Genomic DNA, 57511 nt, shown 5'->3' with positions numbered 1-57511 from the left:
CGGTGCGAGAACTGCGATGGCGTTCGGATCATCCAGCAACGCCAGCAAGCGATTCACCGCGTCATAGAGCGATTCGTTCATATCGCCGACGACGAGGCCGCGGCCTGCCGGGGCTTCCTCGTGATCCGCTGCGACCTGCGCCATCAATTCAGCCATGACGCGAAAATCAAGCTTGAGCCCGATTCCGAGAAACGGCCTTTCGCGGCTGGCCTCGATGACCTGCGTCGAACCGGGCAAGTCGAGGGACGTGATCAGAAAGCGGTTGGCGTCGCAGAGATACACATCGCCGCTCTGAATGAGCCGCTTCGTGCCCTGGACGACGAGACCGAAGCTCGGCTCGACCATGCAGTCCATCGGCTGCGTTGTCGCCTCCCTTCGATGGAGGCTCAGGTTCGGAATGGCCGTGGTGAGGTGATCGACGTCTTTCGTCCATCTCGCGACGCGCTCTGCGAGCGTCTGCCGCAAGTCGTTCTCCCGGCTGCAGCTCGTTGATCGGGGGGCAACGGGGTTGAATGCGGCGATGGTGGCGTCGTCGACGGGGTGGCCGGGGGCGTATCGGACGGGTGCCGGATGCATGACTTCTCGACTCAGGTAATCGGATCTACAGACAGCCCGTCGACGTGCGGGTACGCCGGCAACGCGCCTGCCGGAGCTGCGGCATTGCCGCGCTCCGGGGAAAAAATGTACAACGGTCGGCGGGCTTTACTTCGCGGCCTGCGACGCGCAAAGCGTCCAGCGGCGCGATTTCGTGGCAACGGACGTCACGCGCTCGTCCACCGTGCGCCACCACCGCTCGCCGCGATGCGGTTCGTCGAGTGCGAGGCGCTCGCCCATCCTGGGCGTCGACAGATCGACGCCTCGCACGATCGCCAGTGCCGTGACACGCTCGAACGGTTCCTGCCAGCGATGCATCGCGAGATCGAACGTGCCGTTGTGAATCGGAACCAGCCAGCGTCCGCGCAAATCGATGTGCGCCTGTACGGTCTCTTCCGGCTGCATGTGCACATACGGCCATTGCGCGTCGTATGCGCCTGTTTCGATCAGCGTGACATCGAACGGCCCGAGGCGCTCGCCGATCGTCCGGAAGCCGTCGAAGTAGCCGGTGTCACCGCTGAAGAACACGCGCAAGTCGTCGTCGACGATGACCCAGGACGCCCACAGCGTGCTGTTGCCGTCGAACAGGCTGCGCCCGGAAAAGTGCTGGGCAGGCGTCGCGGTCAGCGTCAGGCCGGCGACGTCGACGCTCTGCCACCAGTCGAGCTGACGGACTTTCTTCGCGTCGATGCCCCATTCGATCAGGCGGTCGCCGACACCCAGTGTTGTCACGAACACGCCGGTGGTCGCCGCGAGCGCGAGCACCGTGTCGCGGTCGAGATGATCGTAGTGATCGTGCGACAGGATCACGCCGCGCAGCGGCGGAAGATCTTCAAGCGCGATCGGCGGCGCATGGAAACGCTTCGGACCAACGCGCCGAAACGGCGACGCGCGCTCGGCGAACACGGGATCGGTCAGCCAGAATTCGCCGCGCAGCTTGAGCAGCAGCGTCGAATGGCCAAGCCGGTACAGGCTGCGATCGGGCGCCGTGTCGAGCGCGGCGCGCGTCAGCGAATCGACGGGTAGCCGCCCCGCGGGCACGGTATGGCGCGGCTTGTTGAACAGCATGTTCCAGGCGATCCCGAGCGTCTTGCTCAACCCCTCGACCGGACGGGGCGCGACATTGCTGAAACGCTCGCCATTGTGCTGCGGCGAGCCGCCGGACAGTGCGCGGCCGCGCCGGGCGGCCGCCAAACCCAGAATGCGGTGAATCAAAACGAGAGGCGATGCCATGTCGGTTCGTCCGGAAGAGAAAGTACACTAAACAGTGTAGTTTATTTCTGGGATAAGTAAACTACCCGGTGTAAAATTTCTGGATGGATACCAGCACTCCCCCTCAGCGCCTGACCGATCGAAAGCGCGCGGCCATCGTCGACGCGGCCATCGAGGAATTTCTCGCGTCGGGTTACGACGCGACCAGCATGGACCGCATCGCCGCGCGTGCTGACGTGTCGAAGCGCACGGTCTATAACCACTTCCCGGGCAAGGAAACATTGTTCGCCGCCATCCTGCAAAAATTGTGGGATGCAACCCGGACAGGCAGTTCGCCAACCTATCGTGCCGATGTGCCGCTGCGCGAGCAATTGCTTGCGTTGCTGGATCGCAAGATGCGTCTGCTCAGCGATGAGGCATTTCTGTCGCTCGCACGCGTCGCGATCGGTGCGGCCATCCATTCGCCGGAACGTGCGCGTGACATGGTCGAGCGCCTCGGAGAACGCGAGGAAGACATGACGGTCTGGGTGCGGACGGCTGCGGCGGCCGGACGCCTGTCCGTCACCGATCCGGTGTTTGCCGCGCATCAGCTGCACGGTGTCGTGAAGGCATTTGCGTTCTGGCCGCAGATAACGATGGGCCAACCGCCGCTCGCGGAGCCGGCGCAACAAAAAGTCGCTGAATCCGCCGCCGACATGTTTCTCGCGTACTACGCGCAGCCGGAACATACCGACGCATCGCGCGGCGTAACGGACTGACCGTGTGTGTATCCGGTCGAACTTGCGCGAATCGAACCTGGCGCAACATGCATGATCGGAACGTGCTTCGTAACGACGCGCCGGCAAACCGGCAGATCCAGGAAAGCGACCGCGGGATGTCTTATCGGATCTCTGGCCATTCAGCGGAAATCGGCGATGCCGTCAGCGCACCTGAACCGAACGTGAGCAACGACGAATGAAGACGCTGTTGATCGTCTATCACACGATGACCGGAGGCACGCAACAGATGGCCGAAGCGGCCGCCGGTGCTGCGCGCGAGCAAACCGGCGTCGACGTGAGGCTGCAGCGCGCCGATGCGACGAGCGCGGACGACGTACTGGCCGCCGACGCCTATCTGTTCGCAACGCCGGAGAATCTCGCGGCAATGTCCGGGCTGATGAAGGATTTCTTCGACCGCTGCTACTACGCGGCGCTCGATCGCGTGAACGGCCGCCCGTATGCGGTGATGATCTGCGCGGGAAGCGATGGGCAGAACGCGCTGCGCCAGATCGACCGGATCGCGACCGGATGGCGCTTGAAGAACGTGGCGCCTGGCCTGATCGTCTGTACCCACGCGCAGACGCCGGAACGCATCCTCGCGGCGAAGACGATCGACGCCGCCGATCTCGCGCGCTGTGCCGAATTGGGCGCCGGTCTCGCAGCGGGGCTTGCACTGGGCGTTTTTTGATTGCCGGTGCTGCAACTGCGACGACTGTTCGACGCCCGGTGGTGCACGCGACGCGCGCATTCTGCCGATACGGCACTGGCCGAACGCCCGGCCCTTAACTGCCCTTTGGCGCCTCGGAAGGCCGATGATATTCGGGCCAAAGTCGTTTCACGAGATCGCGCGATGCGCCGTAGGCATGGCAACTATCGATCTTGAGCGGTTTCCCGTCGCTGTCGCGCGCCTCGAGCGACGACTTCCGCATGCCGACCATCGTCTGATAGGCCGTGGTGGCGATCGGGCCGAGCAACTCCTTCAGGTGCGTGCACGTATCGCAGGACGGCAGGCGCTTGCGGATCTCGCTGTTCCAGCCCGCGCCGATGCTCAGTCCGACAAGCGCCTGCAGCGAGTCGCCGCCGCCCGGGCACTGCGCATATGGATGCGACCGGAGGAACGTGGACACGGTGCGGACGACCATGTCGGCGTCGAAGACCAGCGTCACACCGAGGTCGTGGATCGGCGACAGCGCAGCGACCGTCCGCGTGCCGCCCGGCGGCGTGAAATCAAAGGTTTTGCGGTCCGCGAGGCAGGCCGTTACTTCGAACCGGCCGTCGCTGCGCCGATAGCCGCGCATGTCGATTTGCCGATGGTGAATCTCCTCGCGCGTGATGCCGTCGTGCGGGATGTCGTGTGGGGGAACCATGTCTCTGCTCCGTTTCGTACAACCGGTTCGTTCTTTTGGCAGGCAAGCGGGATGGCGGCGGGTCGCCGGTGGGGCTCGGCGAAACGGGCCGACGCACGCTGCCGACGACATCGATCCGGCCATACTACGCACTTTTCGGCCTCTTCGTGCGCCACGTGATGGATGCGGACGCAACGAGTCGTATGCGGGCACCGATGCTGTCGAATGGGTACGGCACTTGCGCCGATCCATCGTCGTGGTCATTGATTCGCTCGCAGCCGACGCCGCTGCCCGGGATGCAGAAGCGCAGCCGGGGCCGAGGCGCGCCGATGCGGCGGGATCGCGTTCGACGTCCGGAGGCGGAATACCACGTGTCGGGCGTCGATCGGTGTCGGCGGGGCAATCGCAGCACGGAAAATGGCCCCGATTTCCGCCCACGAGCGTGAACGGCGTGACTTCCGGAAACGTATCCATATAATGCGCAACACGACCGCATGGACGCATTTCCGGTACACCGAATCGGGCCAACGCAGACCAGTGAGTCAACCGGCCGCCGCGCGTACCGGTATACTTCCACTCCTGCCTTGTCCGGCATCGTGGCCGGGTGCCTGAAAACAGAGTGGCGTGCGCGATGCGGCCCCGTAGTGTTCCGCATCGGCGGCAGAGGGGTCGCACGCATGGCGGCGAAGCTTGTGCGCCGCGCGGCATGGCCGCACGAACCACACCTTATATTCCTGGTGGATTGAATTTATGGGTTTTGAACAACTTGCCGAATTGCGGGCGCAGCTCGCAGCGAAGGCCAAGCAGGAGCGCAACGCGAAGCGGCCGGCAGCGCCGGCGGACACCGGCGCGAAGCCGAAGTCCGGCGACCAGCCGCAGCGTGGCGCCAAGCCGGCTGCGGCCGGCGGCAAAGCAGCGCACCGCGCGAAGCCGGCTCCGGCGAAGCCGTCGGCGCCGGTCGATCCGGTCATCGTTGCGATCGGCAAACTGCAGCGTAAGTTTCCACGTGCGTTCCCGAAGAATCCGGCCCCCAAAGTGCCGCTCAAGGTCGGTATCTGGGATGACCTCGCACGTGAAGCACAGGCCGTCGGGCTCAACGAAGCCGAACTGCGTGAAGCGATGTCGACGTGGTGCCGTGGCAACCGCTACTGGTCGTGCCTCGTCGAAGACGCCGTGCGGGTCGATCTGCAGGGTAACGAAGCAGGGCGTGTCACGCATGACGATGCAGCTCGGGCACGCCGCCTGAAGGCTCGTCGCCCCGGCAACAAGGGCGCGGGGCAATCGGCCAAGGGCGCGCCGCAGCAGCCGAAGGCTGAGCAGCAAGCCGAGGCCGCCGCCGAGCCGCAAGCGGCAAACGTGGAAGCACAAGCCGATGCAGCGCCGCAGGTCGAGCAGCAAACGGCCGGAAACGCGTAATCCGCACCGCGCCGCTGCATACTGCACGGCGCTTTCCCGCAGGCACATCGCCTGCGGTGAATGACCCGACAGTCCGACCTGCCTCGACCGAGGGAGGTCAGGACTGCTCCCACCGGTGCTCGACGTGCCGGGCGCTTATCTATCCCACCTCGAACAGACCACGCGACCGGACGAAGAAAGTTCGCCGATCGATGCTGCACGCGCGTTGTCTCGACTGTGTCGTTTGCGCATGAACGGTACGCATGCCGCGCATACGGCGACGCTTCTTTCGATTGATTCGTGTTCCTAAAATAAAGGCATGCCGAAACCATCGACTGACGCGTGGACGATCCCACTCGGTCATCGTGACATGCTGACGCGCGATAATCTCGTCGATGTCGTCAGGTCGCACGCAAGCTCGCCGGCTGCCATGCAGCTTGCATTGCGAAAGGTCGAAAAGCCCACCGCGACGCAACCCGCTGCGACGGCCAGCGTCTTTCAACGTCAATTCGAACCGGATCATGCACTCGAGACATTCCGCGATTCTCGTCGCGCTCACCGCTGCCGCGCTGTTCGGCGCCGCGACACCGCTCGCCAAGGCGCTGATCGGCGCGATGTCGCCGTTCATGGTCGCCGGCCTGTTCTATCTCGGCAGCGGCGTCGGGCTCGGTATCGGGATCCTGCTTCGTCGCCTGCACAACCGGCAGGCGACGACCGCAGGCGCCGCGCCGCTGCAGCGTGCAGACCTGCCTTGGCTGGCCGGCGCGATTGCGGCGGGCGGGGTGGCCGGCCCGGCGTTGCTGATGCTCGGGCTGTCGAGCACGCCAGCGGCGACGAGTGCGTTGCTGCTCAATCTCGAGGGCGTGCTGACGGCCGTCATCGCGTGGGTCGTGTTTCGCGAGAACGTGGATTCGCAGGTGTTCCTCGGAATGGTCGCGATCGTCGCCGGCGGCACGCTGCTGTCGTGGACGCCGGGCCACGCAGGCGTGCCGGTCGGCGCGCTGCTGATCGTCGGCGCATGCCTGTGCTGGGCGGTCGACAACAACCTGACCCGCAAGGTGGCCGCAAACGATGCGATGGTCATCGCGTGCGCGAAGGGGCTGATCGCCGGCCCCGTGAACATCGGCATCGCGCTGGCGACCGGCGCGACGCTGCCGGCTGTCCCGGTCACGGCTGCCGCGATGCTGACGGGGCTCGGCGGCTACGGGATCAGCCTCGTGCTGTTCGTCGTCGCACTGCGTCATCTCGGCAGCGCGCGCACGGGCGCATATTTCTCGATCGCGCCGCTGTTCGGCGTCGTGCTGTCGCTGCTGATCTGGCCCGCGCTGCCGCCCGGGACGTTCTGGATCGCTGCCGTGCTGATGGCGCTCGGGATCTGGCTGCACGTTCGCGAACGACATGAACACACGCACACGCACGAGCCACTCGAGCACACGCATCGGCATCGGCACGACGAACATCATCAGCATGCGCACGATTTTGCGTACGACGGCAACGAACCGCACACGCATCCGCACGTGCATCTGCCAATCACGCACAGCCATGCGCATTTTCCGGACATTCATCACCGGCACCGGCATTGAGCGCGTCATGACCAGCAGGCGATACGGTGCGCAAGGTAACCGTTTATGGGGCGGGTTCTCCGGATAGCGATGCGACGACTCGAATGAGCAGCCCGGCAGCCGCGGTGGTTATCGCGCGTGGGGAAAGCAAAAGCCGAAATCCTCGCAGCCCGGGCACCCGGGGGCGGGGCCCGACGGTACATCGAGCGCGGCGGCCACTTCCTGTGCGAGGAATTTCTTCCAGCGCAGGTGAGCGACGTTGCGCGCGGCAAGCGCGGGGAAATAGCGATCGAGCATCGCGGATACCGCGTCGCGCCCGTCGAGCCCGAGATCGCGCCACAGATGATCGGGGCGAAGGCAGGCGTGCGCGATGATCGACGCGAGAAAGCCGGCGTCGTCGCGGTCGGCGGCGGGATTCGCGTCGTTCATCAGCCGCGTGTGCAGCGTTGCGACGAACGCCGCGTGAGGGGATGGCAGCACTGCCATCGCGGCCGTTGGCGCGAGCGCTGCGACATCGGCCGCAGGCAGGTGCGGAAACTGCCGCGTCAGCAGGCCGGCCAGTTGACGACGAGACAGGCCGAGCAGCCCGAGTTCGTTGCGGCGCGCGCGTGCCGCAACGAGTGCGCCGAACAGGCGTGCATCGGGTGTGTCGGCACTGGCCGCCGCGGACAGCAACGACTGCAGCGCCCGTTGCCGAGCGTGATCGAACGCGGTTGTCATCGCATGCATCCGACCGGCAGCCGCACGTCGCGATTCGCGTGAATGTGCGGTGCCAAACGGGTTGCCATCGCAATCGTCATGCGTTCATTCGACGCCGACGATCACGCTCGATGCCTTGAAGATCGCGGACGCGGCCGTGCCGCTCGCGAGGCCGAGGCGATCGACGCTGTCGTTGGTGACGATCGCGACGATCTCGGCGCCGCCCGCGGCCTGGATCACGACTTCCGAATTGACCGCGCCTTTCGCGACCGACGATACGGTGCCCGCGACGCAGTTGCGGGCCGACACCTTGCTGCTGTCGACGTCGACCATCACGATCACCGACGACGCCTTCACGAGTGCGAATGCCTTCGAGCCGGCCGCGAGGCCCAGCGAAGCCGCGCTGCCGTGGGTGATCACGGCGACGATGTCGAGGCCGTCCTGCGTGCGGAGCGTGATTTCGTCGTTGACGGCACCGGTCTTGACGGCGCTGACCTGGCCGGCGAAATGGTTGCGGGCGCTGGTTCGCATGATGGATCTCCGGGTGGATGCCGCTGGGGGGCAGCGGCGAAAGATGAATGGAAATGCATCGGCCAGTTTACCGTCAACGTGGGGGTTCGTCGTCCTTCCGACGCTATGGCGCGAATCAGGAAAGCCCGCCGCCGCCGAGCGTTCAGCCAGGTGCGCGTGATGTACTGAAGATGACAGCGCTGCCGTGATTACTCGCTGGTCGCGGGTGTCGCGGCGGGACGGGCGTCCGGTGCGGCCGTCGTACCGTCGGATTCCCACCCCCCGCCAAGCGCGAGGAAGAGCCGCACCTGGTCGGTCGCGACCTGGCCTTCGGCGGCTGCCACCTGCGCCTGCGCGCTCGTCAGCGTACGCGTCGCGTCGAGATCGGAGATAAACGACTCGCGGCCGGCCAGATAGAGGCGATGCGTTTCGTCGGCGGAATTGCGTGCCGATTCATACGCAGTACGCAGCGCTTCCGTGCGCTGCACGTCGGCCGCATAGGTTGCGAGGCTCGACTGCGTTTCGCGCAGCGCGTTCAGCACGACGCCGTCGAAGTGCGCGAGCGCGCCACCCGTCGCGGCTTCGGCCTCGCGTACGCGGGCACGCTGGCCGTTGACCGGGAACGACCAGCTGATCAGCGGGCCGAACGACCAGCGATTCGTCGTGGACGAGAACAGGTCGGCGGCGACACCGACCGAGCCGGCCGACGCGCCGATGCTGATCGACGGGTACAGCGCGGCGGTCGCCACGCCGATCCGCGCGGTCGCGGCCGCGAGTTGCCGCTCGGCTGCGCGCACGTCTGGGCGGCGGCGCAGCAGTGCGGCGCCGTCGCCGATCGGAATCGGCTGGCGCAGCTTCGGCAGGCGCTCGCATTCGGCAACGGCCTTCGGCAGGTCGGCCGGCGAACGCGCGAGCAGCGCGGCGAGCTGGTATTGCGCGACCTTGCGGCGGCCTTCGAAGCGCGGGATATCGGCGGCGAGGGTGCGCACCTGCGTCACGCCGCGCGTCACGTCGGTCTGGTTGCCGCGCCCGGCATCGCGCAGCCGCTGCGATAGCGCGACGCGCTGCTTCTGCAGCGCGAGCGACTGCTTCGCGACAGCCAGCTCGTCGCCGGCCGAGCACGATTCGACGTACGCACGCACGACGTCGGCGACGACCGTGATGCGCGCCAGGTCGCCGGCGGCCCTGACGGCTTCGCTGTCCGCGCGCGCGGCTTCGACGCCGCGCCGCAGCTTGCCGAACAGGTCGATCTCGTACGACACGTTGATGCCGACCGCGCCTTCGTTGACGACCGGCAGCTTGTTCTCGAGCAGGTATTGCTCGGCCGACTCCTGGGCGCGCTGCACGGCGGCTTCCGCGCCGCCCGAGAAGCCACCCTGCTGGCTTGCGACTTCCAGCGCCGCGCGCGAACGCGCGAGGTTGGCCGCGGCGACGCGCAGGTCGGTGTTCGACTTCAGTGCATCGCGCACGAGCGCGTTGAGCACGGGGTCGTCGTAGAGCTGCCACCAGTTGCCGGGCACGGCGTCGCGCGACACGAGCGTGCCGTTCGCATCGTCGAGCGCATGGTTCGCGAGCGGCGCATTCACGTACGCCTGCTGCGGCAGCGTGTAATCGGGGCCGACGGACTTGCACGCGCCGAGTGCGAGCGCAAGCGGCGCGAGCGTCGCGGCGAGGCGCAGACCGTGCCGCTTCATTGCGATGCTCCTGTCGCGCTGGCGGCCGTGCCGGAAGCCGTCGATACCGGTGCGGCGACCGCCGACGCGCCGGCCGCCGGCTTCGTTTGGTGGTTGCGGCGCGTGTCGGCTTCGCGCATCGAGACGGTCGCGGTACGGCCCGCGATCATCCGGAAATCGTCGGGTACCTCGTCGAGCACGACGCGCACCGGCACGCGCTGCGCGAGCCGCACCCAGCTGAATGCGGGGTTCACGTTCGGCAGCAGGTTCGCGCCCTGCGTGCGGTCGCGATCCTCGATCGCGGCGACGATGCTCTGCACGTGGCCGCGCAGCGCACGCGGCTCGCCCATCACGATGATGTCGACCTGTTGGCCGATGTGGATGCCGCGCAGCTTGGTTTCCTCGAAGTAGCCGTCGACGCGGAACGAATTGCGGTCGACGACCGACAGCACCGCGCGGCCGGCCGGCACGTATTCGCCGACGCGCGGCGCGCGGTCGTTCAGGTAGCCGTCCACGGGACTGACGATCGTCGTGCGCTGCAGGTTCAGCTTCGCGGTGTCGAGCGACACCTGCGCATCGGCGACGGCCGCTTCGCCCTGTTCGACGCGCGTGCGGCTTTCCTCGACCTGCTCGCTCGCGACCAGGTTGCCGAGCTGCAGGTTGCGGGCGTACTCGCGCTTCGCCTGCGCGAGCGTCGCGCGGCGCTGCGCGAGCGTGGCTTCGGCGAGCCGTTCAGCGAGCGCGTAGCGCGCCTGGTCGATCACGAACAGCACCTGGCCGCGCTTGACCTCCTGGTTGTCGGCGACCTGCACCGACGTGATGAGGCCCGCCACGTCCGGCGCGACCTGGATCACGTCGGCGCGCACGTGACCGTCGCGGGTCCACGGCGAGAACATGTAGTAGTTGACGATGCGCCACAGCACGATGGCCGCCACGACGACGACGATCAGGGTGAGCAGGATTTGCCCTGCCGAGAGCCAGGTTTTTTTCACGTTAGGTAGCCACGAGATGGTGGGACACGATCACGACGGCGGCAAACACGAACACGTAGATGCCGAGGTCGAAGATCGAACGGTGCCAGACGAGGCGGTAGAAGCCGACGCGCTCGAGCACGGCGCGCACGACGATGTTGATCAGGTAGGCGATCAGCATCAGCACGAGCGGGGCCGGCACGAATACGCCGAAGATGTCGATTTCGCCGATCATGGTCGCGGTCGGAAGGACGGATGGGAAAGCGGGATCATGCGCGGGCTCCGTCCGGCGCCTGCGGCGGCTGCCCGGCCGCGGCCGGATACAGCGACAGGCGCAGGCCGACGAGCGCGTGCAGCGTGTCGCGCAGCCGGCGATGCGTGGCGGGCGTGGCCGGTGCGGCGGGCGCGGTGGGCGCCGTGCCGTCGTCGGCCGGCGCGGCGCCCGGCAGGTTGCGGCCCGCGACGCGGCGCAGCGCATCGTCGATCGTTGCAAGCAGCGCGGGCGGTGCCGGCTGGCGCGCGTTCGCGGCGGCGCAGCGTTCGTAGTGGTCGGTGACGCCGGCCAGCACGCGATCGATCGCGTCGGGCACGTCGCCGGACAGCCGGCGGCGCGAGCGGCGCAGGTCGAGCGCATTGAGCGCGATGCGCAGGTCGCGGAAGCTCTCGATCGACGGGTGGCGATGATCGTCGGACGCGCCGAGGCGCGGCAGCAGATGCGTGACGCGGTCGAGCATCCGCGATGCGTGGTTGCGCTGGTCGTCGAGCGGCTGCGTCGACGCGGAACGCGCGACATCTTCCCAGCCCGAGCGCAGCAGGCGCCGCACCGCGAGTTCCGCACCGAACGGCCGCGTCGCGCGCGTCCATACATAGGCAAAGAGCAGCCCGGCGACACCCGCGAGGTTGCTGTTCAGGAACACGAAGAAATCGGCGTCGTACGCACCCTGGATGCTGATGAAGGTGGCCGTGTTCACGGCGACGAGCATCGTCACCATGTTGAACTGCGGGCGCGGCAGCAGCGTGCCGATCAGGATGAATGGGCCCGCGAACATCACGACGAGCATCGCGAAATCGTGCACGTGCGGCAGCACGACGAACAGGTACAGGCCCGCGAACACGACGCTCGCGGTCGTCGCGAGGAAGAACTTGAACACCAGCGGCGCCGGCTCGTCGAGCGCGGCGAAGAAGCTGCACGACACGGCCACGAGCGTGACGGCGGCGGCGCCGTCGTGCCAGCCGGACGCGATCCACAGCCAGCTCGCGAACACGATCGCGGCGACGACGGTCAGCGTCGAGAACAGCATCATCCCGCGATCGAAGAAGCGCTCGGTGCCGCCAAGCCGCCAGTGCCGGTAGCGCGGCTGCCAGACGCCCGCTTCGTTGCCGATCAGCGCGCGCAGCGAGCGGCAGTCCTGCCAGATGTCGATGACCTGGCGCAGCCGCCACAGCGCGTTCGACAGCAGCGCGCCGTCCCAGCTCGCGAGCGCGTCGTCGGCCGGCTGCAGCGCGGCGATGCGTTCGCGCAGGCGTTGCGCGACCGGGTCGTCGGTCATGTCGCCGTCGGCGCCGGCCCGGACGGCCGGCAGCGGCGCGTCGAACCATGTCGCGGCATCGGCAAGCAACTCGTCGAGCCCGGCCGGCCGGATATGCAGGTCGCGCATCAGCGCGATCAACGGATCGGCGAGCGACGACATCAGCGGCAGGAACAGCTGCATCCGGCCCGCGAGCGCCTGCGCGCGCGCGAGGATGCGCGGGTGCGCATGGTCGTAGCTCAGCTGGCTCAGCAGGAATTCGAGGCCCGTGATGGTCGCCGCGAGGCGTTGCCGGCACGCGGACAGCGCCTTGCCGGCGATGTGCCCGGACAGCGTCTCGCGGCCGTAGAACGCGGCATCCTTGAACCACGCGTCGGTGCGCTCGATCAGCGTCGGCGCGAGCCGGTTCGGGAAGATCGCGCTGCCCACCACGCTCGCGCACACGATGCCGAGCACGATCTCCTCGGTACGTGCGATCGCGACGTCGAACACGGTGGACGGATCGGTCACGGTCGGCAGCGCGACCAGCGGCATCGTGTAGCCGGCGAGCATGAACACATAGCTGCGCGCGGTGCGATCGGAGATCGCGAGGTAGAGCAGCGTGCCGCACCAGGTGGCGACGATGATCGCGAACAGCAGCGGCGTCTCGACGAACGGCGGCACGAAGAAGATCGCGGCGGCCGCGCCGAGCGCCGTGCCGAGCGCGCGATACAGCGCCTTCGAGCGCGTCGCGCCGACGAACGGGTTCGACACGATGTAGACGCTCGCCATCGCCCAGTACGGGCGCGGCAACTGGAAATACAGGCCGAGATACAGCGCCAGCATCGACGCGGCGAACGTCTTGCCCGAGAACAGCCAGTCGCGAAGGCTCGGGTAGGTCATGACGTGGCGTCACCGGTGTGAGAGGCGCGCGCGGCGGGCGTGTGCGGCTCGGACGCATTGAAGGCGTCGAGCACGCGCAGCGTCGCTTCGAGATCGGCGCGCGTGACACCCTTGAGCACCTGCGCGCGCAGCACGCGCAGGTCTTCCTCCATCTTCGCGGTGACCGCGCGGCCGGCGGCCGTCAGCGAGATCGTTTTCGCGCGACGGTCGTGCGGATCCTCGTCGCGGCGCGCGAGGCCGGCCGCGCACAGCTGGTCGAGCAGGCGCACGAGCGATGGCCCTTCGATGCCGACGTATTCGGCGAGCGTGCCCTGGCGCACGCCTTCGCCGAGGCGCCCGGCGATCAGCAGCGGCGTCGCGCACGCCTCGGACACGTTGTACGTAGTCAGCACGCCGTCACTGGTGCGGCGCCACTTGCGCGCGGACAGCACGAGAAGGCTGCTGACGGCGAGGCGGAGGTCGTGCAGATTGGTCATGGGCGAGATGATAGGGGCAAATTAATTCGATAGCAAACTATCGTTTTTGTCACCCGGATGACACGTCACACGCGGCGCGGCAGGCCCATCTGATGCAATTTAGGCGGCGTGCCGGGGATGGTCAAGCTGTAAGGTTTTGCCGGCACGGGCGGTGCGTTTGGCGGCTGCGATCGAATGGTCAGATGAAAGTCGTCCGGCAGGGCCGCTCGCGGGTCAGGCAGGTTCGAAGCCGGGGTTCGGCAAATCCGGCTTCGCGAAACGGCGCGCGGCATGCATATTGAGGCCGTTGCAAGCCACCTGGAGATTCCGCACGTGTCCCCTTCATCCTCGCAGCCGCCCGCCCCGACGTCGCTCGACGCGTGGCTGGGCAAGACCGAAACGCTCGGCGACGACATCACCGCGTTTCCGCTGAACGCGCTGGCCGCCACGCTCGACCGCCCGTCACCCGGCGACGTCGTGCCGCCGATGTGGCACTGGCTCTATTTCCTGCCCGTCGCGCCACTGGCTGAAGTTGGCCCCGATGGCCATCCGAAGCGCGGCGGCTTCCTGCCGCCCGTGCCGCTGCCGCGCCGCATGTGGGCCGGCGGCCGCCTGACTTTCCATGCGCCGCTGCGCACGGGGCGGCGCGCGACGCGCGAATCGACGATCGAGAACCTCGAGGACAAGACGGGCCGCAGCGGCCGGCTCGTCTTCGTGACGGTGCAGCACCGGGTCGAGTGTGACGGTGAGCTGTGTGTCGAGGAGGAGCACGACATCGTCTATCGCGATGCGCCGCAGCCGGGCGCGCCGGCGTCGAAGCCGGTCGCGGCGCCGGCAGGCGAGACGTGGTCGCGCACGGTCACGGCCGACGCGGTGATGCTGTTCCGCTATTCGGCGCTGACCTTCAACGGTCACCGCATCCACTACGACCGCAGCTACGTGACGCAGGAGGAGGGCTATCCGGGGCTCGTCGTGCATGGCCCGCTGATCGCGACGCTGCTCGTCGATCTCGTGCATCGCGAACGGCCCGACGCGACGCTCGCGAGCTTCGCGTTCCGCGCGGTGCGCCCGACGTTCGACGGGGAGCCGTTCACGCTATGCGGCAAGCCGTCGGATGATGGCCGGACGATCGAGCTGTGGGCGAAGGATCGCGACGGCTGGCTGACGATGCAGGCCACGGCGACCCTGGCGTAACGCGACAGGCGAGCGCGGGGCATACAGAGCGCGGTGCGTCGTCGAACGGGGTTGACGAACGGCATGACGAACGGGAGCCGATCGGATTCGTGCCGAGGAAGGCCGTGCGGTTCGTCGGCGCGCCTGTGTCATCCCGGGCGGTTGCCGGAACGCTTGCCGCGTCACGCCCGGCCGCATGCCGCTCAGGCGCGCGTGTCGGCCGACGGCAACAGCGCGGCGAAGCGGTCCGCGAGCGTCGGGCGCGACCGGGCCGGCCAGATCGCGCTCAGTTCGAAATTCGGCAGTGCGGCGCCGTCGCGGATCGGGCTGTATACAACGCCGTCGAAGGCGAACGCATGGATCGAGCGCGGCAGCAGCGATACGCCGCATCCGGCGGCGACGCACGCGACCACGGTCAGCGTGCGGTTGACGTCGAGCACGATGTCCACCGCATGGCCGGCCTGGCGGAACGCGCTGAGGATGCCGGCGCGGATCAGTGGCAGCTGATCGTGCGGAAACCACACGAGGCCGGCCGCGGCAAGCTCGGCCAGCGTGACGGCGCCGCCCGGCTGGCGCGGGAAATCCTTCGGCAGCACCGCGACGAGCGGATCGCGCCGGATCAGCTTCTCGCGCATCCTGCCGTTGACCGCGACCGGCGTATGCAGCAGCCCGATATCGATCTCGCCGCGCTCGAGCGCGATCGCCTGCTCGGCATTGCTCATCTCGCTCATCACGAGCTCCACGTCGGGCGCGCTCTCGCGCAACGCGCGGATCGCGCGCGGCAGCGTGTCGAACAGCGCGGCGCTGACGAAGCCGATCGTCAGGCGCCCGGCGCGCTGCGCGCCGATCTCGCCTGCCCGGTGCGCGGCCGCGTCGAGCCGCGCGACGCTCAGGCGCAGGTCGTCGACCATCGCGAGCCCGGCCGGCGTGAGCGCCGCGCCGCGCCGTGACCGGTCGAACAGCCTGACCCCCAGCTCCTTCTCCATCCGGTTCAGCGCCTGGCTGAGCGCCGGCTGCGCAATGCCGAGTTCGCTGGCCGCGCGTGTGAAGCTGCCGGCATCCGCGATCGCGAGGAAGTAGCGAACGTGCCTGATTTCCATAAGCATGTGTTATGAATAATTATTCGAAACATAGTAGCGAATTATCCAAATGATTCATAGGATGCACATCAAGCGTCGCCGAGACAGGCGGCGCCTCCGGTAAGCGGCGCGACGACGCGGCGCACGGCGACGACACGAGGAGACCTCCGTTGAACTGGACGCGCGAACTATCGACGACCGAACGGCGCACGTTGCGCGGCTGCTTTGCCGGCTGGGCGCTCGACGGCCTCGATACCCAGATGTTCAGCCTCGTGATTCCGGCGCTGCTCGCGACCTGGAGCATCGGCAAGGGGCAGGCCGGCCTGATCGGCGGCGCGACGCTCGTGTCGGGCGCGCTGGGCGGCCTGCTGGCCGGCGTGATCGCGGATCGCTACGGGCGCGTGCGCGCGCTGCAGATCACCGTGTGCTGGTTCTCCGCATTCACGTTCCTGAGCGCGTTCGCGCAGAACTTCGAGCAGTTGCTTGTGCTGAAGGCGCTGCAGGGCCTCGGTTTCGGCGGCGAATGGACGGCGGGCGCGGTGCTGCTCGCCGAGACGGTCGGCGCACGCCATCGCGGCAAGGCGATGGGCGTCGTGCAGAGCGCGTGGGGATTCGGCTGGGGCGCGGCGGTGCTGCTGTACATGATCGTGTTCGCGTGGCTGCCGGCCGAATGGGCGTGGCGCGTGCTGTTTGCGATCGGCGCGCTGCCCGCGCTGCTGGTGCTGTATATCCGCCGTGCGATTTCCGAGCCGCCGCGCGCGCACCCCGCGCGGGTGCACGCGGACGATGCGCCGACGGTGGGCATCTTCGACCGTTCGGTGCTGCGCGCGACGATCGTCGGCGGCCTGATCGGCGTCGGCGCGCACGGCGGCTATCACGCGATCACGATCTGGCTGCCGACCTACCTGAAGACCGAGCGGCACCTGTCGGTGCTCGGCACGGGGGCGTATCTCGCGGTCGTGATCGTCGCGTTCATCTGCGGCTGCTTCGTCAGCGCCTATCTGCAGGACCGGATCGGCCGGCGCCGCAACGTGATGCTGTTCGCCGCGTGTTGCGCGGTGACGGTGAACCTGTACGTATTCCTGCCGCTGAACGACATCGCGATGCTGCTGCTCGGGTTCCCGCTCGGCCTGTTCTCGGCCGGCATTCCGGCGACGCTCGGCACGCTGTTCAACGAGCTGTATCCGCAGAACGTGCGCGGGCGCGGCGTCGGCTTCTGCTACAACTTCGGCCGCATCGCATCGGCCGGCTTCCCGGTGCTGGTCGGGCACATGGGCGCATCGATGCCGCTCGGCACGGCGCTCGGCATCGATGCGGGCATCGCATACGGGCTGGTCGTGATTGCGGTGTGGTTCCTGCCGGAAACGCGCGGGCGCCGGTTGCCCGACGCGGTGGCCGGGCCCGGCGCCGACGGCGACGTGCAGGCCCGCGCCTCGCTGTAGTTTTCGTCCTTCGTTCATTCCGTCGCCCGTCACCCGCGATGCGGGCCGGGTACATCTTGCAGGCAGTCGTCATGGATCGAGCAGTGAATCCGCCGGTTGAGCCGGTTTCATCGGTGCCGAATGTCACCGCGTGGTACGCGTCGGCGGCCGCCGTCGCGGCGATCGACGCGCATGCGCACGTGTTTGCGCGCGGTCTGCCGCTCGCGCCGGTCGTGCGCCATGCGCCCGATTACGACGCGTCGCTGGACGCGTACGTCGCGCATCTCGCCGCGCATGACATCACGCATGCGGTGCTGGTGCAGCCGAGCTTTCTCGGCACCGACAACGCGTTCTTCGTCGACGTGCTGCGGCGCTACCCGAGCCGCTTTCGCGGCGTCGCGGTCGTCGATCCGGGGATCGACGACGACGCGCTCGCCGCGCTGGACCGCGCGGGCGTCGTGGGCATGCGGCTCAACCTGGTCGGCCTGCCGATTCCGGACTTCGGAACGCGGGCATGGCGCGCGCTGTTCGCGCGCGTCAATGCGCTCGGCTGGCATGTCGAGATCCATCGCGATGCGGCCGACCTGGATGCGATCGCCGCGAGCCTGCTCGCGCAGTCGTGCACGCTCGTGATCGACCATTTCGGCCGCCCGTCGCCGACGCTCGGCGAGCGCGATCCCGGCTTCCGCCACCTGCTGTCGCTGGCCGACACCGGGCGCGTGTGGGTCAAGCTGTCGGCCGCCTATCGCAACAGCCTGGCCGGCGACGGCACCGACGCGGCGCTCGGCGCCGCGCAGGCGCTGCGCGCCGCGTTCACGGCGGAGCGGCTCGTGTGGGGCAGCGACTGGCCGCATACGCAGCATCGCGAGCGTGTCGATTTCGGCGCGACCTGCGCGGCGCTCGAACGCTGGCTGCCCGACCCCGGCGAGCGCACGCGCGTGCTGCGCGATACGCCGCTTACCCTGTTCCGTTTCGACCAATGAGGCCCTGCATGACCGATCACACCGCCCTTCGTCGCGCTGCGTTCCGGCGCAGCATCGCCGCCCGCGAGGGATTGCTCGTTGCCGGCACGTTCAACGCGCTGAGCGCGCGGATCGCCGCCGATCTCGGCTTCGACGCGCTGTACCTGAGCGGCGCGGGTGTCACCAACATGTCGCTCGGCCTGCCGGATCTCGGCTTCGTCGGGCTCGGCGAGCTGGCCGAGCACACCGCACGCGTGCGCGACGCCGTCGACCTGCCGCTGATGGTCGATGCCGATACGGGTTTCGGCAACGCGCTGAACGTGCTGCATACGGTGCGCACGCTCGAGCGCAGCGGCGCGGACGCGATCCAGCTCGAGGACCAGGTATTGCCGAAGAAATGCGGCCACTTCGCGGGCAAGGAAGTGATCCCGGCCGCGGAAATGGTCGGCAAGCTGAAGGCGGCCGTCGACGCGCGCGTCGATCCGAACCTGCTGATCGTCGCCCGCACCGATGCGGCGGCCGTGCACGGCATCGACGACGCGATCGAGCGCGCGCACCGCTACGCGGCGGCCGGCGCCGACGTGCTGTTCATCGAGGCGATGGACACGCCGGAGGACGTCGAGCGGTTGCCCGCACTGTTCGATACGCCGCAGCTCATCAACATCGTGATCGGCGGCAAGACGCCGACCCGCTCGCGCGACGAACTGGCGCGCCTCGGCTATGGCGTGGTGCTGTATGCGAACGCCGCGCTGCAGGGCGCGGTGCGCGGGATGCAGGCGGCCCTGACGACGCTGCGCGACACGGGCCGGCTCGACGAGGATCCGGCGCTCGTCGCGCCGTTCGCCGAACGGCAGCGGCTCGTCGACAAGGCGCGCTTCGACGGGCTCGACGCGCGCTACGCGGCCGCACGGCAGCCGTAACGCCCGCGTGCGGCACGGGCGGCCGCAAGCCGGCCGCCCGATCCAGAACGAACAGGAGACAACCTTGGCAACTTCCCCCACCGGGGCGGCAGGCGGGCCGCCGCGCATCGGTTCGATCGTCGGCGGCCTGGCCGGCAACCTGATCGAGTGGTACGACTTTCTCGCGTACAGCATCTTCTCGATCTACTTCGCGCCGGCGTTCTTTCCGGCCGACCGGCCGACCGTGCAGCTGATGAACACCGCGGCGATCGCGGCGGTCGGCTATGTCGCGCGGCCGGCGGGCAGCTGGCTCGTCGGCCTCTATGCGGACCGGCGCGGGCGCAAGGCCGCGCTGACGAAATCGGTGCTCGCGATGTGCGCGGGATCGATGCTGATCGCCGTCACGCCCAGCTACGCGACGATCGGTGTGCTCGCGCCGGCGCTGCTCGTCGCCGCGCGGCTGCTGCAGGGGCTCAGCATGGGCGGCGAATACGGCACCAGCGCGACTTACCTGAGCGAGATCGCACCGCCGAACCGGCGCGGTTTCTACGTCGGCTTCCTGCAGGTGAGCGTGGTCGCCGGACAGCTCGTCGCACTCGGCCTGATGCTCGCGATGCAACGGATCTTCGCCGGCACGCACGACCTCGAACGCTGGGGCTGGCGGATTCCATTCTTCGTCGGCGGCGTGCTCGCGCTGTTCGCACTCTACATGCGCCGCAACGTCGTGGAGAGCGACGCGTTCATCGCCAGCCGGGCGCGCGCGGCGAAGACGCGCATGACGGCCGACCTCGCGGCACACTGGCGCGAGCTGCTGCTCGCGATCGGCATCACGGTCGGCGGCACCGTCGCGTTCTACACGTACACGGTCTACATGCAGAAGTACCTCGTCAACTCGGTCGGGCTGCACAAGGAAACGGCGACCTGGATCTGCACGCTTGCGCTGCTGCTGTACATGCCGCTGCAGCCGCTGTTCGGTCTCGTATCGGACCGCGTCGGCCGCCGGCCGGTGCTGCTGTGGTTCGGAATCGGCGGCACGCTGCTGTCGGTGCCGATCTTCACCGCACTCGGGCACGCGCACGAACCGCTCGCCGCGTTCGCGCTGGTCTTCGCGGGGCTGGTCGTGCTGAGCGGGTTCACATCGGTGCACATGCTGGTGAAGGCCGAGCTGTTTCCGCCGCAGATCCGCGCGCTGGCGGTCGGGTTGCCTTATGCGCTGACGACGGCGATCCTCGGCGGCACGACCGAATTCGTTGCGCTGCGGCTGAAGGCGAGCGGCAACGAGACGATGTTCTTCTGGTACGTCGCCGCGTGCGCGGCGATCTCGCTGGTCGTGTACTGGCGGATGCCGGAGACCCATCCTGCCAGGCGTGTGCGGGCTGCGCGACCAGCGGTGGGCGCCGCCGCGCCGCGCTGAATTGGTGCGCAGCAGCATGCGAAACGCTTATGGATAAATAACACGGCGGTAATGCTTCGCTTCGGCAATTGCTTCTAGTATCTGCAGGACGTCGACGGGCTGCCTGGCCGTCGGCGGCGAGCAGCGAGACACACGACATACATTAGTACATCTAAAAAAATGGAGTCGAGTCAATGATCGAACTATCCGAGGGCCAACGGATATCCGCGCGCGATGGCGTGCAGGGCGGCGCGCCGCCGCGTCAGTCGATACCGGTGCATCCGGTGTTCAAGGCGTACAACCGCTCGAAGCTGGACGACATCCCGCAGCTCGCGGCGCTCCCGCCGCGGATGCGCGAGGAGATCGGGCTGGTCGCGCGGGTGCTGCCGTTCAAGGTCAACCGCTATGTGGTCGAGCAGCTGATCGACTGGACCCGTGTGCCGGACGATCCGCTGTTCCGGCTGACGTTTCCGCAGCCCGACATGCTCGCGCCCGAGGACCTCGAGCGACTGGCCGTGCTGTCGCGCGACGCGGCACGCCACGCGGAACTGGACGCGCTGGTCGGGCGCCTGCGCGCGCGGATGAACCCGCATCCGGCGGACCAGCGGCTCAACGAGCCGGAACTTGACGGCGAACCGTGCCCGGGCATCCAGCACAAGTACGCGCAGACGGTGCTGTACTTTCCGAGCCACGGGCAGACCTGCCACGCGTACTGCACGTTCTGCTTCCGCTGGCCGCAGTTCGTCGGCGATGCAACGCTGAAATTCGCGTCGAGCGAAGCGGCGCGGTTGCACGCTTACCTGCGCGCGCACGGCGAAGTGACCGACCTGCTGATGACGGGCGGCGACCCGATGGTGATGAGCGCGGCACGCTTGCGCGAATACCTGACGCCGCTGCTGGAGCCGGGGCTCGAGCATGTCGGCAACATCCGGATCGGCACGAAGGCGCTGACCTACTGGCCGTACCGCTTCGTCAGCGATCCGGATACGCCCGAGCTGCTCGCGCTGCTGCGCACGCTGGTCGACGCGGGGCGCAACGTGACGGTCATGGCGCACCTGAACCACTGGCGCGAGCTGTCGACGGAGATCGCCGAGCAGGCCGTGACGAACCTGCGCCGCATCGGCGTCGTGATCCGCTCGCAGGGGCCGGTGCTGCGTCACATCAACGACGACGCCGACGTGTGGCGGCGCAACTGGGTCGGGCAGGTGCGGCTCGGCATCGTGCCGTACTACATGTTCGTCGAGCGCGATACCGGGCCGCGCGCCTATTTCGAGCTGCCGCTCGCGCGAGCGCTCGACATCTACAACACGGCGATCGCGTCGGTGTCAGGGCTCGCGCGCAGCGCGCGCGGCCCGTCGATGAGCGCGGGCCCCGGCAAGGTCGAGGTCGCCGGCACGCTCGACCTGCACGGGCAGCGCTACTTCCTGCTGAATTTCCTGCAGGCGCGCGATCCGCGCTGGCTGCGCAGGCCGTTCCTCGCGAAGTATTCGGCAACGGCCTGCTGGCTCGACCAGCTCGAACCGCCGGACGGCGATCCCGCGTTCTTCTTCGACGCGCCGTACCGCGCATTCGTCGACGCGCACCAGCACCAGCCGGAGCACGCATGATGGCGCCCGGCAAACGAACCGCCGACGTCGCGATCGTCGGCGGCGGTTATACGGGGTTGTCCGCCGCAATCCATCTGGCGGAGCAGGGCGCGACGGTCGACGTTTGCGATGGCGATCCGCCCGGCGACGTCCCGAGCGCATTCAACTTCGGTTCGGTCGCGAGCGTCGCGCCGGCATTGCCGCGCGGCCCGGGTTCGGCCGCGCAGGCGCAGGCCGCCGAGCGCGAGGCGGCGCAGGCGATCGCGTATCTGGCGCGCTTCGTCGACAGCCGCGGCCTCGCGTGCGGCTGGGCGCATCCGGGCCACATCACGCTCGCGTGCGACGACGCGTCGGCGGCGCAGCTGGCGCGCCGGTTCGACCACTACGCGGCACAACCGGACGCGCGCGTCGCATGGCTCGATGCACCGGCGGTCGCGCAGGAAACCGGTGCGGCGCATGCGATCGCCGGGCTGTTGAACCTGCGTTTCGCGCTGATCCGGCCACGCGCGCTGCGCGATGCGATGCGGATGCGGGCCGCGCGGCTCGGCGTGCGGATCCGGCGCGGCGCCCGTGTGCACGCGCTGCGGCTCGCGCCGGAGGCAGCCGCGCTCGACCTCGACGATGCGACGCTCGCCGCCGGCACCGTGCTGGTGTGCGCGGAGGACGCGTGGTCGTTGCTGCCGGACGACGTCCGTCCGCCGCTCGAACGGTACGGCACGCACCTGCTCGCGACCTGCGTGCTCGACGACGCGATGCAGCGCCGCATTTCGCGGCAGCCGCGCGTGTACGGCACGCTGTCCGCCGACAAGGACTACTTCCGGCTCGACGACCGCGGGCGACTGCTGTTCGGCAGCCGGCTCGGCCTTGCGCCGGACCTCCCGCCTGCGGATGCCGAAGCCGCATTGCGCGCGCGGCTGGCGACGTATTTCCCGGCGCTCGTGCACGTGAGCGTCGAGCGTGTGTGGTCCGCGCCGCTCGGCTTCACGGCGCACGGTGTGCCGTATGTCGGCACGGCCGGGCGGCTGGGCTGGTGCGGCGGCTATTGCGGCAGCGGGATCGCCACGGCGGTTCGTGGCGGCGCGGTGCTCGCCGGCCTCGTGCTCGGCCAGGCCGGCAGCGCCGTTCTTCACGATTCGATCACCGGTGCCGGGGAGGCGCGATGAACACTTTCGACATTCAGACGCTCGATGGCGCCAAGCCGCGGGCCCTTACCGGGGCGGAGGTCGACGTGCTCGGGATCGGGGTCGGCCCGTTCAACCTGAGCCTGGCGGCGCTGCTGGCGCCGCTGGACGGCCTGCGTTCGCTGTTCGTCGAGCGCAAGCCCGAGTTCCGCTGGCATCCGGGGCTGATGCTCGCCGATTCGTCGCTGACGACCAGCTTCCTGAAGGACCTCGTGACGCTGGCGGATCCGTGCAGCCGCTACTCGTTCATCGCGTTCCTGCAACGCACGGAGCGCCTGTACTCGTTCGCGAACGCGCGCTTTCCGACCGTGCGCCGCCGCGAGTTCGAGCAGTACATGCAATGGGTCTGCGCGTCGCTCGACAACCTGCGGTTCGACTGCGAAGTCGAAAGCGTCGTGCGGGACGGGGGCGCGCTGCGCGTCACGACCTCGCACGGCGTCGTGCGTACCGCGAACCTCGTCGTCGGCGTCGGGCTGCGCCCGACCCTTCCCGCGTGTGCACGGCCGCACCTGGGCGCCGACGTGGTGCATTCGTCGCAGTTCTGCACCGTGCGGCCGGCGCTCGCCGGCCGGCGTGTCGCGATCGTCGGCGGCGGCCAGAGCGGCGCCGAACTCGCGCTGCACCTGCTCGGTCTGACGGGCGATGCGGCGCCCGCGCATGTCGCATGGCTGACCCGGCGCGAGAATTTCCTGCCGATGGACGATTCGCCATTCGTCAACGAATGGTTCGTGCCGCAGTACAACGAACATTTCTCGCGGCTGTCTCCGGAGCGCAAGCGCGACGCGCTCGACACGCAGCGCCTCGCGAGCGACGGTGTCACGCTGCCGCTCCTGACGGCGATCTACCAGCGGCTCTACGAGATCACGCACATCGAAGGTCGCACCGGCTATTGCGCGCTGATGCCCGGCCGCAACATGGCCAACCTGCATCGCGCGGACGGCGGCTACGTGCTGAGCGTCGACGACGGCACCGGCGTGCACGCGCCGCTGCATGCCGACGTCGTGCTGCTCGCGACGGGGAGCGAATTCCAGATGCCGGGCGCGCTGGAATCGCTGCGCTTCGAGATGCACACGCGCAATGGCGTGCCGGAGCTCGACGACGACTATGCGGTGCGCTGGAACCGGCCGAGCGCCGCGCGGATTTTCTTCCAGAACGCCGCGCGCACGACACGCGGTATCGCGGACCCGAACCTGAGTCTCGCCGCGTGGCGCAGCGGCCGGATCGCGAATGCGATCGCGGGCGCATCCATCTACGAAGTCGGCACGCCGCCAGGCTTCGTCGACTGGCCGCACGGCGACGCGCCGCACGCTGCCACCCAACAATTCGTGAACTGACAGGAGCACACCGCCATGACCCATGCACCGGCCATGCTGTATCTCGACACGCGCGCGCTTCCGGGCGAGCGGATCGCCGAAATCGACGCGGCGCGCGGCCTCGGGCTCGACCTGTATGTGGCGACGCCGACGCCGGACGCGTTCCGCTCGTTCGGCTGCGCCGGCATCATTCCGACCCGGCTCGGCGATTACGACGCTGCCGAGCGGACCATTCTCGACTACCTGCGCGAACGTCGCGTCGAGCTGTCCGGCGTCGTCGCGTGGAAGGACCTCGAAGTCGTGCTCGCGAGCCGGTTGTCGCATCGGCTCGGGCTGCGCGGCACGGCGCCGGACGCCGCGCTCAACGTGCGCGACAAGGCAGCGACCCGCCGCGTGCTGGACGCGGTGCCGAACGCGAACCCGCGCTACGCGGTGGTCGGCAATGAAGCCGAGTTCACCGCCGCGCTGAAGCGGATCGGCGCGCCCGCGCTGCTGAAGCCGGCCGGCAACTCCGGCAGCCGCGGCATTTTCCCGGTCGACGTGCGCGACGACCCCGCCGAGGTGTATCGCGCATTTCGCGCATACAACTCGCCGGAGAAGGGCGAGATGTTCAGCCTGTACGGCGATCATGCGCTGCTCGAGGAACTGCTGACGGGCAGCGAGCACTCGGTGTCCGGCGTCGTCGCGCACGGCCGCGTCGCGATCAACGCGATCATCGACAAGACCTTCGACCGGTCGATCCCGATCCAGTACGAGAACGTGACGCCGTCGCTGCTGCCGGTCGACACGCAGGCGGCCATTCGCGACATGGTGCGCGCGGGCGTCGCGGCAACCGGCATCGACTGGTGCGGGTTCCACGCGGACGTGATGGTGACGCGCGACGGGCCGAAGATTCTCGAGATCGGCGGCCGACTCGGCGGCGAGTTCATCAACTCGCACCTGATCCCGTACAGCGTCGCGGGCTTTTCGCCCTATCGCACGGTGCTCGATCTCGCGCGCGGCGCGATCGACGGCCCGCTCGACGACCGGCTCGGCACGGCGTCGACGCGCGCGGGCCAGCGCATCGTGATGCCGCCCGGGCTTGGCCGCATTGCCCGCGTCGAAGGTTTCGAGCGACTGTGGCGCCGGCCTGAACTGCGTTTCCTGCAGGTCGTCGCCGGCAAGGGCGCGCAGATGGCGCTGCCGAAGGACGTGTTCAAGGCGTACGAGATCGCGTACCTGATCGCGCAGTGCGAACTCGACCGCGATATCGTGGCGCTGCTGCGCGAGCTCGCGGCCGACGTGACCGTCACGCTGGACTGAACCGGAGACCATCATGGCGATCGACACGATTCGCGACCCGCGCCACTACCTGCTCGTGCCGGCGATGCCGGCGCCGAACGGACGCCTGCACCTGGGTCATATCGCGGGCCCGTACCTGCGGCTCGACATGCTCGCGCGCCACCTGCGCAGCCGCGGCGAATGCGCGCGCATCGCGTGCGCGAGCGACCCGTACGATTCCTATATCCCGCTGCGCGCCGGGCAGGCCGGCGTCGACGCGGCGGCGCTCGCGCGGCAGAGCTGCGCGGGCATCGTCGACGATCTCGCCGACATGAACATCGACGTCGACCTGTTCGTCGATCCGCTCGGCGATGCGCATCACGACGCCTACCTCGCCGCGCACGACGGGCTCGTCGCACGGCTGGTCGCGCAGCGGTGCGTGTCGACGGTGCGTGAACGCCTGCCGTATTCGGCCGCGCGCGCGTGCTACGTGACCGGCAGTTTCCTGCTCGGCCGGTGCCCGCAGTGCGCGCGCGACGTCTCGGGATTCTTCTGCGAGGACTGCGGCGCGCATTTCCAGCCGGAGGACGTGCAAGAACCGTCGGCGCGCTGGGGCGAGACGCTGGCGATGCGCGAACAGGACAACCTGTTCTTCGACATCGCGGAGCCCGCCGCGCTGGTCGCGCAACTGGCGGGCACCGAAACCGCACCGGTGTTCGTCGACATCGCGCGCCGCCATCTCGACCGCGACGGCGCGCGCTTTCGCATGACGAGCCATGCCGGCTGGGGGCTGCCGTACGCGCTGAACGGCGAGCCGCGCACGCTGTTCGGCCATGGCCTGCTGTTCGGCGCGATCCGTTTCGTCGGCGATCTCTATGCGCGCAAGCACGGGCTGCGCGCGAACCCGTTCGACCGCGACTCGGACGTGATCACCGTGAACGGATTCGGGATCGACAACTGCGTGTCGCACCTGGTCGGGATCCAGGCAATGGCGATGGCCGACGGCGTGTCGAAGCCGTTCGACCGCTTCGTGATCAACCATTTCTATACGCTGGAAGGGCGCAAGTTCTCGACGAGCCTGCGCTGGGCGATCTGGGTCGAGGATCTCGCGGCCCGCACGCGCGTACCGTCCGACGCGGTGCGCTTCTTCGTCGCGTCGACCAATCCGGTCGACGCGCGCACCGACTTCGATCGCGATGCGTTCTGCCGGTTCGTGAACGGGCCGTATGCGACCGTGCAACGGCATGTGGCCGAGGCGATCGGCGGGCCGCTCACGGCGCGCGCGCCGGCCGACGAAACGGCGCGGGCGGCAGAAGCGGCGTGGCGCGACGCGCAGCGCGCGATGGATTTCGCGACGTTCGACCCGACCGCGCTGGCCCGGATCGTCGAACGCTGGAGTGCGCGCTTCGACGGCGCGCGTGCGGCCGGCGACCTGTACGGCTGGACGAAGGGCTTCGCGCTGCTTGCGTACCCGCTGATGCCGGCGCTCGCGCGGACCGCGTGGCGCGCGCTCGGGTTGCGCGGCGAACCGAACGCGGGCGATTTCGCGCGGCTGTCGTCGCCGGTCGTCACGCCGCTGGCGAGCTTCGATCCGGTCACGGCGGGGGAACTGGCGGCGGTGCTGCCGCCCGGCATGCGGGAGGTCGCATGATGGAAGGCGCACTCGAAGGGCTCGTGATCGTCGACCTGACGCGCGTGCTGGCCGGCCCGTTCTGCACGATGCTGCTGGCCGACCACGGCGCGCGCGTCATCAAGGTCGAACGCCCGTCGACCGGCGACGATGCACGCGCGTACGGCCCGTGGTACGGCGGCAAGTCGGCTTACTTCGCATCGCTCAATCGCGGCAAGGAGAGCATCGCGCTCGACCTGAAGGACCCGGCCGACCGCCGCGTGCTCGACGCACTGCTCGAGAAGGCGGACGTCGTCACCGAGAACTTCCGGCCCGGCACGATGGCGCGCATCGGCTACGACTGGGACACGCTGCATGCGCGCTTTCCGCGCCTGATCTACGGTAGCGCATCGGGGTTCGGCCACACGGGACCGTTTCGGGATCACCGTGCGTACGACATGATCGTCCAGGGGCTCGGCGGGATCATGAGCGTGACCGGCGAGCCCGGGCGCATGCCCGTGCGGGTCGGGCCGTCGATCGGCGACCTCGCGGCCGGCCTGTTCCTGACGACCGGGCTGCTGATGGCGCTCGTGCGGCGCGGCCGGACCGGGCAGGGCTCGAAGGTCGACATCGGCATGTTCGACTGCCAGCTCGCACTGATGGAGTATTTCATCGGCCGCTATTTCGCGACCGGTGAAGTCACCGGGCCGGTCGGCAGTTATCGGCCGGCGATCGCGCCGCCGTTCGGCGTCTATCGCGCGGCGGACGGCCCGCTCATCATCGCGGCCGGCAACGACAAGCTGTTCCGGCTGCTGTGCGACGCGCTCGGCGTGCCGGCGCTCGCGGCCGACCCGCGCTTCGCGGGCGGCGAGGCGCGCAAGGATCACGAGGCCGAGCTCGAACGCACGCTCAACGACCTGCTGGCGGCGCACGACGTCGAGCACTGGTGCGAGCGGTTCGCGCGTGCGGGGCTGCCGGCCGGCCCGATCAACCGTGTCGATCAGGCGGTCGTCCATCCGCAGACGGCCGCGCGCAACATGCTGATCGACGTCGACGATCCGGATGTCGGCCCGTACCGGCTCGTGGGGACGCCGATCAAGATATCGGGTTGCCCCGATCCGGCCACCCGCCGGGCCGCACCGGCGCTCGATCGCGACCGCGACGCGATTCTCGCGGAACTGGGCCTGGTCGGGGAGGAGGTGCACGATGAGCGCGCGTAAGTTTCCGCATGTCGGCGCGTTGCCGCCGGAGTCGCATGTGCCGGGCGTCGTGCTGCGCCAGGCCGATTTCGCCGGGCTCGGCGACGGCGAGATTCCGTTTCGCGGCGGCCTGTTCACGGTCGAGCCGAATTGCACGTCGCGGCTGGATGTTCACGCGGTGCGCGAATGCTGGATGATCGCGCAGGGCAGCGGCCGGCTGACCTACGACGGCGAGCCCGTGCGCGTGTGCGCCGGCGACGTGCTGTATTTCGAATCGCACCGGTCGCACCAGGTGCAGAACGACGGCGCGACGCCGCTCGTGATCAGCACCGTCTGGTGGCAAGCCGATGCGGGTTGATCTCGCGATCGTCGGCGCGGGCGTGACGGGCGCGACGATCGCGCACGTGGCGGCGCGGCATGCGGGTGCGCTGCGCATCGCCGTGTTCGATGCGCGGCCGCTCGTGCAGACCGCGACGGCGCTGTCGGCGGGCGTCGTCACGCCGTTTTGCGGCATCGGCGAACGGCGTGCGCGATCGCAGGTCGCGAACGCGTATTACGGCGCGTGGGCGCGGGCCGGACGCTGCGTGCGCGACGCGCCGTTCGCCTTCGTTGCGGCCGCATCCAACGCAGGCGGCCCGCTGTTCGCGACGCCGGTGCCGGCCGATACGCCGGATGCCGGCGACGCGCTGCTCGGCGCGTTGCCCGACGGCGTGCGTCTTTGGCGCGCCGGCCGTGCATGGCTGGTCGACGTGCCCCGGCTGGTCGCGCACTACCTGACGGGCGCGCGCGCCGTCGCGCGTTTCGACGCGCCGGTTACACACGTGACGCGCCATGCCGGCGGCTGGACCCTCGTGGCCAACGGCGTGACGCTGCACGCCGACCGGCTCGTCCGCGCGAGCGGCCCGTGGCCGGCCGTCGATGGCGAAGCCGACGACGACGCGCGCGGCGAAGCGCGACCGGACATCGTCACGAAGAAGATCGTCGCATTCGATGTCGACGGGCGCGCATTGCCGCCGGCACCGGACTCGCCGGTCGTCTACCTGCCGGACGCACAGGCGTTTCTCGCGCCGGTGCACGCGCGGCGCGGCTGGTTGCTGAGCATCACGTCGCACGCATGGGGGTGCGCCGCCGGCGCGCGCGTCGCGCCGAGCGCCGACGAGCTCGCACTGGCACAGGGGCTGCTCGCGCGTCATTTTCCGGGCCTGCGCGACGCGCACCTCGCCGCGCGCGTGGCGGTGGACGGCTACACGACCGACCGCAATCCCCGGGTCACACCGATCGGCCGAAACGGCTGCGCGGTGGCGGGCGCGTCGGGCTCCGGCGTGCGTTTCGCACCGGCGCTCGCGTATGAAGCGCTCGCCGCCGTCGGGTTGCCGTTCGACCCCGATCCGGACACGACCGCGCCCGAGCCGTCGCTTCTCGAACGCGCCGATTCACTGGTTTCCTCCTTCACCGAACCTGTTCAGCCATGCATACCGAACTCGCCTGGGTTGCCGTCGCACCCGCCTTCGCACTGATCTGTATCGGCGTCGCGGTGCGTCGCATCGCGCTGGTCGATGCGGCATTCTGGCCGTCCGCCGAGAAACTGACCCATTACGTGCTGTTTCCCGCGTTCCTCGTGCATTCGATCGGACTGGCCGGGCCGCTCGATGCGTCGTCGAAGTCGACGATCCTGCTGCTGACGGGCCTCACGCTCGCGGTGCTGGCCGCCGTCGTGCTCGGCTGCCGGCTGTGCGCGGTGCCGCATGCGTCGTTCACGTCGATCGTCCAGGGCTCGATCCGCTTCAACAGCTACATCTTCCTGTCGGTCGCGTCGGGGTTGCTGAGCCCTGCGGATTACGGGATCGCGGCGGTGGTCGTCGCGTACATGGTCGCGATCTCGAACACGCTCGTGCTGCTGTCGTTCGAGCATGGCCAGGCCGGCGGCCGCGGGCTCGTGGGGATCGTCGGCAAGGTGGCGGCGAATCCGCTGATCGTCGCGAGCGCGTTCGGGATCGTGCTGAACCTGACCGGCTGGCGGTTGCCCGCCGCGCTGGACCAGACCGTCGACGTGCTCGGCGGCGCCGCGTTGCCGTTGAGCCTGATCTGCGTCGGCGCCGCGCTGCGGCTGCCGTTGCCGCGCAAGGAAGCGGCGCTCGTGCGGGCGGGGCTCGTGACCACCGCGATCCGGCTGGTCGGGTTTCCGCTGCTCGCGCTGACCGCGACGAAGGCGTTCGCGGTGTCGCCGCTGTCCGGGAACCTGATCCTGCTCTATTCGGTGCTGCCGTGCGCGAGCAATTCGTATGTGCTGTCCACGCAGTACGGCGGCAACCACCGGCTGATGGCATTCGTCGTCGCGCTGTCGACGGTGCTGTCGTTCGTGCCGATTTTCATCGTCGCGCGTGCGATGTAGGCTGACACGCCGCGACGCAGCCGGCGCGGCCCGCATGGCCCGCCGTGCACAATAACCAACAAGACAGGAGACCCCCATGATTTCGAGGCGCTCGTTCAATCGCGCACTCGTCGGACTCGCGATGGCCGAGGTGCTCGGCGGATGCGCCGGTGCGATCACCGGCACGCGCACGATCACCGGCGTCGACACCCACGCGCACATATTCCTGAAATCGCTGCCGCTCGTGCCGGGCCATCGCTACACGATCGCGTACGACGCGTCGCTCGACCAGTACCTCGCGATGCTCGACCGGCACGACATGTCGAACGGCGTGCTGATCCAGCCGAGCTTTCTCGGCACCGACAACCGCTATCTGCTCGCCGCGCTGCGCGCGCAGCCCGCGCGCTTGCGCGGCATCGTCGTGATCGACCCCGCGCGCGATGCCGAGCAGGTCGCCGCATGGACGCCGCTCGGCGTGCGCGGCATCCGGCTGAACCTGATCGGCGAACGCGATCCGGATTTCGCGGGCGCGGCGTGGCGCGCGTTGCTGCCGCTTCTGCGCCGGTACGGCTGGCAGGTCGAGCTGCATGCGGAAGCCGCGCGCCTGCCGGTGCTGATGCCGCCGCTGCTCGACGCGGGCGTCGATGTCTCGCTCGACCATTTCGGGCGGCCCGACCCGCGGCTCGGGATCGACGATCCGGGCTTCCGCTATCTGCTGACGACGGCGGCGAGCCGGCGCGTGTGGGTCAAGGTGTCGGGCGCGTACCGGAGCGACCGTGCCGATCGCTGGCAGGCGTCCGGCCTGACCGCGATGCGTGCGGTGCGCGAAGCGTTCGGTGCCGAACGGCTGCTATGGGGCAGCGACTGGCCGCATGTCGGGTACGAGGGCGTGGTCGACGATGCGCTCGCGTACCGGTACATGGAGACGTTGCTGCCGGACGAGGCCGGGCGCCGGCAGGTGCTGGTCGATACGCCGGCGGCGCTGTACCGGTTCGATGCGAAAGCGTGAGCGGGCAGGGTCGGCGCGTTTGGCAGAACCCCTGTAATCTGCACACTGCCCGCGCCGCCATGGGTGCGGCTGCGGCTTGTGCGGCCAGTGCGGTGTTCCGAACGGCACCGCGCGCATCCGGCCCCCTTCCACGCATCGCATCAGGAGCACGTATCTTGGCAACCTACATCGTGTTTACACGGGAAAGCATGCAGGACCAGCAGGAATTCGACCTCTACCAGAGCAAGGTCGGCGCGACGCTCGCCGGGCATCCGGTGAAGGTGCTCGCGGCCTACGGGCCGCAGGAAACGCTCGAGGGCGAAGGCCCGGAAGGCGTCGTGATCGTCGAGTTCCCGTCGAAGGAAGCCGCGCACGCGTGGTATCACGGCCCGGAATACCAGGCCGTCGCCCAGCACCGCTTCAAGGGCGCGCGCTATCGCGCCGTGCTGGTCGAAGGCGTCTGAGCGACGTGCATCGGGTGTGTCCGGCGGCGCGCCGCGACGCCGGACGCCCGTCCCGCCGATGAAACCTTCGACTCCCGCCACCGCGCCCGTTCGCCCGTCGATGGGTCGCGCCGCAACCGTGCTGCTCGCGATCAGCGTCGCGCTTTATCTTGTCGCCATGTTCACCGCGCCGTTCCGCACCGGCGCACCGGCCCCGCATCCATGGGCCGACGGCTGGCAGGTGCTGTTGACGGGCTGGATGGGCGTGCTCGCCGGCATCTATGCATGGCTCGCGAATCCGCTCGTGTTTGCCGCCTGGCTGCTGACCGTGAAGCGCCATCGCGCGCAGGCGGTCGTGCTGGCCGGTCTGGCGCTGCTGTTCGGGATGAGCTTCCTGTCGCAGCACCAGATTGCCGTCGACGAAGCAGGGAACGTCGAACCCGTGCATCTCGACGCGATCGGCTACTGGTGCTGGCTCGCGAGTTTCGCTGCAGCGGCGGTCGGCGCGGCATGGTTGCCCGGGCGGACGAAGACGCGCTGATGGATTGCGGACGCTCGATGCGGAGGTCGACCGAGGTGACGATGCCCGGCATCGCGACGATCCGCGGCATCGGCACGTGACGCGACATCGCGTCTTGCGTGCCGATGCATTGAAGGCGCGACGCTGCTGTCGCGCCTCCCACGATCACCCGATGTGCGCCTGCAACGCACGCAGCCAATACGACACCGCCACCGCGCCGCCGTCCGGCGTGCCGATCGCGCGTTCGCCGAGATAGCTTGCGCGCCCGGCGCGCGGCGTCATGCGTGCGGTTTCCTGCGCGCCGTGCTCGGCGGCTTCGATCGCCGCGGCCCACGCACCCGCGGGATCGCGATCGTCGTCGAGCGCCCGCTCGAATGCCGCGACGGCCGGTACCAGCGCATCGAGCATCGTGCGGTCGCCGGCGTGTGCGCCGCCCAGTTCGCTGATCGAATCCACCGCGCCGCGGAACGCCGCGGCCCAGTCGCGCGCCGACGGCTCGGCGACATCGGCCAGCCGGCGCGACGCGCGCAGCAGCGCCGTCGCATAGAACGGGCCGGAGCTGCCGGCGATCGCGCGGCGCAACGCGGCGCCGAGCGCCGAGAGTGCGCCGGCCGGCGTGCCGTACGCGGCTTCCGGCAGCGCGAGGATCGCCTGCGCGGCGCGCAGCATGCTCGCGCCGAGATCGCCGTCGCCGGCCGCCGCGTCGAGGTCGGTCAGCGTCTGCTCGTGATCGATCAGCGTCTGCGCGACCGCGTGCAGCGCCGGTTGCAGGCGCGCGGCCCACGCGCGGCCGGCCGCATCGAGCGGCGGCAACGGCGCTTCCTGCACGGCGGCCGAGGCCACGCGGATCTGCGTATTCACAGCGCCGCCGCCCGGCCATGCGCGCGCCTGCGTCGGCGCGTCGAGCAGCACCGCGCGTTCGTCGTTCAGCCGCAGCACCGAGATCGAGCAGCCGGGCATGTTCAGCGCCGACAGGAACGTGCCGGCCCACGCGCGCGCGACGACGATGCCGCGCCGGTGCAGGTTGTCGTGCGCGGCGCGCAGCACGATCGCGAGTTCCATGTCCGGCGTCGCGCCGAGGCCGTTGACGAACAGCGCGACGCGTTCGCCGCGGTCGAGCACGAGATCGGCGACGATGCTCGACAGCAGCGTGTCGACCAGCGCATCGGCCGGCAGCGGCGCGCGGCGTTCGACGCCTTTCTCGCCATGGATGCCGAGGCCGAGTTCGATTTCGTGATCGCCGAGGCTGAAGCCCGACTTGTCGGCGCCCGGGATCGTGCAGCCGTCGAGCGCGACGCCCATCGTGCCGAGTTCGGCCGCCGCGTCGCGCGCGATCGCCGCGACGCGGGCGAGCGGCAGCCCGCGCGCGGCGGCCGCGCCGGCGAGCTTGTGGATCAGCACGGTGCCGGCGATCCCGCGCCGCTGGCCACGCTCGACGCGGCCGCGCAGCGACACGTCGTCGGCGACGATGACCGTCTCGACCGGAATGCCTTCGGCGCGCGCGAGTTCGGCGGCAAGCCCGAAATTGAGCCGGTCGCCGGTGTAGTTCTTCACGATCAGCAACGCGCCGTTCGGGCCGGCGCTCGCGCGGATCGCGGCGAGCACGGCGTCGGTGGACGGCGACGTGAACACTTCGCCGCAGACGGCCGCGCTCAGCATCCCTTCGCCGACATAGCCGCCGTGTGCGGGCTCGTGGCCGCTGCCGCCGCCGGAGAGGACGGCGACGGGGCGCTGCGCGGGCTCGGGCAGCGGCTGGCGGACGAGCACGTGCTCGTCGCCGAGGATCGCGACATGCGGCGACTGCCGTGCGATGCCTTCCAGCATTTCTCGCACGACATCGGACGGGCGGTTGACAAGCTTTTTCATGGCGACGGGTTCCGGACGGTGAACGAGGCCTGGCCGGGCCCGCACGGGCGCCGGACGGCCTTTCGTGTTGCGCAGGATCGTGCGGGCGCTGTCGCCGGGGGCAGGCGGTCATGGAATGGATGACCTTCCGCACGGGCGAAGCGACGCGCACGCTTCGCGCCACGATACATCAGGTTCGGACGTTGATGCACGGAGGGCGGCGCATTCCTGGCGAGGCAAGAGATGCCAGTTCGGCCGCGGCGATCTACGGCACATGACTCGCTATATCAACCTCGCTTCCGTGACAGCCGCGTGCAGCGAACCGGTGACGCATCGACTGACCCGAGCGGGGGCGCGGAGAGCGTTGGGAGGCCGCCGTGGTTTCGCCGTTGTCGGGATTCCCGGTAACGTGGCCCGTGCGGGCACGCAGCGCTGCCGATTTCTGCAATCCGACCAGACGACCGACCTTGTCCCGTATCCGGTTGGCCGACATCTGTCGGACGATTGATCCGGCGCGTGCACGGGCGGCCGCAGCCGTCAACGCCGCACTTCTATCGGCAGGTGGGGCGTCGGATTCGAGGGGGCGTGCTCCGCAGTGAGCGCGCTACGGACAACGGATCATGCCCAGGCTCGACTTTGTTCCGTTCCATGGCGGCGCCCAGCCGCTTCGCGGGTCCCTCGGTTCTTCCATCACCGATGTGACAAATGCGTGTCATGAGTGAATATGTTTTTTTTCGCTTGATTACCACCCTGTCGCACTGGATAGAATGCTACGCGTTCCTGATGAATACGGAACGGTTCGTACATATTTTTGCTTCGACCATAGCTAAAAAACTGGGGATCCCAACATGCGAGACAACGGAGCATCGACGATGCCATCCGAGGAAATCGTCCCACTCGGCGACATCGAGAATATTGCACGACGCCATTTCGTGATGGGGCTCGGTGCAGCGCTTCTGGCCGGATGCGGCGGCGACGGAAGCGACGTGGTGACAGACGGTGAGCGACCATCGGCGAACGGCATCGGTCAGGCGTCCCGAGGTGCTCCAGCTCCGGACGGTATCGATGCAGGCGCGACGTCGGCAGGCACTGCCCAAACCCGCGCCTTCACGCATCCCGGCTTGCTGCATACCGCCGCGGATTTCGAACGCATGCGCGCTAAAGTCGGCGCCCACGCGTCCCCGTGGATCGACAGCTGGAACGTGCTCGTCGCCAACGGTCACACGCGCCTGACGAACAAGCCGAACCCGCAGGTCGGCATCTATCGCGGCAATGATCCCACGCATGGTCAGAACTACGGCGCGCTCTACAACGATATCGCCGCCGCCTATGGCGACGCGCTGCGCTGGAAGGTGTCGGACGACACACGCTACGCCGACAAAGCCGTGGAGTATCTGGACCAATGGGCCGCGAAGCTGACGACGCTTGGCGGCAGCGACGTGGCGCTCGCCGCCGGCATCTACGGCTACGAATTCGCCAACGCCGCCGAAATCATGCGCGGCTACAGCGGCTGGAGTCCGGCCGGGCTTGCCGCGTTTCAGGCAATGATGCGCAATGTCTTCTACCCGGTCAGTCACGCTTTCCTGACCCGTGTCGACACCGCGATGGACACGCACTACTGGGCCAACTGGGGCCTCGCTAACATCGCGTGCATCCTGGCCATCGGCGTGCTGTGCGACGATGCCGGGCTCGTCAACGAGGCCGTCACCCATTTCAAGACCGGCGGCAGTAACGGCTGCATCCGGCAAGCCGTGTACTACCTGCACCCCGGCAACCTCGGGCAATGGCAGGAAGCCGGCCGGGACCAGGGCCACAGCACGCTCGGCATTGCATTGACGGGCGCCATTTGCGAGATGGCGTGGAATCAGGGCATCGACCTGTACGGCTATGACAACAATCGCTTTCTGGCGGGCGCGGAATACGTGGCCAAGGCCAACCTGAAGCAGGCGGACGGCGCGTTCTACACGGTGCCTTTCATCACGTACCAGAACAGCGCCGGCGTCACCCAGACGCAGTTCGCCGCCGGTGGGCGAGGCGACGCGCTGGGGCGGCCCTGCTGGGCATTGGTGGCCAACCATTACATCAACCGCAAAGGTCTGGCGGCGCCTTATACCAAGCGCGCTGCCGAACTGGTGGCACCGGAAGGTGGCGGCGGCAACTATGGTCCCAACAGTGGCGGCTTCGATCAGCTTGGCTACGGCACGCTCACTTGCACGCTCGACCCGGGCACCCCCGCCGCCACGCCGACCGGCCTGACCGGCTACGCCAGCGCGGGCAAGGCGGTGCTGTCATGGTGGGGCAGCAGCAACGCCGTCAGCTACAACGTGAAGCGCGCCACCATTGCCGGCGGCCCGTACAAAACCATCCAGAGCGGGATCACCGATCTGCTGACCTATACGGATCTGCCAGCCGCTGCCGGCACGTATTTTTACGTCGTGACAGCGCAAACGATTGCGGGCGAATCGGCGCTCTCCAACGAAGTGAAAGTGATCACGGCGCAGCAGTTGCTCGCGCACCTCACGTTTGACGAAGGCAGCGGCACCACGGCCGCCGATAGCTCGGGCAACAGGCGCAATGGCACGCTCAACGGCGCAACGTGGGCAGCGGGGCACAGCGGTAACGCGGTCTCGCTCAACGGCTCGGGCGCGTATGTCGCGTTGCCCGACGATTTGCTGGTCGACGTGTCGGACTTCACCATCGCCTCCTGGGTGTTCTGGAACGGCGCGCAAACGTGGGCACGCCTGTTCGACTTCGGCACGGGCTTCCACCGCTACATGATGTTCACGCCGCGCGCGCAGTTGCGCAACGGCTGGGCCGGCATGCGCTTCGCCATGACGGCCAACGGCCCCGGTGACGGCCCGCCGGAACAGATCATCGACGCCCCCACCGAGCTGCCGAGCAAGCGGTGGGTGCATGTGGCCGTCACGCTTTCGGGGTCGACCGGCACGATCTACGTGGACGGCACGCCCGTCAGCACCAACACGGCGATGTTCCAGGCGCCGTTCCGCTTGGGCAGTACCACGCAGAACTGGCTGGGCAAATCGCAATACAGTGCCGACGCCACGTTCCACGGCCTGATCGACGATTTCCGCCTCTATCGCGGTGCGCTCAGCGCTGCGCAGATTGCGTCGCTCATGACGAGTTGATCACGCAGGGCCCGACGGCGGGCCTTGCGATGGACCTCTTTTTTAAGGACTTCTGATGACCGTGTTTTCTCAACGATGGATTGCCGCTGCGGCGATCGCGTGTGCGTTATGGGGCTGTGGCGACGGATCCGATAGCGCGACAGGCGTGCCCCGTGCGGGCGCCAATGCAGTCGCCAATCGTAGCCAGATCGGCGGAAATGGCAGCGGCAGCAACCTGCCGGCGGCCAGCTGGACCAGCGTCAAGTGGGGTGGCGGCGGCTATGTGACCGGCCTGATCTACCATCCCGTCAACGCGAGCCTGCTGTACGCACGTACCGACGTCGGCGGCGCGTACCGCTGGAACGCGACCAACTCGACGTGGACGCCCATCACCGACGGCATCGGTTTCGGCTCGGGCGAGGGCGATTTCCACGGCGTCGAAAGCCTCGCGCTCGACCCGAACAACGATCAGCTCGTCTACATGGTGACCGGCATTACCGTGACGCAGGGTCACAACGGCCGCATCTACATCTCGAGCAACCGCGGCAACACCTGGACGCACTACGACCTGCCGTTCCCGGTGGGCGGCAACGACAACGGCCGCGCCACGGGCGAGCGCCTGCAGGTCGACCCGAACAATCCGTCGACGCTGTTCTACGGATCGCGCACGGCCGGCCTGTGGAAGAGTGCCGATTCGGGCCGCACCTGGACGCAGGTCACGGGTCTGTCCTCCACCACGATCAGCGGCGGCAGTTCCCCGATCGGCGTCGAACAGGTGATCTTCGATACGTCGGGCAAGGGCAGCGGCCAGCCGACCTGGATCATGTGGGCCACCGTCGCCCCGGACTACGCCAACGCGGCGGGCCTGACGTCGACCCTGTACAAGTCCACCAACGGCGGCTTCTCGTGGACGCCGGTGCCTGTCCCGCCGACGGTGTCCGGCTACTACATCCCGCACGTCGTGCGCACGTCCGACGGCAACTTCTACGTGGTGTTCAACGCGGGCGTCGGCCAGGGCATCGGCGGACCGAGCTATCTCTACAAGTTCGGCGGAAGCAACGACAGCAACTGGACGCTGCTCAACCGCCCCAGCAGCAACGGCTTTGGCGGCCTGTCCGTCGCCGGTCTGGGCGCGTCCGCCCGCATCGCACTGGGCCTGACCGGCTGGAGCGACACCAGCAAGACCATCCAGCTATCCGACGACGGCGGCAGCACGTGGCGCGAGATCGAGGCCGGCATGCCGCACACCGGCACTGCCACGGGTGGCTGCGCCGGCTGGGTCGAGAGCGTCGCCATCGACCCGGCCAATCGCGATCACGTCATGCACGTGCACGGCGGCGGCATCTGCGAAACCATGAACGCCTCGTCGCCCACGCCAACCTGGCGCCCCAAGGTCGACAACCTCGAGGAAACCGTGACGCTCGCGCTCGTCACGGCGCCGCCCGGCGCGTCGTACAACTTCATCAACAGCGCCGGCGACATCGGCACGTGGGTCAATACGGATCTCTCGACGAGGCCGACGAAAGGCCCGTTGAACACGTGGAGCAGCGGCAATTCGGCCGACATGTCGTGGTCCGATCCGACGTACATCGCCGCCGCGGGCGTCGACAACGCCAACGGCCATGCGACCAAGGGCTTCTGGTCCGGCGACAGCGGCAATAGCTGGTCGACGTTCGCGTCGCTGCCCAACGGCGCCGCGGCAAGCCAGAGCAACGTGGGCAACCTGGTCGTCCCGTCCCGCAACAACGTGACCTGGGCACCGCCGGACTCGGTGCCGTCGTACACGACAAACAATGGCGCCAGCTGGACGGCGACCAACCTGCCGGCGTTCGGTGCCACATGGAACGGCTTCCCGCGTGCCTACCGCCTGGCCGCGGACCGCAAGAACCCGAACAAGGTCTATGCGTACGACTCCGGCGGCGCACCGTGGGGCTGGCAGCGCGGCAAGATCTACGTCTCGAACGACGGCGGCCACACGTTCGCGCTGAGCCAGGGCTCGGTGAACGCGAACCTGGCCTGGAATGCGTGGGGGGAGACGTCGATGGCGGTCAATCCGAACGTGGAGGGTGATCTCTGGCTGGCCGACGGCACGGCCGTGTACCACTCGGTGGACTCGGGAGCGACCTGGACGAAGCTCGGCGTCTTTGCGTCGACCAGTGACACACCGGGCGCCACCGTGATCGCGTTGGGCAGGGCACCGGCCGGTTCGTCGTACTCGGCCGCGGTCTATGTGGAAGGCACATTGAACGGCGTCTGGGGCATTTACCATTCCGATGATGGGGGGGCAACGTGGGCGCGCTTCAACGATGACGCGCACCAATTCGGCGGCTCCGGCGTGATGGCCGGCGATTGGAACACGTATGGCCGGATTTACGTCAATGGCGCCGCTCGCGGTCTGATCTATAGCAATTGAGGTTGAGCGGCCGTGAGGGGCCATTCTCGACGTCGATGTCACGGCGCGCTGACCAACGAGCATGGGTGTCCACCGATTGGGGAGGTGGACACCTGTGGACGACAAAGACGTTGAGTTGATCGTTTACCGCTACGGTACGATCGCCTGCTCAAGCTCCGGCTCGGGCCGCGATACATCAGGTTTGAACGTTGATGCACAGAACGCTGCGCGATCACGCCGGAGCGAGGCAGCGGTGCGCCCCCATACGCAGCTACTTCACCGCCGCAATTTCCTTCGCGCGAATCAGCCGCGCCCGCAGCACATTGCGGCTGATGCCGAGCAGCCGTGCGGCCTGGATCTGGTTGCGGTGGCTGAATTCGAACGCGACGCGCATCACGGTGTCCTCGATGCGTTCGAACAGGTTGCCGTGATCCTCGTCGAACAGCTCGCGCAGCGCGCGTTCGAGCGCGGCTTGTGCGCCGGTGGCCGGGTCGGGTTCCGGCGCCGACGTACTCGAGGCGGCCGTCGGCACACCCGGCGACGCGATATGCAGATCGGCCTCCTGCAGCGAGTCGTTCCGACTCACGAGCAACGCGTGATGGATCACGTTCTCGAGTTCGCGGATGTTGCCCGGCCAGCTGTGTGCCTCGAGCCGGCGCTCGGCGCGCGGGTCGATGCTGCGCGGCCCGTAGCCGAGGCGGCTGCGGTAGTCGTCGAAGAAGTGGCGTGCGAGCGGCAGGATGTCGCCCGGGCGTTCGCGCAGCGTCGGCACCGCGAGCTGCACGACGTTGAGCCGGTAGAACAGGTCGCCGCGAAACTGCCCGTTCGCGACGGCCTGCTGCAGATCAACGTTGGTCGCGGCAACCACGCGCACGTCGATCGGCACGCCGGTGCGCGAACCGAGCCGCACGACTTCGCGCTCCTGCAGCACGCGCAGCAGCTTGACCTGCATCGACAGCGGCAGGTCGCCGATCTCGTCGAGAAACAGCGTGCCGCCGTTCGCGGCCTCGAACCAGCCGGGCTTCGCGCTGAACGCGCCGGTAAACGCGCCTTTCTCGTGACCGAACAGTTCGCTCTCGACGAGCGTCTCGGAGAAGGCGCCGCAGTTCACCGCGATGAACGGCCCGCTGCTGCGGCGGCTGAGGCCATGCACGTGGCGCGCGATCAGTTCCTTGCCGGTGCCGGTCTCGCCGACGATCAGCACGTTCGCGTCGCTCGGCGCGACCAGGCGAATCCGCTCGAGCAGCGCGACCGAGCGCGGATCGACGAACACCTGCGCGCGGGCACGAATGGATGTCGCGAGCGCGGGGCGGTCGGGCAGCGTGAGGACGGGCGCGGCGTCGGGCCACGCATCGGTAGGGGTGTGATTCACGAGTAGAAGCCCGGCGTCGGATAGGTTCGCTTGAGCGCCCATTCGCCGATCTCGCGAATCTTGTACGCGAGCGGGTCGTGGAGCGTGTGGGTGCGCAGGTTGCGCCAATGTCGGTCGAGCCGCAGCGCGCCGTGCGTCGCGCGGGCGCCGGCGACGTCGAACATCCGCGTGCAGAGATCGAGGCCGGTGCGCGCGGCCGACACCTTCGCGGCGGCCGTGGCGAGCGCGACCTGGCCGCGCTCCGCCTGGGTGAGCGCCGCATCGCGGGACCATGCGGCGTCGAGCCGGTCCGCCGCGCGGTCGGCGAGCACGCGCGCGGCTTCGAGCCCGACCCAGAATTCGCCGTACTGGCCGAGGATGTACGGATCGTCGCCGGTGCTCGCGACCTGCGCGCCGGGCCACGGCCGCGCCTCGTGCAGCGTGTAGTGCCGCGCGTCGTTGAACGCGGCTTCGGCGATGCCGAGATACACGTTCGTCAGCACGAGCTGCGCGACGAGCGGGCGCAGGCACGCGAACGGCGTCGACAGCGGGCCGGGATCCGTCAGCAGTTCGTGATCCTCGACGCGCACCTTCTCGAACGTGACCGTGCCGCTGTCGGTCTGGCGCTGGCCGATGTTGTTCCAGTCGTCGGCGATCGAGATGCCGCTGCGCTGTGTCGGCACTGCCGCGATCAGGAATGCGCGCGTCTGCGCATCGTGCGCGGACGCGATCAGCATCTGCGAATCGAGCGCCCCCGAGCAAAAACTCTTCTGGCCGCTGAATTCATGCCATGCGCCGCGCGAGCGGCTGATCGTGCGCGCGTCGAGCGGATTCAGCGCATTGCCCCAGAACCACTGCTGGCGCGCGGTGCGTTCGAACCACGATTCCCACTGCGCGGGCGCGCCGAACAGCCGCACCGTTGCGAGCATCAGGTGGTGGAAACCGAACACGTGCGCGAGCGAACTGTCGGCGGCCGCGAGCACGCGGACGACGTCGAGCGTCGTGCGCCAGCTCGCGCCGAGGCCGCCGTAGGCGGCGGGGATGCTCAGCGCGAGCAGGCCGCTGTCGCGCAGCTGATCGCGCTCGGCCTTCGGCGTGCCGCCCTGCAGGTCGCGCTCGGCCGCGGTGCGTGTAAAGCCGGCTGCCAGGCGCTCGGCGATTTGCAACGCGTCAGGGGGCGCCGGTTCGTCGCGGGGCGGCGCGACGACGCGCAGGCCTTCCGCGCGCGGCGATACGGAAATGGGTGTCATGGCGATGAATGTGTCGGGTTGCCGCACGAAAACGGTCAGGCCGCGGCGGGCGTTGCTGGCCGGGTGCTGCGTGATCAGCAGAGTGTTCAACGTTTCGCGCAACGCGGGAAACATCGATTTCTGATAACCAATGCGGGATTGCTGCGCTGGACGCAGTCGCGCACGGCACGGTCGCGCGGCACGGCGATCGGCGGCACGCAACGCGACGATGCGGCAGCCATGCCGGCGCTACTGCAACGGTGGGAGGCGTCGCGCCGGCGCGTGAACGGGAAAAGCGGGCGTCAATGCGTGCCGATGGATGCCGTGCGCCTGCCGGAATCCGTGTCGAAGCGGAAAAACCTGCCTGCCGCACATCGCGCTGCTGATCACGCAGCAGTACATCAGCAGCGTTGTTTCCCCGAGTTCATCGCGCTGCGGAATATGGTTGTGATGCCATCGCTGGCACGCTTATCGACGGGCGCGAACAACGGCGGCGCCGCGACTGGTGGTCGATCGCGATGCATTTCGTCATGCAGACGATCGGTTTCCGTCTCGATCATCGAAATGGCACGCTCCTTGCTGACCGAAGACGTGATGGGTGCGTCGGCACCCGACTCGACAATGGGAATGCAACCGATGAGCAATGCAATCAACGTGGTCGCGATATCGGGCGGCTTGCAACGGCCGTCGCGCACGCTGGCGCTGACCGACGCGATCGTCGCGGCGCTCGGTGCCGCGCTGCCGATCGAAACACGGCTGATCGAACTCGGCGAGATCGGCAGTCGGCTGGCCGGCGCGCTGACGCGCGCGCAGGTGCCGGCCGACCTCGATGCGCAGATCCGCGCGATCGAGACGGCCGATGCGCTCGTCGTCGCGAGCCCCGTGTATCGCGCGTCGTACACGGGCCTCTTCAAGCACCTGTTCGACCTCGTGCATCACGAAGCGCTGATCGACGTGCCCGTGCTGCTCGCGGCCACCGGCGGCAGCGAGCGTCATGCGCTCGTGATCGACCATCAGCTCCGTCCGCTGTTCAGCTTCTTCCAGGCCCGCACGCTGCCGATCGGCGTGTATGCGTCCGAAAGCGATTTCGACCAGTACCAGATCACGAACCCGGCGCTGCGCGCGCGTATCGCGCTCGCCGTCGATCGCGCGGTGCCGCAACTGCGCCCGCATGCGCTTTCCGTCGCGGCCGCGTAGGCCGCCTGCGTTTTCTTTTCCGACCAGGACACACTCATGAGCCATCCCGACTCTTCCGCCGACGGCGTCAAGTTCGCCTACTGGGTGCCGAACGTCAGCGGCGGCCTCGTCGTCAGCACGATCGAGCAGCGCACCGACTGGAGCCTCGAATACAACCAGCAGCTCGCGCGCACGGCCGAGGCGGCCGGCTTCGACTACGCGCTGAGCCAGATCCGCTTCACGGCCGGCTACGGCGCCGAATATCAGCACGAGTCGGTGTCGTTCAGCCAGGCGCTGCTGCATGCGACGACGAAGCTCAAGGTGCTCGCCGCGATCCTGCCGGGGCCGTGGCATCCGGCCGTGGTCGCGAAGCAGCTCGCGACGATCGACCACATCTCGAACGGGCGCATCGCGATCAACGTCGTGAGCGGCTGGTTCAAGGGCGAATTCACCGCGATCGGCGAGCCGTGGCTCGAGCACGACGAACGCTATCGGCGCTCGAAGGAATTCATCCAGGCGCTGAAGGGCATCTGGACGCAGGACAACTTCACGTTCAAGGGCGATTTCTACCGCTTCAACGACTACACGCTGAGCCCGAAGCCGGTGCAGAAGCCGCATCCGGAGATCTTCCAGGGCGGCAGCTCGCGGGCGGCGCGCGACAACGCGGCGAGCGTGTCGGACTGGTACTTCACGAACGGCAATACGCCGGAGAACCTGAAGGCGCAGATCGACGACATCCGCGCGAAGGCGGCGGCGAACAACCATCGCGTGCGCATCGGCGTCAATGCGTTCGTGATCGCACGCGATACCGAGGAAGAGGCGAAGGCCGTGCTCGACGACATCATCCGGCACGCGCACGTCGAGGCCGTGCACGCGTTCGGCGATGCGGTGAAGCAGGCCGGCAAGGCATCGCCCGAAGGCGAGGGCAACTGGGCGAAGTCGACGTTCGAGGATCTCGTGCAGTACAACGACGGCTTCCGTACGAACCTGATCGGCACGCCGCAGCAGATCGCCGAACGCATCGTCGCGCTGAAGGCGATCGGCGTCGACCTCGTGCTCGCGGGGTTCCTGCATTTCATCGAGGAAGTCGAGTACTTCGGCCAGCGCGTGCTGCCGCTCGTGCGCGAACTCGAGGCGCAGCAGCAGGCGGTTGCCGCGTGACGCGGAGGCCGGTGCGCGGCGCGCGTTCACGCATGCCGTGCGCGGGCCGATCGAACGGGTGACATCGACCGCTCTTGCAGGTCATCCAGGTTCAACGTTTCGGATATCGAAACAGGAGGCTGGCGGACGCTTCGCGGCACCGCCGGCCGGTTCATGCGCTTTACCGGAATCTACATGTCTACGGAATTCACCGAAGAAAACGTGCAACCCCAAGCGGGCACCCCACACGCTTCTGTTCCCGTCATCGGCTCGGATGCCGAGGCACTCGACGTCGCGCACCAGGTCGCGGCACGACTGGCCGAGCACGCCGCGTTGCGCGACCGCGAGCGGAAGCTGCCGTTCGACGAGATCGAGCTGTTCTCGTCGAGCGGCCTGTGGGGCATCACCGTGCCGCGCGAATACGGCGGCGCCGAGGTGTCGAACGTGACGCTCGCGGAAGTGATCGCGATCGTTTCGCAGGCCGACCCGTCGCTCGGCCAGATCCCGCAGAACCACTATTGCCTGATCGAGGACATCCGCCTCGAAGGCAGCGACGCGCAGAAGCGCTTCTTCTTCGATCTCGTGCTGAAGGGCACGCGCTATGGGAACGCGTTCTCGGAAGCGGGCGGCAAGAACGTGCTCGATATCCAGACGCGTGTGCGCCGCGACGGCGACGCGTTCGTGCTGAACGGCCGCAAGTTCTATTCGACCGGCACGCTGTTCGCGCACTGGATTCCGGTGCTCGCGCTCGACGAGTCGGACCAGGCCGTGCTCGCGTTCGTGCGGCAGGGCGCGCCCGGGTTGACGGTCGTGGACGACTGGAGCGGCTTCGGGCAGCGCACGACCGCGAGCGGCACGGTGATCGTCGAGAACGTGCGCGTGAGCCCGTTCGAAATCTTCCACACGCAGCGTTCGTACGACCGCCCGACCTTCGCGGGCCCGTTCGCGCAGATCACGACCGCCGCGATCGACCTCGGCATTGCGCGCGCCGCGCTGCAGGACACGATCGCGTTCGTGCAGCAGCATGCGCGCCCGTGGATCGACAGCGGCGTCGAACGCGCGAGCGAGGATCCGCTGACGGTCGCGCAGATCGGCGACATCGCGTACCGCGTGCATGCGGCCGAAGCGCTGCTCGCGCGCTCGGGGCGCTTCGTCGATGCGGCGAAACGCGAGCCGAGCGAGGAAACGGTGGCGCAGGCCGCGATCGCGGTGGGCGAGGCGAAGATCGCGACGACCGAGGTGTCGCTGCTCGCGGCGAGCAAGCTGTTCGAGCTCGGCGGCAGCAAGTCGACGCTCGCGAAATACAACTTCGACCGCCACTGGCGCAACGCGCGCGTGCATACGCTGCACGACCCGGTGCGCTGGAAGTATCACGCGATCGGCAACTACTACCTCAACGGCGTGAAGCCCGCGCGCCATTCCTGGAATTAGCCGGATCGTGCCGGCGTATTTCCCGCGACGAAACATGGGCGAGGAAACCCGGTGGCCGCATTGTCCTCATTGGCAGCCAGCACCACTGTATAGGCGGCCTGCGCGGCCTTGCTTCATTCCTGACGAGATAAATCGATGAGTCATCCAGCAAGCACCGCGCAGGCATTGCCTGCGCACCATACCGTGCCGCAGGCAGGCGGCCTTCGGCGCAACTATCTGAGCCTGCCCGAGCTGATCGCGCAGTCGATCGGCCTCGTCGGCGTGTCGGGCGGGATCGGCGTGCTGATCCCCGCCGTCTTCGCGACGGCCGGCAACGGCACGTGGCTGGCCTACCTGTTCGCGATCGTCGCGCTGTTGTTCGCGTCGTGGAGCATCTCGGTGTTCGCGCGCGATTCGGCGTCGCCGGGCGCGCTGTATGCGTACGTGTCGGCCGGCATCGGGCCGGTCTGGGGCGCGATCTGCGGGTGGTCGCTGCTGATCGCCTATGCGGTGGCCGCCGCGGGCATCCTGCAGGGGACGATCAACACGTTTCTGGTGCTGGGCCGCGAGACCGGGCTGCTCGGCAGCGCGACGCCGCTCGGCGCGGTGCTCGGGCTCACGGTCGTCACCGCGTTCGCCGCGTGGTACATCGCGTTTCGCGACATCCGGCTGTCCACGCGCTTCACGCTGTTCGTCGAACTCGCGACGCTGCTGCTGATCGCCGTCGTCGTGGTCGGGACGATCGCGTTCGGCGGGCATCCGGTCGATCGCGCGCAACTGACGCTGGAAGGCGTGAAGCCGACGCAGTTGCAGCTCGGGATGGTGCTCGCGTTCTTCAGCTTCACCGGGTTCGAGAGTGCGACCGTGCTCGGCGCGGAGGCGCGTGACCCGTTCCGCGCGATTCCGCGCGCGGTGCTGATCAGCGTCGTCGGGCCGGCGATCCTGTTCGTGATCGGCGCGTACGGGATGGTGAGCGCGTTCCACGGGCAGACGCCGCCGCTCGATCAGGTCGACGGCCCGCTCGCGGTGCTCGCGCATCGGCTCGGGGCCGGCTGGGTCGGCGTGCTGATCGATGCGGGCGTGGCGCTGAGTTTCTTCGCGGCGTTCTTCTCGTCGATCAATGCGGCGGCGCGGATCGTCTATGCGTTCGGGCGGCAGGGCGTGCTGCATGCGTCGACGGGCCAGGCGCACGAGCGGAATGCGACGCCGCACGTCGCGGTGGCGCTGATCGCGGTGCTGGCGCTGGTGACCGCGCTGGTGTTCACCGCGCGCGGCACCGCGCTGCTCGATTCGTATGGTTATCTCAGTTCGATCGCGACGTACGGCTGGCTGCTTGCGTACGTGCTGGTGGCGATCGGCGCGCCGCTTTATCTGCGCCGGCAGCGCCGGCTGCGTGCGCGGCATGTGGCGATCAGCGTCGTGGCGGTCGTGCTGCTCGCGATTCCGCTGGCCGGCAGCGTGTATCCGGTGCCGGCGGGCGTCTATGCGTGGCTGCCTTATGTGTTCGTCGCCTTGCTGGCGATCGGGCTCGGGTGGTTCCTGGTGCTGCGCGTCCGGTTTCCGGAACGGCTGCGCGAGCTGGAGGCCGAGCTGCTGACGAAGTGACGAAGTGACGAAGTGACGAAGTGACGAAGTGACGGCGTGGCGCCGCTGGCGGGTGGTCGGCGGTGACGGCTTGATATTGATCCGGATACCGAATCAGGGGGGCGGTGCATACCGACGCATCCGCGCGCTGCTTACTCGGTCGCGTCGAAATCGTCCTCCCGGCCGTTCAGCATCGCGGTCAGCGTGCGCAGGCCGGCATCGAGCTGATCCATGCTCGGCGCGGCCAGCGCGAGCCGGACTGCGTTCGGCGCATGGCCGGACGACACGGCGAAGGTGGTCGACGGCGTCAGCCCGATGTCGCGCCGGGCCGCGGCTGCGACGAGGGCTTGCGAACGCCAGTGCGCCGGCAACGTCAGCCACAGGTGATAGCACTTGCCGTTGGTCCGGACATCGAAACCCGCGAGGCGCTCGATCGCCAGCGCCTGACGCGCGCTGGCGTCGATGCGTTTCAATCTCGCGAGTTCGGCCACGGTGCCGTCGCGCATCAATCGCTGCGCGGCTGCAAACGCGAACCCGGAAGCGGTCCATCCCCCCGAGCGTACCGACGCCATCACGCTTTCGCGCAGCCGCGGCGGCGGCACGATGAAGCCGAGGGTCAGGCCTGGCGTGACCCGCTTGGACAGGCTGTCGATCACGATGCAGGCATCCGGAGCGAGTGCGGCCAGCGGCGGCTCGTCGCCGAGAAAGCCGTAAACGTTGTCTTCGATGACCGGTATGTCGAGCTTGTCGACGACACGCAGCAGGTCGGCGCGGCGAGCGGCGCTCATCGTCGTGCCCAGCGGATTCTGGATGGCTGGCTGAACGTAGATCGCCGACAGCCTGGCCTCGCGGTGAGCCTTTTGCACGGCGTCGGGCCGAACGCCGTCCTCGTCCATCGCCAGCGGCACCAGCGAGATCCCCAGCTTGGCCGCGATGCCCTTGATGAACGGGTAGGTCAGTGCTTCCACGCCACAGCGCCCGCCGGTCGGCACGACCGCGGCAACGGCCGCGGCGATGCTTTGCCGCCCGTTGCCGGTAAACACCAGCTGGTCGGGCGACGGGGCCCATTCATGCTGCGCCAGATACGCGGCGGCAACGCTTCGGATGGCCGGGGTCCCGGTACTCGTCGCTTCGCGTAACGCGGCGTCGAGCTCAGCAGGTCGGTGCAATCCGCGCAGGCTTCTGGTGATCAACGCGGTCTGGGCCGGGACGGTCGGGTAGTTGAACTCGAGATCGATCCGAACGCCGCGCGGCTCGCCCGGCGCAGCAGCCCCGCGTCGCGTCTCGCCCGACACGAAAGTGCCCCGGCCGACTTCACCGACCACCAGGCCGCGGCGCAGCAGTTCCGCGTAGACCCGTCCCGCCGTCGATGCGGCGATGGCATGCAGGTCAGCGAAATGACGCTGCGGAGGCAGGCGGTCGCCCGGCCTGAGCGTGCCGTCGGCAATCTGGGCGGCGATCGCGTCCGCCAATTGCAGATACTCGGAATTCGACATGGATTGCACCGATAACAATGATTATTGAACCGAGGTCAATGTTTTAATTGCACTGAGTTGAACGGCGGTGCATTCTGCTTTCATCAAGTCGATTGTACCGGGGCTGACATGCTTGTGCGGCCCGTGCGGCCAACGGTGCGTTGGTGTACCGCGTCTCCCCGGCATCCCATTGGAGAAGCAGCATGCGTGCAACGCGTTCAACCTGGATCCACCGTGCGGCGATGCAGCCGGTGCGACCCGCTCCGTGGCTGTCCGTCACGCCGCGAATCGAACCGGTAGGGAGGTCGTGATGGCGACGTCAGCTGCGATGGGCCTGCAATTGACGCTGGCCACGATCCTGATCGCGTTTGCCGGTGTGTTCGTGATCGCGTTCATGCGCGGCGCGTTCGGTGGCGGATTCGCGATCATCGGCATTCCGCTGCTGTCACTCGTGATGGACCCGGTGACGGCCGGCGGCTTGCTCGCCCCGTTGTTCATCGCGATGGACCTGTTCGCGCTGCGGTACTGGAAGCCGTCGACGTGGTCGAAGCCCGACCTCGCGTTGCTCCTGCCGGGGCTGGTGATCGGTATCGGGTTCGGTTACCTGGCTTTCCGCTTCCTCGACCATCGCGCCATCGAGTTGTTGATGGCGGTGGTCACGCTGGTCTTCGTCGGGCTGTGGGTGAGGGGCGGCGCGAAACCGACGGTTCGTCCGCGTTCGTCGCCGAAGGCCGTCTCGGCCGGCCTTGCATCGGGCGTCACGACGATGGTCGCGCACTCGGGCGGTCCGCCGCTCGCGATGTATCTGCTGCCGCTCGGCCTCAGCAAGGAGATGTACGCGGGAACGACGAGCCTGTTCTTCACCGTGGGCAATGCGATCAAGGCGGTGCCGTGGCTGCTGATCGTGCAGCCGACCGCGAACGTCTGGGCGTTGATGGCGGTGTGCCTGCTTGCCATTCCGGCCGGCGTGGTGTGCGGCTGGCGGCTTCACGGCAGGCTGGACCAGCGCCTGATTTACCGGAGTTGCTACGGATTGCTCGCGGTGACCGCGTTGAAACTGCTCTGGGACGGCGTTTCCGGCTATCTCGCGTAAAACCGGCGCGCGGCTGTCCTGGTTCCGGTGGCTACAAATCAGTAGTACTGAGATGAAAAACCGCGAAAACAGGAGCATGCGTGCCAATCGATATCCGTCCGCCGGCGCCCTCGCGGCGTCAATTCATGCGCGTGGCCGCAACGGCCGCCGTCTTGGACGGCCGGACCGAGGGACTGACACGGGACGACGTGCTCGACAACGTCACGCTCGATGGCGTGATTGGCGCACTATGCCATGCCCGCCATCTTCGACGCATCGACCACCATCTGCACGCCGAGCCCGCCAAGAATGAGCCCCATCGCCCAGCGCTGCGCGAGCAGCAGCGTCGGGCGCCCGTGCAGGAACGTCGCGATGCGGCTCGAACAGATCGCCACCAGCCCGTTCGCGCAAGCGAACGCGGTAATCAGCAGCGAACCGAGAAACAGCGATTGCCCGAGCACGCTGCCGTTCCCGTAGTCGATGAACTGCGGCAGCAGCGAAATGAACAGCATCGCGAGCTTCGGGTTCAGCACGCTGGTCGTCGCGCCCATCGCGAGGAGCCGAAGCGGGCGCTCGCTCGGCAACGCCCGCACCTCGAACGGCGAGCGGCCGCCGGGCCTGACAGCCTGCCACGCGAGATACAACAGGTATGCCGCCCCGACCACGGCCAGCCCGCTGCCCGCGTAGGGCACGCTCATGAACAGCGTCGTGATCCCGAACGCCGCACCGAACATGTAGAACAGGTAGCCGATCATCACGCCGCCGAGCGAGATGAGCCCCGCGGTGCGTCCCTGCGCGATCGAGCGCGACATCACGTAGACCATGTTCGGCCCGGGCGTGACCGCGAGCATGCCGCCGATGACGAGAAATCCGTAGAGCGATCCGGACGTATGCATGTCTGAAGATTCCTGCAACGAGTGAGGGCTGACGAGATGCATTGTCCGATCGTGGAGGAGAACAGTAAAACGGGATAAACTGAATCGATTAATCAGTTTTTCTGAAGACGATGAAAAAGCTCGACCTCGATGTGCTCGCGATGGTGGTGGCCGTCGCGGAATCCGGATCGTTCGCGCAGGGCGCGCAGGCCGTGCACCGGTCGCCGTCGGCGGTGAGCATGCAGATCAAGGCGCTGGAAGATGCGCTCGGCAAGCCGCTGTTCATCCGCGACACGCGCAACGTGACGCCGACCGACGACGGCGCGATGCTCGCCGAATACGGCCGCCGGATGCTGGCGATGCGCGACGAGGCCTGGGCGTCGGTCGTGCGCCCGGAGATCCGCGGCCGCGTGACGATCGGCGTGCCCGACGATTACATTTCGTCGCTGTTGCCGCAGGTGCTCGGCAAGTTCGCCGCGATGCATCCGCGCGTGGAAATACGCGTGATCGGCCAGCCGAGCAGCGCGCTCGTGCCGATGCTGAAGGACAACACGGTCGACCTCGCGTGCCTCACGCGGATCAAGGGCGTGACCGGCGAGCTGATCCGGCTCGAACCGCTCGTCTGGGCCGGGTCGCCGAAGCGCAATGTGTGGGAAGAACGGCCGCTGCCGGTGGCTTTTTTCACGCACGGCGGCAGCGCAGCGCGCGATCATGCCGTCAAGGCGCTGAACCGGCGGAAGATCCCGTACCGGATGTCGTACGAGAGCCCGAGCCACCTCGGCCTGCTCAGCATGGTGGAGGCCGGGCTCGCGGTCGCGCCGCTGGCGCGCTGCTGCGTTCCCGATCATCTCGTGCAGCTGTCGGAAAGCCACGGGCTGCCGCCGCTTGGCGAAATGGAGGTCGTGCTCGCGCGCAGCGCGCAGTCCGCGCGCCCGCCGTGCGACTACCTGGCCGAGCAGATTCTCGGCGAATGGCGCACCTGAGCGGCCCGACGACGGCCGCGTTTCAGCACGACTTCAGCAGCCATTCGCGGAACGCGACGAGCGACGGCAGCGTCTCGTTCCCCGGCGGGTAGACGAGGTAGTAGCTGCGCTGGCTGGTGATCGCGTCGCCGATCGACACGAGCTCGTGGCGGCTCAGCTCGTCTTCCACCAGCACCTTCGGCACCAGCCCGATCCCCATCCCGGCCCGCACCGCCTGGATCAGGTGCGACGTGAGCTCGAAGCTCGGGCCGATGCGCATCTGCCGATGGTCGAGCCGATAGTGCGAGAACCACTCCGCCCACGCCTGCTGGTTGCTCGTCACGCCGAGCAGCGTCTGCTTCGCGGCCCACGCCGGCGTGCGTGCGTCGGCCTTGCGTCGGCTTCCGCTGCCGGTGTCCGGCGGCGCGATCGCGATCAGGAACTCGTTGTACAGCCGGTGCGCGTGCAGGCCCGGCCAGTCGCCCGCGCCGACGGTGATGGCCGCATCGAGGTCGTCGTTGAGGAAATCGATGCCGCCGATCCGCGAATGGAGGTGCACGGTCACGCCCGGATGCGCGGCGTAGAAATCGTGCAGGTGCGGCAGCAACCATTTCGAGCCGAACGTGGGCAGCGTCGCGAGCCGCAGCGTGCCGGCGCCCGCCTGGTGGGACATCGCCTGCAGCGTCGCGCCGCGGATGCGCCCCAGCGCACCGCTCAGCTCGCTGAAGTAGCGGCGCCCGACCTCGGTCAGCTTGACCGAGCGGCCCTCGCGCCGGAACAGCGGCACGCCGAGCTGATCCTCCAGCGTCTGAACCTGGCGGCTGATCGCGCTCTGGCTCAGCGACAGCTCCTCGGCCGCGCGCGTGTAGCTTTCATGCCGCGCGGCGGCCTCGAACACCAGCAGCAGCGACATCGACGGGGTGAGGCGACGGTAATTCATGAGTTTTATGCAATATTCGCCGGGGCAGAATTCGTTTGTTTATCGTGCAATATCCAAAGATACTGGAATTCCCGGTCGCGTGGAAACTTGCTAAAAAATCATGTTTCGGCCACGCGAACCGGCCGGTTCCACCCACACTGCCGCTTTTAGCCCATGTCGATCGCTTCGTTGCCCCGTCCCGCTAGCCCGCCCGCGCATGCGTACCGTGACTTTCTCGCCGCGCTGCAGGCCGCCGGATTCGCCGGGGAAATCCACGCGGACCATGCGAACCGGACGGTACAGGCCACCGACAACTCGATCTACCAGCGTCTGCCGCAAGCGGTGATCTGCCCCGCGCATGCGGACGACGTCCGGCTGCTGGCGCGGCTGCTCGCCGAGCCCGCGCATCGCGACGTCGCGGTGGCCGCGCGCGGTGGCGGCACGGGCACCAACGGGCAGTCGCTGACCGACGGCGTGGTGGTCGACCTGTCGCGCAACATGAACCGGATCCTCGAAATCGACGTCGAGCAGCGCTGGGTGCGCGTGCAGGCGGGCGTCGTCAAGGATCAGCTCAATGCGGCGCTGAAGCCGCACGGGCTGTTCTTCGCGCCGGAACTGTCGACGTCGAACCGCGCGACCGTCGGCGGGATGATCAACACCGACGCGAGCGGGCAGGGTAGCTGCACGTACGGCAAGACGCGCGACCACGTGCTCGAGCTCGATTTCGTGCTGATGGGCGGCGAGCAGCTGCACAGCGAAGCACTCGCGGACGACGAGCTCGAGCGCCGCTGCGCGCGCGAGGACCGCATCGGCAAGGTCTACCGCACCGCGCGGCGCATCAGCGACGACAAGGCGGCGCTGATCGAAGCGAAGTTTCCGAAGCTCAACCGCTGCCTGACCGGCTACGACCTCGCGCACCTGCGCGAACCCGACGGCCGCTTCAACCTGAACAGCGTGCTGTGCGGCGCGGAAGGCTCGCTCGGCTTCGTCGTCGAGGCGAAGCTCAACGTGCTGCCGATCCCGAAGGTTTCGGTGCTGGTCAACGTGCGCTACGCGGGCTTCATGGACGCGCTGCGTGACGCGCGCGCGCTGCTCGCGCACCAGCCGCTGTCGATCGAGACGGTCGACTCGAAGGTGCTGATGCTGGCGATGAAGGATTTCGTGTGGAGCAGCGTGGCCGAGTATTTCCCGCAGGACGACGCTCGGCCGACGCTCGGCATCAACCTGATCGAATTCAGCGGCGACGATGCGGACGACGTCGACGCGCGTGTGCGCGCATTCGTCGACCATCTGCGCACCGATACGAGCGTGGAACGCCTGGGCCACACGCTCGCGGCCGGCGACGACGCGGTGAAGCGCGTGTATGCGATGCGCAAGCGCGCGGTCGGCCTGCTCGGCAACGTGCAGGGCGAGGCGCGCCCGCAGCCGTTCGTCGAGGACACCGCGGTGCCGCCCGAAAACCTTGCCGCGTACATCGCCGAATTCCGCGCGCTGCTCGACGGCCACGGGCTGCAATACGGGATGTTCGGGCACGTCGATGCGGGCGTGCTGCACGTGCGGCCGGCGCTCGACATGAAGGACCCGAAGCAGGCGGCGCTGGTGCGGCCCGTGTCGGATGCGGTGGCCGAACTCACGCAGCGCCACGGCGGCCTGTTGTGGGGCGAGCACGGCAAGGGCGTGCGCTCCGAATATGCGCCGGCGTTTTTCGGCGAGCTGTATCCGTCGCTGCAGCAACTGAAGGCCGCGTTCGATCCGCACAACCAGTTCAATCCGGGCAAGATCGCGACGCCGCCGGAGAACACGATGCGGCTGCTCAAGATCGACGAAGTGCCGACGCGCGGCGACCACGACCGGCAGATCGACGAGCGTGTATGGCAGAGCTACGGCACCGCGATGCACTGCAACGGCAACGGCGCGTGCTACAACTTCGATCCGGACGATGCGATGTGCCCGTCGTGGAAGGCGACGCGCGAACGCGTGCAATCGCCGAAGGGGCGTGCGTCGCTGATGCGCGAATGGTTGCGCCTGCAAGGGCAGGCCGGCGTCGACGTCGTCGCGGCGGCGCGCGCGCGGCAGCCGTTCCTGGGCGGCCTTGCCACGCGCTGGCGCAACAGCCGCGCGGCGCGCAACGGCGAAGCCGATTTCTCGCACGAGGTGTACGACGCGATGGCCGGGTGCCTCGCGTGCAAGTCGTGCGCGGGGCAGTGCCCGGTGAAGGTGAACGTGCCGGAGTTTCGCTCGCGTTTCCTCGAGCTGTATCACCAGCGTTACCTGCGGCCGCTGCGCGACTACCTGATCGGCTCGCTCGAATTCACGATGCCGTGGATGGCGCGGGTGCCCGCGCTGTACAACGGGCTGATGCGGACGGGATGGGTGCGCACGCTGCTGGAGCGGCACGTCGGCATGGTCGACAGCCCGCTGCTGAGCCGCTTCGATCTCGCGGCCGTGATCCGTCAATGGCACGTGAAGCCGGCCGATCCGCAGGCGCTCGCCGCGCTGAGCGACGCGCAGCGCGCACGCAGCGTCGTCATCGTGCAGGACACGTTCACGCGCTATTTCGATACCGAGCAACTGGCGACGCTGATCGAACTGGCGGCGCGTACGGGTTTTCAGGTGTGGCTCGCGCCGCTTGCACCGAACGGCAAGGCGCTGCACGTGCAGGGCTTCCTGCGCGCGTTCGAGCAGGCGGCGATCCGCAATGCAACGCAGCTGGCCGCACTGGCACGCTCGGGTGTCGCGCTGGTCGGCCTCGATCCGGCGATGACGCTCACGTATCGGCAGGAGTACCTGAAGGTGACGGGGCTCACCGATGTGCCGAAGGTTGCGCTGCCGCAGGAGTGGTTGCTGCAGGCGCTGCCGGAAGCTGGCGACGGTGTCGGCAGCGTGCCCACGTCGTACCGGTTGCTGCCGCACTGCACCGAGAAGACCAATGCGCCCGACAGCGGCAAGCAATGGGCCCAGGTATTCGCGCGGCGCGGGCTGCACTTGAAGGTCCAGGCGACCGGGTGCTGCGGGATGTCGGGTACCTACGGGCACGAGGCGCGCAATCTCGCGACGTCGAAGACGATCTACGCGCAGTCGTGGGCGTCACACGTGGATGGGCCGGAGGACGAAGGCGAGGCGCTGGCGACCGGCTATTCGTGCCGCAGCCAGGTGAAGCGGATGTCGTCGAAGCAGGTGCGCCATCCGTTGCAGGCGCTGCTCGATCACATGCGGGCGGTGGGGTGATTGGTCGGGCGTCGCGTGTCGCGTTGCCCGTGAGATGACTTTCGAGTCAGCGTCGAGCGGCAAGCCTCGTGCCGTCGTCGACGCATGCCGGTGCTCAGGCGTCGGCTTTCGCCGTCTTTCCGGAACGCGGTTTTTCCGCCGCAGGAAACGCACCGCCGCCGCGCGGCCGTTTCGGTTCGATCCGCATCTGCCGGATCACGCGCCGGAAATCGATCTCGTGCGCGGCCATCGTGCCGATCAGTTTCGCGATGACCGCGAGGTGGGACGGGACTGTGCCCTTGCTCGAATAGTTCGTGATCGAGCTTTCGTTCATCCGGATCAGGCGGGCGAATTCGCGCGCCGTCAGCTGTGCCTTCTTCAACTCCTGTTGAAATTCCGCATACGCCATTGCGCACATGATGCTTCGTCTCCGTGAATCAGAATTCGGCCCGCGCGGCGCCGGCGCCGACGGGTGGCGTGCCCGTCGCACCGGCGCCGCCGCGGGTTACATCTTCACCTGGTCGAGGAAGGTCTTCTTACCGCTCTTGTAGCCGTAGATCGAGATGATCCCGTGCGTGAGGTCGCCCTTCGAATCGAACGTCGTCGTGCCGATCACGCCTTCGTACTTCGTCGCCGGCATCGCCGCGAGGATCTTCGCCGGATCGGTCGAGTTCGCGCGCTTCATGGCGTCGACCGCGATGTAGACCGCGTCGTACGCGAACGGTGCATCGAACTTGATGCCCTGGTTGAAGCGCTTCTGGTACTT

General features: G+C 68.2%; 50 protein-coding genes (2 of these 50 only partly in view). 30 read left to right on the top strand and 20 right to left on the bottom strand.

From position 1 onward, the window contains the following. Positions 1-576: the 5' portion of an AraC family transcriptional regulator gene (locus LGM56_RS14400; protein ID WP_226205276.1), read on the bottom strand. It extends 441 nt beyond the left edge of the window; the window shows 576 of its 1017 coding nt (coding positions 1-576); it begins with the start codon at positions 574-576; the stop codon falls past the left edge of the window. Between the two features lie 126 nt (positions 577-702). Next, positions 703-1827, bottom strand: coding sequence for an MBL fold metallo-hydrolase (locus LGM56_RS14395; RefSeq protein ID WP_226205273.1), 1125 nt, complete (start codon positions 1825-1827; stop codon positions 703-705). Between the two features lie 83 nt (positions 1828-1910). Between LGM56_RS14395 and LGM56_RS14390 the strand changes: the two genes are divergently transcribed. Beyond that, complete coding sequence (locus LGM56_RS14390) at positions 1911-2564, top strand: TetR/AcrR family transcriptional regulator (RefSeq protein ID WP_124578686.1); 654 nt, start codon at positions 1911-1913, stop codon at positions 2562-2564. A 196-nt stretch (positions 2565-2760) separates the two neighbouring features. Further along, positions 2761-3252 (top strand): flavodoxin family protein, encoded by a 492-nt coding sequence (locus LGM56_RS14385; protein ID WP_089499016.1) that lies wholly within the window; start codon positions 2761-2763, stop codon positions 3250-3252. Between the two features lie 94 nt (positions 3253-3346). On the opposite strand, the gene LGM56_RS14380 is transcribed toward LGM56_RS14385, so the two are convergent. Further along, a complete protein-coding gene (locus tag LGM56_RS14380) occupies positions 3347-3931 on the bottom strand; it encodes a DUF2889 domain-containing protein (RefSeq protein ID WP_089499015.1) in 585 nt (194 codons plus the stop codon). A gap of 729 nt (positions 3932-4660) precedes the next feature. Between LGM56_RS14380 and LGM56_RS14375 the strand changes: the two genes are divergently transcribed. Both LGM56_RS14375 and LGM56_RS14370 read left to right on the top strand, forming a co-directional pair. Then, positions 4661-5326, top strand: a complete 666-nt coding sequence (locus LGM56_RS14375; protein ID WP_089499014.1) for a ProQ/FinO family protein — start codon at positions 4661-4663, stop codon at positions 5324-5326. 500 nt (positions 5327-5826) lie between these two features. Next, positions 5827-6888: a DMT family transporter gene (locus LGM56_RS14370; protein ID WP_089499013.1), complete on the top strand. Its 1062-nt coding sequence runs from the start codon at positions 5827-5829 to the stop codon at positions 6886-6888. A 108-nt stretch (positions 6889-6996) separates the two neighbouring features. Here LGM56_RS14370 and LGM56_RS14365 read toward each other — a convergent pair whose 3' ends face one another. The 7 genes from LGM56_RS14365 to LGM56_RS14335 form a co-directional block, all read right to left on the bottom strand. After that, positions 6997-7587, bottom strand: a complete 591-nt coding sequence (locus LGM56_RS14365) for a nitrogen fixation protein NifQ (protein ID WP_226205271.1) — start codon at positions 7585-7587, stop codon at positions 6997-6999. Positions 7588-7671: 84 nt separating this feature from the next. Continuing rightward, complete coding sequence (locus LGM56_RS14360) at positions 7672-8097, bottom strand: TOBE domain-containing protein (protein WP_089444605.1); 426 nt, start codon at positions 8095-8097, stop codon at positions 7672-7674. A 188-nt stretch (positions 8098-8285) separates the two neighbouring features. Beyond that, on the bottom strand, positions 8286-9770 hold the full coding sequence (locus LGM56_RS14355; RefSeq protein WP_226205269.1) for an efflux transporter outer membrane subunit: 1485 nt from the start codon (positions 9768-9770) through the stop codon (positions 8286-8288). Continuing rightward, on the bottom strand, positions 9767-10741 hold the full coding sequence (locus tag LGM56_RS14350) for an efflux RND transporter periplasmic adaptor subunit (RefSeq protein WP_226205268.1): 975 nt from the start codon (positions 10739-10741) through the stop codon (positions 9767-9769). Before LGM56_RS14350 ends, LGM56_RS14355 begins: the two co-directional genes overlap by 4 nt. A gap of 1 nt (position 10742) precedes the next feature. After that, positions 10743-10955, bottom strand: coding sequence for a DUF1656 domain-containing protein (locus LGM56_RS14345; RefSeq protein ID WP_011350409.1), 213 nt, complete (start codon positions 10953-10955; stop codon positions 10743-10745). 34 nt (positions 10956-10989) lie between these two features. After that, on the bottom strand, positions 10990-13131 hold the full coding sequence (locus tag LGM56_RS14340) for an FUSC family protein (protein WP_226205267.1): 2142 nt from the start codon (positions 13129-13131) through the stop codon (positions 10990-10992). Continuing rightward, on the bottom strand, positions 13128-13607 hold the full coding sequence (locus tag LGM56_RS14335; RefSeq protein ID WP_206137821.1) for a MarR family winged helix-turn-helix transcriptional regulator: 480 nt from the start codon (positions 13605-13607) through the stop codon (positions 13128-13130). Before LGM56_RS14335 ends, LGM56_RS14340 begins: the two co-directional genes overlap by 4 nt. Positions 13608-13919: 312 nt before the next feature. Between LGM56_RS14335 and LGM56_RS14330 the strand changes: the two genes are divergently transcribed. Then, the gene (locus tag LGM56_RS14330) at positions 13920-14780 is read left to right on the top strand and encodes a MaoC family dehydratase N-terminal domain-containing protein (protein WP_226205266.1); all 861 of its coding nucleotides are present in this window, start codon (positions 13920-13922) and stop codon (positions 14778-14780) included. Between the two features lie 182 nt (positions 14781-14962). On the opposite strand, the gene LGM56_RS14325 is transcribed toward LGM56_RS14330, so the two are convergent. After that, complete coding sequence (locus tag LGM56_RS14325; protein ID WP_089499007.1) at positions 14963-15859, bottom strand: LysR family transcriptional regulator; 897 nt, start codon at positions 15857-15859, stop codon at positions 14963-14965. Positions 15860-16008: 149 nt separating this feature from the next. Between LGM56_RS14325 and LGM56_RS14320 the strand changes: the two genes are divergently transcribed. From LGM56_RS14320 to LGM56_RS14245, 16 genes are all read left to right on the top strand, one after another. Next, positions 16009-17280 carry an MFS transporter gene (locus LGM56_RS14320; protein WP_226205265.1) on the top strand — a complete coding sequence of 424 codons (1272 nt, stop codon included), beginning with the start codon at positions 16009-16011 and terminating at the stop codon, positions 17278-17280. A 71-nt stretch (positions 17281-17351) separates the two neighbouring features. Beyond that, on the top strand, positions 17352-18242 hold the full coding sequence (locus LGM56_RS14315; protein ID WP_226205264.1) for an amidohydrolase family protein: 891 nt from the start codon (positions 17352-17354) through the stop codon (positions 18240-18242). Positions 18243-18250: 8 nt separating this feature from the next. After that, complete coding sequence (locus tag LGM56_RS14310; RefSeq protein ID WP_089499004.1) at positions 18251-19141, top strand: isocitrate lyase/PEP mutase family protein; 891 nt, start codon at positions 18251-18253, stop codon at positions 19139-19141. A gap of 7 nt (positions 19142-19148) precedes the next feature. Further along, positions 19149-20534: an MFS transporter gene (locus LGM56_RS14305; protein ID WP_413226775.1), complete on the top strand. Its 1386-nt coding sequence runs from the start codon at positions 19149-19151 to the stop codon at positions 20532-20534. 173 nt (positions 20535-20707) lie between these two features. Then, complete coding sequence (locus LGM56_RS14300) at positions 20708-22120, top strand: KamA family radical SAM protein (RefSeq protein WP_089499002.1); 1413 nt, start codon at positions 20708-20710, stop codon at positions 22118-22120. Beyond that, positions 22117-23262 (top strand): NAD(P)/FAD-dependent oxidoreductase, encoded by a 1146-nt coding sequence (locus tag LGM56_RS14295; RefSeq protein WP_226205260.1) that lies wholly within the window; start codon positions 22117-22119, stop codon positions 23260-23262. Before LGM56_RS14300 ends, LGM56_RS14295 begins: the two co-directional genes overlap by 4 nt. Next, positions 23259-24614 (top strand): lysine N(6)-hydroxylase/L-ornithine N(5)-oxygenase family protein, encoded by a 1356-nt coding sequence (locus LGM56_RS14290; RefSeq protein WP_226205257.1) that lies wholly within the window; start codon positions 23259-23261, stop codon positions 24612-24614. The genes LGM56_RS14295 and LGM56_RS14290 overlap by 4 nt, the downstream gene beginning before the upstream one ends. Positions 24615-24629: 15 nt before the next feature. Beyond that, positions 24630-25895: an ATP-grasp domain-containing protein gene (locus LGM56_RS14285; protein ID WP_226205255.1), complete on the top strand. Its 1266-nt coding sequence runs from the start codon at positions 24630-24632 to the stop codon at positions 25893-25895. Positions 25896-25908: 13 nt separating this feature from the next. Next, on the top strand, positions 25909-27504 hold the full coding sequence (locus tag LGM56_RS14280) for a methionine--tRNA ligase (protein ID WP_089498998.1): 1596 nt from the start codon (positions 25909-25911) through the stop codon (positions 27502-27504). Further along, positions 27501-28682, top strand: a complete 1182-nt coding sequence (locus tag LGM56_RS14275; protein ID WP_089498997.1) for a CaiB/BaiF CoA transferase family protein — start codon at positions 27501-27503, stop codon at positions 28680-28682. Before LGM56_RS14280 ends, LGM56_RS14275 begins: the two co-directional genes overlap by 4 nt. After that, on the top strand, positions 28669-29019 hold the full coding sequence (locus LGM56_RS14270; protein ID WP_089498996.1) for a cupin domain-containing protein: 351 nt from the start codon (positions 28669-28671) through the stop codon (positions 29017-29019). The genes LGM56_RS14275 and LGM56_RS14270 overlap by 14 nt, the downstream gene beginning before the upstream one ends. After that, the gene (locus LGM56_RS14265; RefSeq protein ID WP_226205252.1) at positions 29009-30178 is read left to right on the top strand and encodes an NAD(P)/FAD-dependent oxidoreductase; all 1170 of its coding nucleotides are present in this window, start codon (positions 29009-29011) and stop codon (positions 30176-30178) included. The genes LGM56_RS14270 and LGM56_RS14265 overlap by 11 nt, the downstream gene beginning before the upstream one ends. Beyond that, the gene (locus LGM56_RS14260; protein WP_089498994.1) at positions 30130-31053 is read left to right on the top strand and encodes an AEC family transporter; all 924 of its coding nucleotides are present in this window, start codon (positions 30130-30132) and stop codon (positions 31051-31053) included. Before LGM56_RS14265 ends, LGM56_RS14260 begins: the two co-directional genes overlap by 49 nt. Before the next feature lie 76 nt (positions 31054-31129). Next, on the top strand, positions 31130-32041 hold the full coding sequence (locus LGM56_RS14255; RefSeq protein ID WP_226205250.1) for an amidohydrolase family protein: 912 nt from the start codon (positions 31130-31132) through the stop codon (positions 32039-32041). A 155-nt stretch (positions 32042-32196) separates the two neighbouring features. Then, positions 32197-32484 (top strand): DUF1330 domain-containing protein, encoded by a 288-nt coding sequence (locus LGM56_RS14250; RefSeq protein ID WP_039369252.1) that lies wholly within the window; start codon positions 32197-32199, stop codon positions 32482-32484. Positions 32485-32542: 58 nt separating this feature from the next. Beyond that, a complete protein-coding gene (locus LGM56_RS14245) occupies positions 32543-33004 on the top strand; it encodes a hypothetical protein (protein ID WP_144023189.1) in 462 nt (153 codons plus the stop codon). A 144-nt stretch (positions 33005-33148) separates the two neighbouring features. Here LGM56_RS14245 and LGM56_RS14240 read toward each other — a convergent pair whose 3' ends face one another. Next, complete coding sequence (locus LGM56_RS14240; RefSeq protein ID WP_226205249.1) at positions 33149-34849, bottom strand: dihydroxyacetone kinase family protein; 1701 nt, start codon at positions 34847-34849, stop codon at positions 33149-33151. An 851-nt stretch (positions 34850-35700) separates the two neighbouring features. Here LGM56_RS14240 and LGM56_RS14235 point away from each other — a divergent pair. Together LGM56_RS14235 and LGM56_RS14230 are read left to right on the top strand one after the other, a co-directional pair. Continuing rightward, positions 35701-37974 (top strand): LamG-like jellyroll fold domain-containing protein, encoded by a 2274-nt coding sequence (locus tag LGM56_RS14235; protein WP_226205248.1) that lies wholly within the window; start codon positions 35701-35703, stop codon positions 37972-37974. Positions 37975-38119: 145 nt separating this feature from the next. Further along, positions 38120-40366: a sialidase family protein gene (locus LGM56_RS14230; protein WP_226205247.1), complete on the top strand. Its 2247-nt coding sequence runs from the start codon at positions 38120-38122 to the stop codon at positions 40364-40366. A gap of 250 nt (positions 40367-40616) precedes the next feature. Here the strand turns inward: LGM56_RS14230 and LGM56_RS14225 are convergent, their stop codons facing one another. The 3 genes from LGM56_RS14225 to LGM56_RS14215 all read right to left on the bottom strand — a co-directional run bounded on the left by LGM56_RS14225 (position 40617) and on the right by LGM56_RS14215 (position 43578). Next, on the bottom strand, positions 40617-41717 hold the full coding sequence (locus LGM56_RS14225) for a sigma-54 interaction domain-containing protein (RefSeq protein ID WP_226205245.1): 1101 nt from the start codon (positions 41715-41717) through the stop codon (positions 40617-40619). Further along, positions 41714-42946: an acyl-CoA dehydrogenase family protein gene (locus tag LGM56_RS14220; RefSeq protein ID WP_413226774.1), complete on the bottom strand. Its 1233-nt coding sequence runs from the start codon at positions 42944-42946 to the stop codon at positions 41714-41716. Before LGM56_RS14220 ends, LGM56_RS14225 begins: the two co-directional genes overlap by 4 nt. A 380-nt stretch (positions 42947-43326) precedes the next feature. Beyond that, positions 43327-43578: a hypothetical protein gene (locus tag LGM56_RS14215; RefSeq protein ID WP_226205240.1), complete on the bottom strand. Its 252-nt coding sequence runs from the start codon at positions 43576-43578 to the stop codon at positions 43327-43329. Here LGM56_RS14215 and msuE point away from each other — a divergent pair. The 4 genes from msuE to LGM56_RS14195 all read left to right on the top strand — a co-directional run bounded on the left by msuE (position 43562) and on the right by LGM56_RS14195 (position 48256). Further along, entirely contained in the window at positions 43562-44122 is a 561-nt protein-coding gene (gene msuE, locus LGM56_RS14210) for an FMN reductase (RefSeq protein ID WP_226205239.1), read from the top strand. The two genes, LGM56_RS14215 and msuE, sit on opposite strands and share 17 nt — an antisense overlap. A gap of 36 nt (positions 44123-44158) precedes the next feature. Further along, positions 44159-45262: a dimethylsulfone monooxygenase SfnG gene (gene sfnG / locus LGM56_RS14205; RefSeq protein ID WP_226205238.1), complete on the top strand. Its 1104-nt coding sequence runs from the start codon at positions 44159-44161 to the stop codon at positions 45260-45262. Between the two features lie 174 nt (positions 45263-45436). Then, positions 45437-46672, top strand: a complete 1236-nt coding sequence (locus tag LGM56_RS14200; RefSeq protein ID WP_226205237.1) for an SfnB family sulfur acquisition oxidoreductase — start codon at positions 45437-45439, stop codon at positions 46670-46672. Positions 46673-46807: 135 nt separating this feature from the next. Further along, positions 46808-48256 (top strand): APC family permease, encoded by a 1449-nt coding sequence (locus LGM56_RS14195; RefSeq protein ID WP_226205236.1) that lies wholly within the window; start codon positions 46808-46810, stop codon positions 48254-48256. Between the two features lie 131 nt (positions 48257-48387). Here the strand turns inward: LGM56_RS14195 and LGM56_RS14190 are convergent, their stop codons facing one another. Next, positions 48388-49731: a PLP-dependent aminotransferase family protein gene (locus tag LGM56_RS14190; RefSeq protein WP_226205235.1), complete on the bottom strand. Its 1344-nt coding sequence runs from the start codon at positions 49729-49731 to the stop codon at positions 48388-48390. A gap of 289 nt (positions 49732-50020) precedes the next feature. On the opposite strand from LGM56_RS14190, the gene LGM56_RS14185 reads away from it, so the two are divergent. Next, the gene (locus LGM56_RS14185) at positions 50021-50803 is read left to right on the top strand and encodes a sulfite exporter TauE/SafE family protein (RefSeq protein ID WP_226205234.1); all 783 of its coding nucleotides are present in this window, start codon (positions 50021-50023) and stop codon (positions 50801-50803) included. 227 nt (positions 50804-51030) lie between these two features. On the opposite strand, the gene LGM56_RS14180 is transcribed toward LGM56_RS14185, so the two are convergent. Continuing rightward, on the bottom strand, positions 51031-51678 hold the full coding sequence (locus tag LGM56_RS14180) for a LysE family translocator (RefSeq protein WP_089498982.1): 648 nt from the start codon (positions 51676-51678) through the stop codon (positions 51031-51033). Between the two features lie 110 nt (positions 51679-51788). On the opposite strand from LGM56_RS14180, the gene LGM56_RS14175 reads away from it, so the two are divergent. Then, positions 51789-52640 carry a LysR substrate-binding domain-containing protein gene (locus tag LGM56_RS14175; RefSeq protein WP_206139231.1) on the top strand — a complete coding sequence of 284 codons (852 nt, stop codon included), beginning with the start codon at positions 51789-51791 and terminating at the stop codon, positions 52638-52640. 22 nt (positions 52641-52662) lie between these two features. On the opposite strand, the gene LGM56_RS14170 is transcribed toward LGM56_RS14175, so the two are convergent. Continuing rightward, on the bottom strand, positions 52663-53559 hold the full coding sequence (locus LGM56_RS14170; RefSeq protein ID WP_089498981.1) for a LysR substrate-binding domain-containing protein: 897 nt from the start codon (positions 53557-53559) through the stop codon (positions 52663-52665). Positions 53560-53712: 153 nt separating this feature from the next. Between LGM56_RS14170 and LGM56_RS14165 the strand changes: the two genes are divergently transcribed. Beyond that, positions 53713-56766, top strand: a complete 3054-nt coding sequence (locus LGM56_RS14165; protein ID WP_226205233.1) for an FAD-binding and (Fe-S)-binding domain-containing protein — start codon at positions 53713-53715, stop codon at positions 56764-56766. A gap of 94 nt (positions 56767-56860) precedes the next feature. Here LGM56_RS14165 and LGM56_RS14160 read toward each other — a convergent pair whose 3' ends face one another. Both LGM56_RS14160 and LGM56_RS14155 read right to left on the bottom strand, forming a co-directional pair. Beyond that, positions 56861-57163, bottom strand: a complete 303-nt coding sequence (locus tag LGM56_RS14160) for a DNA-binding protein (protein ID WP_089498979.1) — start codon at positions 57161-57163, stop codon at positions 56861-56863. Positions 57164-57250: 87 nt separating this feature from the next. After that, on the bottom strand, positions 57251-57511 hold the end of the coding sequence (locus LGM56_RS14155) for a branched-chain amino acid ABC transporter substrate-binding protein (RefSeq protein WP_089430007.1). Its footprint extends 894 nt past the window's final position; 261 of the gene's 1155 nt are visible here — the last part of the coding sequence; its start codon lies off the right edge, out of view; it ends in the stop codon at positions 57251-57253.

Origin of the sequence: Burkholderia sp. AU38729 (genome assembly GCF_020419725.1) — a bacterium.
Taxonomy (GTDB): domain Bacteria; phylum Pseudomonadota; class Gammaproteobacteria; order Burkholderiales; family Burkholderiaceae; genus Burkholderia.
Note: the sequence above shows the minus strand (reverse complement) of the source record. Positions and strands in the feature narration are given on the sequence as shown.

Excerpts from the sequence above, each read along its gene's own strand:
- LGM56_RS14395 (WP_226205273.1), bottom strand. The coding sequence starts at position 1,827 with ATGGCATCGCCTCTCGTTTTGATTCACCGCATTCTGGGTTTGGCGGCC.
- LGM56_RS14390 (WP_124578686.1), top strand. The coding sequence starts at position 1,911 with ATGGATACCAGCACTCCCCCTCAGCGCCTGACCGATCGAAAGCGCGCG.
- LGM56_RS14385 (WP_089499016.1), top strand. The coding sequence starts at position 2,761 with ATGAAGACGCTGTTGATCGTCTATCACACGATGACCGGAGGCACGCAA.
- LGM56_RS14380 (WP_089499015.1), bottom strand. The coding sequence starts at position 3,931 with ATGGTTCCCCCACACGACATCCCGCACGACGGCATCACGCGCGAGGAG.
- LGM56_RS14375 (WP_089499014.1), top strand. The coding sequence starts at position 4,661 with ATGGGTTTTGAACAACTTGCCGAATTGCGGGCGCAGCTCGCAGCGAAG.
- LGM56_RS14370 (WP_089499013.1), top strand. The coding sequence starts at position 5,827 with ATGCACTCGAGACATTCCGCGATTCTCGTCGCGCTCACCGCTGCCGCG.
- LGM56_RS14365 (WP_226205271.1), bottom strand. The coding sequence starts at position 7,587 with ATGACAACCGCGTTCGATCACGCTCGGCAACGGGCGCTGCAGTCGTTG.
- LGM56_RS14360 (WP_089444605.1), bottom strand. The coding sequence starts at position 8,097 with ATGCGAACCAGCGCCCGCAACCATTTCGCCGGCCAGGTCAGCGCCGTC.
- LGM56_RS14355 (WP_226205269.1), bottom strand. The coding sequence starts at position 9,770 with ATGAAGCGGCACGGTCTGCGCCTCGCCGCGACGCTCGCGCCGCTTGCG.
- LGM56_RS14345 (WP_011350409.1), bottom strand. The coding sequence starts at position 10,955 with ATGATCGGCGAAATCGACATCTTCGGCGTATTCGTGCCGGCCCCGCTC.
- LGM56_RS14340 (WP_226205267.1), bottom strand. The coding sequence starts at position 13,131 with ATGACCTACCCGAGCCTTCGCGACTGGCTGTTCTCGGGCAAGACGTTC.
- LGM56_RS14335 (WP_206137821.1), bottom strand. The coding sequence starts at position 13,607 with ATGACCAATCTGCACGACCTCCGCCTCGCCGTCAGCAGCCTTCTCGTG.
- LGM56_RS14325 (WP_089499007.1), bottom strand. The coding sequence starts at position 15,859 with ATGGAAATCAGGCACGTTCGCTACTTCCTCGCGATCGCGGATGCCGGC.
- LGM56_RS14315 (WP_226205264.1), top strand. The coding sequence starts at position 17,352 with ATGGATCGAGCAGTGAATCCGCCGGTTGAGCCGGTTTCATCGGTGCCG.
- LGM56_RS14310 (WP_089499004.1), top strand. The coding sequence starts at position 18,251 with ATGACCGATCACACCGCCCTTCGTCGCGCTGCGTTCCGGCGCAGCATC.
- LGM56_RS14300 (WP_089499002.1), top strand. The coding sequence starts at position 20,708 with ATGATCGAACTATCCGAGGGCCAACGGATATCCGCGCGCGATGGCGTG.
- LGM56_RS14295 (WP_226205260.1), top strand. The coding sequence starts at position 22,117 with ATGATGGCGCCCGGCAAACGAACCGCCGACGTCGCGATCGTCGGCGGC.
- LGM56_RS14290 (WP_226205257.1), top strand. The coding sequence starts at position 23,259 with ATGAACACTTTCGACATTCAGACGCTCGATGGCGCCAAGCCGCGGGCC.
- LGM56_RS14285 (WP_226205255.1), top strand. The coding sequence starts at position 24,630 with ATGACCCATGCACCGGCCATGCTGTATCTCGACACGCGCGCGCTTCCG.
- LGM56_RS14280 (WP_089498998.1), top strand. The coding sequence starts at position 25,909 with ATGGCGATCGACACGATTCGCGACCCGCGCCACTACCTGCTCGTGCCG.
- LGM56_RS14275 (WP_089498997.1), top strand. The coding sequence starts at position 27,501 with ATGATGGAAGGCGCACTCGAAGGGCTCGTGATCGTCGACCTGACGCGC.
- LGM56_RS14270 (WP_089498996.1), top strand. The coding sequence starts at position 28,669 with ATGAGCGCGCGTAAGTTTCCGCATGTCGGCGCGTTGCCGCCGGAGTCG.
- LGM56_RS14265 (WP_226205252.1), top strand. The coding sequence starts at position 29,009 with ATGCGGGTTGATCTCGCGATCGTCGGCGCGGGCGTGACGGGCGCGACG.
- LGM56_RS14260 (WP_089498994.1), top strand. The coding sequence starts at position 30,130 with ATGCATACCGAACTCGCCTGGGTTGCCGTCGCACCCGCCTTCGCACTG.
- LGM56_RS14255 (WP_226205250.1), top strand. The coding sequence starts at position 31,130 with ATGATTTCGAGGCGCTCGTTCAATCGCGCACTCGTCGGACTCGCGATG.
- LGM56_RS14245 (WP_144023189.1), top strand. The coding sequence starts at position 32,543 with ATGAAACCTTCGACTCCCGCCACCGCGCCCGTTCGCCCGTCGATGGGT.
- LGM56_RS14240 (WP_226205249.1), bottom strand. The coding sequence starts at position 34,849 with ATGAAAAAGCTTGTCAACCGCCCGTCCGATGTCGTGCGAGAAATGCTG.
- LGM56_RS14235 (WP_226205248.1), top strand. The coding sequence starts at position 35,701 with ATGCCATCCGAGGAAATCGTCCCACTCGGCGACATCGAGAATATTGCA.
- LGM56_RS14220 (WP_413226774.1), bottom strand. The coding sequence starts at position 42,946 with ATGACACCCATTTCCGTATCGCCGCGCGCGGAAGGCCTGCGCGTCGTC.
- msuE (WP_226205239.1), top strand. The coding sequence starts at position 43,562 with ATGAGCAATGCAATCAACGTGGTCGCGATATCGGGCGGCTTGCAACGG.
- sfnG (WP_226205238.1), top strand. The coding sequence starts at position 44,159 with ATGAGCCATCCCGACTCTTCCGCCGACGGCGTCAAGTTCGCCTACTGG.
- LGM56_RS14200 (WP_226205237.1), top strand. The coding sequence starts at position 45,437 with ATGTCTACGGAATTCACCGAAGAAAACGTGCAACCCCAAGCGGGCACC.
- LGM56_RS14195 (WP_226205236.1), top strand. The coding sequence starts at position 46,808 with ATGAGTCATCCAGCAAGCACCGCGCAGGCATTGCCTGCGCACCATACC.
- LGM56_RS14190 (WP_226205235.1), bottom strand. The coding sequence starts at position 49,731 with ATGTCGAATTCCGAGTATCTGCAATTGGCGGACGCGATCGCCGCCCAG.
- LGM56_RS14185 (WP_226205234.1), top strand. The coding sequence starts at position 50,021 with ATGGCGACGTCAGCTGCGATGGGCCTGCAATTGACGCTGGCCACGATC.
- LGM56_RS14180 (WP_089498982.1), bottom strand. The coding sequence starts at position 51,678 with ATGCATACGTCCGGATCGCTCTACGGATTTCTCGTCATCGGCGGCATG.
- LGM56_RS14175 (WP_206139231.1), top strand. The coding sequence starts at position 51,789 with ATGAAAAAGCTCGACCTCGATGTGCTCGCGATGGTGGTGGCCGTCGCG.
- LGM56_RS14170 (WP_089498981.1), bottom strand. The coding sequence starts at position 53,559 with ATGAATTACCGTCGCCTCACCCCGTCGATGTCGCTGCTGCTGGTGTTC.
- LGM56_RS14165 (WP_226205233.1), top strand. The coding sequence starts at position 53,713 with ATGTCGATCGCTTCGTTGCCCCGTCCCGCTAGCCCGCCCGCGCATGCG.
- LGM56_RS14160 (WP_089498979.1), bottom strand. The coding sequence starts at position 57,163 with ATGTGCGCAATGGCGTATGCGGAATTTCAACAGGAGTTGAAGAAGGCA.